Source organism: Mycobacterium sp. WUMAC-067 (genome assembly GCF_020217485.1).
GTDB lineage: Bacteria > Actinomycetota > Actinomycetes > Mycobacteriales > Mycobacteriaceae > Mycobacterium.
Genome location: NZ_JAEKMI010000015.1, coordinates 57,672 through 115,342 on the forward strand (window position 1 = coordinate 57,672; position 57,671 = coordinate 115,342).

At 66.2% G+C, this 57,671-nt stretch carries 41 protein-coding genes and 5 pseudogenes (2 of these 46 cut by a window edge); 31 read left to right on the forward strand and 15 right to left on the reverse strand.

Going from position 1 to position 57,671, the window contains the following annotated elements; genetic code table 11:
- From ripA to JF781_RS13085, 5 genes are all read left to right on the forward strand, one after another.
- Window positions 1-112, forward strand: partial view of an NlpC/P60 family peptidoglycan endopeptidase RipA gene (gene ripA / locus JF781_RS13065; RefSeq protein WP_225328646.1) — the 3' end only. 1,325 nt of this gene lie to the left of the window's left edge; 112 of the gene's 1,437 nt are visible here — the last part of the coding sequence; its start codon lies off the left edge, out of view; it ends in the stop codon at window positions 110-112.
- A 25-nt stretch (window positions 113-137) separates the two neighbouring features.
- Window positions 138-872, forward strand: a complete 735-nt coding sequence (gene ripB, locus JF781_RS13070; protein WP_225328659.1) for an NlpC/P60 family peptidoglycan endopeptidase RipB — start codon at window positions 138-140, stop codon at window positions 870-872.
- A gap of 111 nt (window positions 873-983) precedes the next feature.
- Window positions 984-2,117, forward strand: a complete 1,134-nt coding sequence (locus JF781_RS13075; protein WP_225328647.1) for a MoxR family ATPase — start codon at window positions 984-986, stop codon at window positions 2,115-2,117.
- The gene (locus JF781_RS13080; protein WP_225328648.1) at window positions 2,114-3,067 is read left to right on the forward strand and encodes a DUF58 domain-containing protein; all 954 of its coding nucleotides are present in this window, start codon (window positions 2,114-2,116) and stop codon (window positions 3,065-3,067) included. The genes JF781_RS13075 and JF781_RS13080 overlap by 4 nt, the downstream gene beginning before the upstream one ends.
- A gap of 7 nt (window positions 3,068-3,074) precedes the next feature.
- Window positions 3,075-4,082: a VWA domain-containing protein gene (locus JF781_RS13085; RefSeq protein WP_225328649.1), complete on the forward strand. Its 1,008-nt coding sequence runs from the start codon at window positions 3,075-3,077 to the stop codon at window positions 4,080-4,082.
- Window positions 4,083-4,139: 57 nt separating this feature from the next.
- Here the strand turns inward: JF781_RS13085 and JF781_RS13090 are convergent.
- Window positions 4,140-4,978 (reverse strand): annotated as a pseudogene (locus JF781_RS13090) (hypothetical protein).
- A 194-nt stretch (window positions 4,979-5,172) separates the two neighbouring features.
- Between JF781_RS13090 and fabG1 the strand changes: the two are divergent.
- The 3 genes and pseudogenes from fabG1 to JF781_RS13105 form a co-directional block, all read left to right on the forward strand.
- A complete protein-coding gene (fabG1, locus tag JF781_RS13095; RefSeq protein ID WP_225328650.1) occupies window positions 5,173-5,940 on the forward strand; it encodes a 3-oxoacyl-ACP reductase FabG1 in 768 nt (255 codons plus the stop codon).
- 34 nt (window positions 5,941-5,974) lie between these two features.
- Complete coding sequence (inhA, locus tag JF781_RS13100; RefSeq protein WP_225328651.1) at window positions 5,975-6,784, forward strand: NADH-dependent enoyl-ACP reductase InhA; 810 nt, start codon at window positions 5,975-5,977, stop codon at window positions 6,782-6,784.
- A 6-nt stretch (window positions 6,785-6,790) separates the two neighbouring features.
- A pseudogene (locus JF781_RS13105) lies at window positions 6,791-7,841 on the forward strand (ferrochelatase); the annotation flags it as partial.
- Here the strand turns inward: JF781_RS13105 and JF781_RS13110 are convergent.
- Window positions 7,810-8,754 carry a hypothetical protein gene (locus JF781_RS13110; RefSeq protein WP_225328652.1) on the reverse strand — a complete coding sequence of 315 codons (945 nt, stop codon included), beginning with the start codon at window positions 8,752-8,754 and terminating at the stop codon, window positions 7,810-7,812. The pseudogene JF781_RS13105 and the gene JF781_RS13110 overlap by 32 nt on opposite strands.
- Window positions 8,755-8,810: 56 nt before the next feature.
- On the opposite strand from JF781_RS13110, the gene JF781_RS13115 reads away from it, so the two are divergent.
- The 3 genes from JF781_RS13115 to JF781_RS13125 are packed head-to-tail and all read left to right on the forward strand — an operon-like array spanning window position 8,811 to window position 10,780.
- The gene (locus JF781_RS13115) at window positions 8,811-9,248 is read left to right on the forward strand and encodes an NfeD family protein (protein WP_225328653.1); all 438 of its coding nucleotides are present in this window, start codon (window positions 8,811-8,813) and stop codon (window positions 9,246-9,248) included.
- 35 nt (window positions 9,249-9,283) lie between these two features.
- Complete coding sequence (locus JF781_RS13120) at window positions 9,284-10,414, forward strand: SPFH domain-containing protein (protein WP_225328654.1); 1,131 nt, start codon at window positions 9,284-9,286, stop codon at window positions 10,412-10,414.
- Window positions 10,415-10,423: 9 nt separating this feature from the next.
- A complete protein-coding gene (locus JF781_RS13125; protein ID WP_225328655.1) occupies window positions 10,424-10,780 on the forward strand; it encodes a DoxX family protein in 357 nt (118 codons plus the stop codon).
- Here JF781_RS13125 and JF781_RS13130 read toward each other — a convergent pair.
- Both JF781_RS13130 and JF781_RS13135 read right to left on the reverse strand, forming a co-directional pair.
- Window positions 10,777-11,271, reverse strand: a complete 495-nt coding sequence (locus tag JF781_RS13130; protein WP_225328660.1) for a nitroreductase family deazaflavin-dependent oxidoreductase — start codon at window positions 11,269-11,271, stop codon at window positions 10,777-10,779. The genes JF781_RS13125 and JF781_RS13130 overlap by 4 nt on opposite strands.
- 7 nt (window positions 11,272-11,278) lie before the next feature.
- A complete protein-coding gene (locus JF781_RS13135; protein WP_225341173.1) occupies window positions 11,279-11,665 on the reverse strand; it encodes a hypothetical protein in 387 nt (128 codons plus the stop codon).
- 249 nt (window positions 11,666-11,914) lie between these two features.
- Between JF781_RS13135 and JF781_RS13140 the strand changes: the two genes are divergently transcribed.
- Together JF781_RS13140 and JF781_RS13145 are read left to right on the forward strand one after the other, a co-directional pair.
- A complete protein-coding gene (locus JF781_RS13140) occupies window positions 11,915-12,646 on the forward strand; it encodes a response regulator transcription factor (RefSeq protein WP_225327552.1) in 732 nt (243 codons plus the stop codon).
- Window positions 12,643-14,154, forward strand: coding sequence for a HAMP domain-containing sensor histidine kinase (locus JF781_RS13145; protein WP_225327553.1), 1,512 nt, complete (start codon window positions 12,643-12,645; stop codon window positions 14,152-14,154). The genes JF781_RS13140 and JF781_RS13145 overlap by 4 nt, the downstream gene beginning before the upstream one ends.
- A 48-nt stretch (window positions 14,155-14,202) precedes the next feature.
- On the opposite strand, the gene JF781_RS13150 is transcribed toward JF781_RS13145, so the two are convergent.
- Window positions 14,203-24,483, reverse strand: a complete 10,281-nt coding sequence (locus JF781_RS13150; RefSeq protein WP_225327598.1) for a non-ribosomal peptide synthetase — start codon at window positions 24,481-24,483, stop codon at window positions 14,203-14,205.
- A gap of 670 nt (window positions 24,484-25,153) precedes the next feature.
- Here JF781_RS13150 and JF781_RS13155 point away from each other — a divergent pair.
- Window positions 25,154-25,927, forward strand: coding sequence for a 1-aminocyclopropane-1-carboxylate synthase (locus JF781_RS13155; RefSeq protein ID WP_225327554.1), 774 nt, complete (start codon window positions 25,154-25,156; stop codon window positions 25,925-25,927).
- A gap of 599 nt (window positions 25,928-26,526) precedes the next feature.
- Window positions 26,527-27,411: a fatty acid desaturase gene (locus JF781_RS13160; RefSeq protein ID WP_225327555.1), complete on the forward strand. Its 885-nt coding sequence runs from the start codon at window positions 26,527-26,529 to the stop codon at window positions 27,409-27,411.
- Here the strand turns inward: JF781_RS13160 and JF781_RS13165 are convergent.
- The 4 genes and pseudogenes from JF781_RS13165 to JF781_RS13180 all read right to left on the reverse strand — a co-directional run.
- Window positions 27,361-27,543: pseudogene (locus JF781_RS13165) on the reverse strand (IS1634 family transposase); the annotation flags it as partial. The gene JF781_RS13160 and the pseudogene JF781_RS13165 overlap by 51 nt on opposite strands.
- Window positions 27,544-27,709: 166 nt before the next feature.
- Window positions 27,710-27,949, reverse strand: a complete 240-nt coding sequence (locus JF781_RS13170; protein ID WP_225341174.1) for a hypothetical protein — start codon at window positions 27,947-27,949, stop codon at window positions 27,710-27,712.
- A gap of 128 nt (window positions 27,950-28,077) precedes the next feature.
- Window positions 28,078-29,067, reverse strand: coding sequence for a S1 family peptidase (locus JF781_RS13175; protein WP_225327556.1), 990 nt, complete (start codon window positions 29,065-29,067; stop codon window positions 28,078-28,080).
- A gap of 49 nt (window positions 29,068-29,116) precedes the next feature.
- On the reverse strand, window positions 29,117-29,884 hold the full coding sequence (locus JF781_RS13180) for a TVP38/TMEM64 family protein (protein ID WP_225327557.1): 768 nt from the start codon (window positions 29,882-29,884) through the stop codon (window positions 29,117-29,119).
- A gap of 180 nt (window positions 29,885-30,064) precedes the next feature.
- Here JF781_RS13180 and mutA point away from each other — a divergent pair, with 180 nt between their 5' ends.
- The 14 genes and pseudogenes from mutA to JF781_RS13250 all read left to right on the forward strand — a co-directional run bounded on the left by mutA (window position 30,065) and on the right by JF781_RS13250 (window position 48,644).
- Window positions 30,065-31,942 carry a methylmalonyl-CoA mutase small subunit gene (gene mutA / locus JF781_RS13185; protein ID WP_225327558.1) on the forward strand — a complete coding sequence of 626 codons (1,878 nt, stop codon included), beginning with the start codon at window positions 30,065-30,067 and terminating at the stop codon, window positions 31,940-31,942.
- A gap of 5 nt (window positions 31,943-31,947) precedes the next feature.
- Window positions 31,948-34,197 (forward strand): methylmalonyl-CoA mutase, encoded by a 2,250-nt coding sequence (scpA, locus tag JF781_RS13190; protein ID WP_225327559.1) that lies wholly within the window; start codon window positions 31,948-31,950, stop codon window positions 34,195-34,197.
- A 76-nt stretch (window positions 34,198-34,273) separates the two neighbouring features.
- Window positions 34,274-35,256: pseudogene (meaB, locus tag JF781_RS13195) on the forward strand (methylmalonyl Co-A mutase-associated GTPase MeaB).
- 53 nt (window positions 35,257-35,309) lie between these two features.
- A complete protein-coding gene (locus JF781_RS13200) occupies window positions 35,310-36,596 on the forward strand; it encodes a serine hydrolase domain-containing protein (RefSeq protein WP_225327560.1) in 1,287 nt (428 codons plus the stop codon).
- Window positions 36,597-36,887: 291 nt separating this feature from the next.
- Window positions 36,888-38,054 (forward strand): acyltransferase, encoded by a 1,167-nt coding sequence (locus tag JF781_RS13205; protein WP_255641815.1) that lies wholly within the window; start codon window positions 36,888-36,890, stop codon window positions 38,052-38,054.
- Window positions 38,055-38,370: 316 nt separating this feature from the next.
- Entirely contained in the window at window positions 38,371-39,285 is a 915-nt protein-coding gene (locus tag JF781_RS13210; RefSeq protein ID WP_225327599.1) for a sulfotransferase family protein, read from the forward strand.
- Between the two features lie 356 nt (window positions 39,286-39,641).
- Window positions 39,642-40,652: a sulfotransferase family protein gene (locus JF781_RS13215; RefSeq protein ID WP_225327562.1), complete on the forward strand. Its 1,011-nt coding sequence runs from the start codon at window positions 39,642-39,644 to the stop codon at window positions 40,650-40,652.
- Between the two features lie 172 nt (window positions 40,653-40,824).
- Complete coding sequence (locus JF781_RS13220; RefSeq protein WP_225327600.1) at window positions 40,825-41,928, forward strand: NAD-dependent epimerase/dehydratase family protein; 1,104 nt, start codon at window positions 40,825-40,827, stop codon at window positions 41,926-41,928.
- 151 nt (window positions 41,929-42,079) lie between these two features.
- A complete protein-coding gene (locus JF781_RS13225) occupies window positions 42,080-42,886 on the forward strand; it encodes a TylF/MycF/NovP-related O-methyltransferase (protein WP_225327601.1) in 807 nt (268 codons plus the stop codon).
- A 92-nt stretch (window positions 42,887-42,978) separates the two neighbouring features.
- On the forward strand, window positions 42,979-44,247 hold the full coding sequence (locus JF781_RS13230) for a glycosyltransferase (RefSeq protein ID WP_225327563.1): 1,269 nt from the start codon (window positions 42,979-42,981) through the stop codon (window positions 44,245-44,247).
- A 409-nt stretch (window positions 44,248-44,656) separates the two neighbouring features.
- The gene (locus tag JF781_RS13235) at window positions 44,657-45,943 is read left to right on the forward strand and encodes a glycosyltransferase (RefSeq protein WP_225327564.1); all 1,287 of its coding nucleotides are present in this window, start codon (window positions 44,657-44,659) and stop codon (window positions 45,941-45,943) included.
- Window positions 45,944-46,040: 97 nt separating this feature from the next.
- Window positions 46,041-46,847 (forward strand): TylF/MycF/NovP-related O-methyltransferase, encoded by an 807-nt coding sequence (locus JF781_RS13240; RefSeq protein ID WP_225327565.1) that lies wholly within the window; start codon window positions 46,041-46,043, stop codon window positions 46,845-46,847.
- A 115-nt stretch (window positions 46,848-46,962) separates the two neighbouring features.
- Window positions 46,963-47,766 carry a class I SAM-dependent methyltransferase gene (locus JF781_RS13245; protein WP_255641816.1) on the forward strand — a complete coding sequence of 268 codons (804 nt, stop codon included), beginning with the start codon at window positions 46,963-46,965 and terminating at the stop codon, window positions 47,764-47,766.
- A gap of 96 nt (window positions 47,767-47,862) precedes the next feature.
- A pseudogene (locus JF781_RS13250) lies at window positions 47,863-48,644 on the forward strand (SDR family NAD(P)-dependent oxidoreductase).
- 7 nt (window positions 48,645-48,651) lie between these two features.
- Here JF781_RS13250 and JF781_RS13255 read toward each other — a convergent pair.
- From JF781_RS13255 to JF781_RS13280, 6 genes are all read right to left on the reverse strand, one after another.
- Complete coding sequence (locus tag JF781_RS13255; protein ID WP_225327567.1) at window positions 48,652-49,908, reverse strand: glycosyltransferase; 1,257 nt, start codon at window positions 49,906-49,908, stop codon at window positions 48,652-48,654.
- A 108-nt stretch (window positions 49,909-50,016) separates the two neighbouring features.
- Window positions 50,017-50,673 carry an O-methyltransferase gene (locus JF781_RS13260; protein WP_225327568.1) on the reverse strand — a complete coding sequence of 219 codons (657 nt, stop codon included), beginning with the start codon at window positions 50,671-50,673 and terminating at the stop codon, window positions 50,017-50,019.
- Window positions 50,674-50,690: 17 nt separating this feature from the next.
- Complete coding sequence (locus JF781_RS13265; RefSeq protein WP_225327569.1) at window positions 50,691-51,740, reverse strand: polysaccharide pyruvyl transferase family protein; 1,050 nt, start codon at window positions 51,738-51,740, stop codon at window positions 50,691-50,693.
- 2 nt (window positions 51,741-51,742) lie between these two features.
- On the reverse strand, window positions 51,743-52,819 hold the full coding sequence (locus JF781_RS13270) for a glycosyltransferase (RefSeq protein WP_225327570.1): 1,077 nt from the start codon (window positions 52,817-52,819) through the stop codon (window positions 51,743-51,745).
- A 756-nt stretch (window positions 52,820-53,575) separates the two neighbouring features.
- Window positions 53,576-54,295, reverse strand: a complete 720-nt coding sequence (locus tag JF781_RS13275) for an FkbM family methyltransferase (RefSeq protein ID WP_304621372.1) — start codon at window positions 54,293-54,295, stop codon at window positions 53,576-53,578.
- Between the two features lie 481 nt (window positions 54,296-54,776).
- Window positions 54,777-55,631, reverse strand: coding sequence for a glycosyltransferase family 2 protein (locus JF781_RS13280; RefSeq protein WP_225327571.1), 855 nt, complete (start codon window positions 55,629-55,631; stop codon window positions 54,777-54,779).
- A gap of 685 nt (window positions 55,632-56,316) precedes the next feature.
- Between JF781_RS13280 and gmd the strand changes: the two genes are divergently transcribed.
- Both gmd and JF781_RS13290 read left to right on the forward strand, forming a co-directional pair.
- Entirely contained in the window at window positions 56,317-57,339 is a 1,023-nt protein-coding gene (gmd, locus tag JF781_RS13285; RefSeq protein WP_225327572.1) for a GDP-mannose 4,6-dehydratase, read from the forward strand.
- Window positions 57,293-57,671 carry the 5' portion of a GDP-L-fucose synthase gene (locus JF781_RS13290; protein WP_304621369.1) on the forward strand. The gene runs 638 nt beyond the window's last position, so only the first 379 of its 1,017 coding nucleotides appear in the window; its start codon is at window positions 57,293-57,295; the stop codon falls past the right edge of the window. The genes gmd and JF781_RS13290 overlap by 47 nt, the downstream gene beginning before the upstream one ends.

Consider the following 57,671-nt stretch of genomic DNA (forward strand, 5'->3'; position numbering starts at 1 on the left):
CCTCGGCGACGGCCAGATGCTCGAGGCTCCCGACATCGGGTTGAAGGTTCGCGTCGCCCCGGTCCGCACCAGCGGCATGACCCCCTACGTGGTCCGCTACATCGAATGGTGATCGAGTGAGAACTGAACGGGAAGTCATGCGCCGCAAGCGGTTTCGTCTCATCAACTTCGCCTGGATCACCGCCGTGGTGACCGGGCTGTTGCTTTCTGTGGCCGCCCCGGCTCCGGTGGCCACGGCCGACCCCGGCGCGTGGGATCCCACCCTGCCGGCCCAGATCAGCGCCGGCGCCCCGGGCGATCCGCTCGCCGTCGCCAACGCCTCGCTGCAGGCCACCGCCCAGGCCACCCAGACCACGTTCAACTTGGGCAAGCAGTTCCTGGGCGGGCTCGGGATCAACATCGGCGGCGATCCCCCTCCCAGCGCGGCGACCCCGTCGAACCCCGGCGGCAAGATCCCGCGGGTCTACGGCCGGCAGGCCATCGAGTACGTCATCAAGCGCATGGGGTCGCAGATGGGCGTGCCCTACTCGTGGGGCGGCGGCTCGCTGGACGGCCCCAGCAAGGGCGTCGGCGACGGCGCCAACATCACCGGCTTCGACTGCTCAGGGCTGATGCGCTACGGCTTCGCCGGCGTCGGGGTGCTGATCCCGCGGTTCTCCGGTGACCAGTACAACGCCGGGCGCCACATCCCGCCGGATCAGGCCCGGCGCGGCGACCTGATCTTCTACGGCCCGAACGGCGGCCAGCACGTGACCATGTACCTGGGCAACGGCCAGATGCTGGAGGCCTCCGGCAGCGCCGGAAAGGTGACGGTCAGCCCCGTTCGTAAGCCCGGCATGACGCCGTTTTTGACCAGGATCATCGAGTACTGATCGCAGGCCGGCGAACCCGCGCCGTCGACGGAATTCGGCGGGCCTGGAATAGTTGGACGAGGGCACGTCGCTGCCCGGCAGTCGTGTCCGTTTGAGCGTGGAGGGTTCTTGATGACAGCAGCAGGTGGGCCGCCGCCAGGCGCCAGTGGTTACTCGGGCCCGGGCGGGCAATCAGGTTCGCCGGCTCACGAAGCGCCGACGGGTGGGGGTAACGGGCTCGCCGCCGAGGTCCAGACCCTGGAGCGGGCCATCTTCGAGGTCAAGCGCATCATCGTCGGCCAGGACCAGCTGGTGGAGCGGATGCTGGTCGGGCTGTTGTCCAAGGGCCACGTGCTGCTCGAGGGCGTGCCCGGCGTGGCCAAGACGCTGGCCGTCGAGACGTTCGCCAAGGTGGTCGGCGGGACGTTCGCGCGCATCCAGTTCACGCCCGACCTGGTGCCCACCGACATCATCGGTACCCGCATCTACCGTCAGGGCAAGGAGGAGTTCGACACCGAACTCGGCCCGGTGGTGGTCAACTTCCTGCTCGCCGACGAGATCAACCGCGCGCCCGCCAAGGTGCAGTCGGCGCTGCTGGAGGTCATGCAGGAACGCCACGTGTCCATCGGCGGCAAGACCTTCTCGCTGCCCAACCCGTTCCTGGTGATGGCCACCCAAAACCCGATCGAGCACGAGGGCGTGTACCCGCTGCCCGAGGCGCAGCGCGACCGCTTCCTGTTCAAGATCAACGTCGGCTACCCGTCGCCGGAAGAGGAGCGCGAGATCATCTACCGGATGGGCGTGCGGCCGCCGGAGCCCAAGCAGATCCTCAACACCGGGGACCTGCTGCGGCTGCAGGACATCGCGGCCAACGTCTTCGTACACCACGCGCTGGTGGACTACGTGGTGCGCGTGGTGACCGCCACCCGTCATCCCGAACAGCTCGGCATGAACGACGTCAAGACGTGGATCTCTTTCGGTGCGTCCCCGCGCGCCTCGCTGGGCATCATCGCCGCCTCCCGGTCGCTGGCGCTGGTCCGCGGCCGCGACTACGTGATTCCGCAAGATGTCGTCGACGTCATTCCCGACGTCCTGCGGCACCGGCTGGTGCTGACCTATGACGCGCTGGCCGACGAGATCTCGCCGGAGATCGTCATCAACCGGGTGCTGCAGACGGTTGCCCTGCCTCAGGTGAATGCCGTTCCGCAGCAAGGGCATTCGGTGCCCCCGGTGATGCAACCCGCCGGCGCGGCCAGCGGTCGGTGACGGACCCCAAGCGCCCGGCGGTGGTCCATCCGCCGTCGATGCAGCGCGGGCAGATCGATGACCCGAAGCTGTCGGCGGCGCTGCGCACCCTCGAGCTCACCGTCAAGCGCAAGCTCGACGGCGTGCTGCACGGCGATCACCTCGGGCTGATCCCGGGCCCGGGCTCCGAGCCGGGGGAGTCGCGCGAGTATCAGCCCGGCGACGACGTCCGCCGCATGGACTGGGCCGTCACCGCGCGCACCACCCATCCCCACGTTCGGCAGATGATCGCCGACCGCGAGCTGGAAACCTGGTTGGTGGTGGACATGTCGGCCAGCCTGGACTTCGGCACCACCGTGTGCGAGAAGCGGGACCTGGCGGTGGCGGCCGCGGCCGCGATCACCTTCCTCAACAGCGGCGGCGGCAACCGGCTCGGCGCGATCGTCTCGACCGGCGCGAACATCACCCGGGTGCCCGCCCGCTCGGGGCGCCAGCATGAACAGACCCTGTTGCGCACCATCGCCACCACGCCCCGCGCGCCGGTGGGGGTGCGCGGCGACCTGGCGACGGCGATCGACGCGCTGCGCCGCCCGGAACGCCGCCGCGGCATGGCGGTGATCATCAGCGACTTCCTGGGGCCGATCAACTGGATGCGCCCGTTGCGCGCGGTCGCGGCCCGGCACGAGGTGCTGGCCATCGAGGTGCTCGACCCCCGCGACGTCGAACTGCCCGACATCGGCGACGTGGTGCTGCAGGACGCCGAGTCGGGCGTCACCCGCGAGTTCACCATCGACGCTCAGCTGCGCGACGACTTCGCCAAGGCCGCCGCGGCGCACCGCGCCGACGTGGCGCGCACCATCCGCAGCTGCGGCGCTCCGGTCCTGACGCTGCGCACCGACCGCGACTGGATCGCCGACATCGTGCGGTTCGTGGAATCCCGCCGGCGCGGGGCAATGGCGGGGCGGCAGTGACTCGGATATGAGCTTGCCGCTCCTGGGCCCGATGTCGTTGTCGGGCTTCGAACATTCGTGGTTCTTCCTGTTCCTGTTGGTCGTCTTCGGGCTGGCCGCGCTCTACATCCTGATGCAGTTGGCGCGGCAGCGGCGCATGCTGCGGTTCGCCAACATGGAGCTGCTGGAAAGCGTTGCGCCCAAACGGCCGTCGACGTGGCGGCATGTGCCGGCGATCCTGCTCGTCGCGTCGCTGGTGTTGTTCACGATCGCGATGGCGGGCCCGACGAACGACGTCCGCATTCCCCGCAACCGTGCGGTCGTGATGCTGGTGATCGACGTGTCGCAGTCGATGCGCGCCACCGACGTGCAACCCAACCGGATGGCGGCCGCGCAAGAGGCCGCCAAGCAGTTCGCCGACGAGCTGACCCCGGGCATCAACCTGGGGCTGATCGCCTATGCCGGGACCGCGACGGTGCTGGTGTCGCCGACGACCAACCGGGACTCGACCAAGGCTGCGCTGGACAAGCTGCAGTTCGCCGACCGCACCGCCACCGGGGAGGGCATCTTCACCGCGCTGCAGGCCATCGCGACGGTGGGCGCGGTGATCGGCGGCGGCGACAAGCCGCCGCCGGCGCGCATCGTGTTGTTCTCCGACGGCAAGGAGACGATGCCGACCAACCCGGACAACCCGAAGGGTGCCTTCACCGCCGCGCGCACCGCCAAGGACCAGGGCGTGCCGATCTCGACGATCTCGTTCGGCACCCCGTACGGCTTCGTCGAGATCAACGACCAGCGCCAGCCGGTGCCGGTCGACGACGAGACGCTCAAGAAGGTGGCCCAGCTCTCGGGCGGAAACGCCTACAACGCAGCGTCGTTGCAGGAGCTGAAGTCCGTCTACGCGACCCTGCAGCAGCAGATCGGCTACGAGACGATCAAGGGCGACGCGAGCGTGGGCTGGGTGCGGCTCGGAGCGCTGGTGTTGGCGTTGGCCGCGCTGGCGGCGCTGCTCATCAACCGCAGGCTGCCGACGTAGTTTTCGCCCGCGAGCGTAACCTGGCTGCGATTTTCGGCCCAATTTTTCGCAGTGCGGTTACGCTCGCGAGGCTCGGGCGTCGCGCACCCGGCGAATGATGTCGGCGGGATGGTGCTCGGCGATGACGCGGACGACGATCCATCCGTAACGTTCGAGCATCTCGAGCCGGGCGATGTCCTTGGCGTATTGCGTGCGAACAGACCGATGATGGTCGCCGTCATACTCGACCGCCACCTTGATGTCCTCCCAGCCCATGTCCAAATATGCCTCGGCCCAACCCCATTCGTTGCGTACGGCGATCTGAGTCTGCGGCCGCGGGAAACCGGCATCGATCAACAACAGGCGCAGCCACGTCTCCTTCGGGGACTGGGCCCCGCCGTCTACCAGTTCGAGAACCGCCCGCGCGGCCCTGAGGCCGCGTCGGCCGCGGTAGCGGTCCGTGAGCACCTCGACGTCGGCCATCTTCAGCTCAGTCGCTTGCACCAGCGCATCGATGGCGGCGACCGCGGTGCGCTTGGGGTACCGCCTCGCGAGGTCGAGCGCCGTCCGCGCCGGGGAGCTCACGCGCATCTCGCCGACGATGGCGATCTCGTCGGGCTCGATGCCTTCTTGCCACACCTGCACTCCCGGAGCGGGGCGACGATTGCCGTCGATGATGCACGCGGGAAGCGCCGGGTCGATCCATTTGGCGCCGTGCAGCGCAGACGCGGACAGCCCGGCGAGGATGCCCCGGCGGCGAGACCTCAGCAACATGCCTTCGCGCGCACTAATGCGGTCACTTGGACATCCTTGGGCAGGTACACGTCTTTGTGCAGCCGCACATACCGGCTGCGCAGCTCATAGGGCGTCAATGCGCCGATAGTCAGGGCTTCGCTGCCCAGGAAGGGATCGGTCATGGCGGAAAGTGTGCTGAGTCACACCGACATAGGCCCGCGAGCGTAACCACACTGCGAAAATCCGGCCCGAAAATCGCAGCCTGGTTACATTCGCGGGCGAAAGGGGTGCGGAAGGGGGGCGAGAGGGGCAAAAGGGGGACGTGGGAAATGGGGGAGGTTTCGGCCAGCGTGAGCCGAAGCGATAGGTTGACGGGGTGACTGACACGGCCACCGAGAACACCACCGAAAGTGCTGCCGACTACGGCAGACCCGCATTCGTAGCCCGCTCCGTCCTGGTTACCGGAGGAAACCGGGGCATCGGTCTGGCGATCGCGCAGCGGCTGGCCGCCGACGGGCACAAGGTGGCAATCACGCACCGCGGATCCGGGGCGCCCGAGGGGTTGTTCGGCGTCGTGTGCGACGTCACCGACAACGAGGCCGTCGACCGCGCCTTCAAGGAGGTCGAGGAGCACCAGGGGCCGGTTGAGGTGCTGGTGTCCAATGCCGGCATATCCAAGGACGCATTCCTCATCCGGATGACCGAGGAGCGGTTCGAGGAGGTCATCAACGCCAACCTCACGGGGGCGTTCCGGGTGACCCAGCGCGCCGCGCGCAGCATGCAGAAAAAGCGGTTCGGCCGCATCATCTTCATCGGCTCGGTCTCCGGCAGCTGGGGCATCGGCAACCAGTCCAACTACGCCGCCGCCAAGGCCGGCCTGATCGGCATGGCCCGCTCGATCTCCCGGGAGCTGTCCAAGGCCAACGTGACCGCGAATGTGGTGGCGCCGGGCTACATCGACACCGAGATGACCCGCGCCTTGGACGAGCGCATCCAGGAGGGTGCGCTGGACTTCATCCCGGCCAAGCGGGTCGGCACCGCCGCCGAGGTCGCCGGGGTGGTCAGCTTCCTGGCGTCCGAGGACGCCAGCTACATCGCCGGCGCGGTCATCCCGGTCGACGGTGGCATGGGCATGGGCCACTGAGTTCAACGACGGCACAACGACTTTAAGGACGGACATGGCTGGACTGCTCGACGGCAAAAGGATTCTGATCTCGGGGATCATCACCGACTCGTCGATTGCGTTTCACATCGCCAAGGCGGCCCAGGAGGCCGGGGCGCAGTTGGTGCTGACCGGTTTCGACCGGTTGCGCCTCATTCAGCGCATCGCCGACCGGCTGCCGGAGAAGGCGCCGCTGATCGAGCTCGACGTGCAGAACGAGGAGCACCTGAACTCCCTCGCCGAGCGGGTGACCGCCGAGATCGGCGAGGGCAACAAGCTCGACGGCGTGGTGCACTCGATCGGCTTCATGCCGCAGACGGGAATGGGCGTCAACCCGTTCTTCGACGCGCCCTACGAGGACGTCTCGAAAGGCATTCACATCTCGGCGTATTCGTACGCCTCGCTGGCCAAGGCGGCCCTGCCCATCATGAACCCGGGTGGTTCCATCGTCGGCATGGACTTCGACCCGAGCCGCGCGATGCCCGCCTACAACTGGATGACGGTCGCCAAGAGCGCGCTGGAATCGGTGAACCGGTTTGTCGCGCGTGAGGCGGGCAAGTTCGGCGTGCGCTCCAATCTCGTTGCCGCGGGCCCGATCCGGACCCTGGCCATGAGCGCGATCGTCGGTGGCGCGCTCGGCGAGGAGGCCGGCGCGCAGATGCAGCTGCTCGAGGAGGGCTGGGACCAGCGCGCCCCGATCGGCTGGAACATGAAGGACCCGACGCCGGTCGCCAAGACGGTGTGCGCGCTGCTGTCGGACTGGCTGCCGGCGACGACGGGGACGATCATCTACGCCGACGGTGGCGCAAGCACCCAATTGCTTTAAAGCCTAATGGAATTCGACGCCGTCCTGCTGCTGTCCTTCGGTGGGCCGGAGGGTCCCGAGCAGGTTCGGCCGTTCTTGGAGAACGTCACCCGGGGCCGAAACGCGCCGCCGGAACGGCTCGACGACGTCGCCGAGCACTACCTGCATTTCGGCGGGGTGTCGCCGATCAATCGGATCAACCTGGCGCTGATCGAGCAGTTGCGCGCCGAACTGGCCAACCGCGGCCTGGACGTGCCGGTCTATTTCGGCAACCGCAACTGGGAGCCCTACGTCGAGGACACCGTCGTGAGCATGCGCGACAACGGGATTCGCCGGGCGGCGGTGTTCACCACGTCGGCGTGGAGCGGCTATTCCAGCTGCACCCAATACGTCGAGGACATCGCCCGCGCGCGGCGGGCCGCCGGGCCGGGCGCGCCCGAATTGGTCAAGCTGCGCCCGTATTTCGACCATCCGCTGTTCGTCGAGATGTTCGCCGGGGCGATCGGCGCCGCGGCCAAAAAGGCTCCCGGCGCGCGGCTGGTGTTCACCGCGCATTCGATCCCGGTCGCCGCCGACGAGCGGCTGGGCCCGCGACTGTACAGCCGCCAAGTCGACTACGCCGCAAGGCTTGTGGCGACCGCCGCCGGATACGCCGACTACGACCTGGTGTGGCAGTCGCGGTCGGGGCCGCCCCAGGTTCCGTGGCTTGAGCCCGACGTCGCCGATCACCTGGCGAACCTGGCCCAGGCGGGCACCACGGCCGTCCTCGTGTGCCCGATCGGGTTTGTGGCCGACCACATCGAAGTGGTGTGGGACCTCGACCACGAGTTGGCGTTGCAGGCCGAGGCGGCGGGGATGACCATGGTGCGGGCGTCAACGCCCAACGCGCACCCGCGTTTTGCGCAAATGGTCGTCGACCTGATCGACGAATTGCGTTACGGCCGGGCGCCGGAACGGGTGACTGGTCCCGATCCGGTACCCGGGTGCCTCGCGAGCGTCGACGGCGCGCCATGCGGGCCGCCGCACTGCGCGGCCCGCTATCAGAACTAGTCGGCCCAGGCCGAGTGCAGGATCGCGGTCACGGCGGCCATCCGCGCCGAGCGCACCACGGCGGTCAGCGGTCGCAGCGCGTCGCTGGCGATGCGGGCCTCCGAAGACGATTGCGTGCCGAGCGGTTCGAGGCCGGCCGCGATGGGCGCGGCGAAACGGTCCGGTGAGTCGGACCGGCTCAACCCCGAGCTGACCGCGATGATGGCGTCGACATGCGCGGCGTTTTCCAGCACCCGCAACGCGCGTGAGGGTGCGTGATCCGGAATGCGGTGTTGCCGTGCCGATTCCAGCAATTGCTCGACCAGTCCCCGCGGATCGTCGACGTCGGCCGCGGCCGATCCCAGCCCGATGGTGCCCAGCGCGTCGGCGGCCGAGCGCACGGCGGACCGCAGCGTGTACTCGGCGTCGCCGAGTTCGTAGTGGTCGAGTATCGGCGCGCCGGGTAGCGAGTACACCGTCCACGTCAGCGCGCACAGTTCCGCCAGGCCCGTCTCGTAGTCGTCGGGCGCGTCGTCGTCGTCCTGATAGGAGAATTCGGGGACCAGGCCGATGGCAGTCGCGGGGTTGCGGGGATTGGCGATGATGATCGCCTCACCGGCGGCCAGCGCGTCGCGCTCGAACTGCGTCCCCGGGGTCAGACCGCGCACATCGCCCGGTACCGGCAAAACCACGTTGATCGTCCCGCGCATCGGCGGAGGCAGCCCCGGCGTCGACGTCGGGCGACCCACCGCGGCGCGCAGAGTCTGCAGCAGCGTGACCGTCCCGGCGTCGTTCACATCGGGCCATGGCAGCCCGGTATGACCCGCCGCGACGGCATCATACGCGGTCACCGATTGCTTTGGCGCCCAAACGGATAACGCGTCCAGGACGTCGTCGGGCGCGGCCTTTCCCGCGAGCCAGGCATTGGCCCACAGGGACAGCGAAACACTGGGACACCACACCAGACGCAGTGTAGTTGTTTTGCCCCGCAAAGGCCGATCACGCGTATCCTTGCCGCATGCACGCCGCGCTGCTTTGGCTAATATTCGCGCTGGTGCTGGCCGGTGCGGAGGCGCTCACCGGTCATATGTTTTTGGTGATGCTCGGTGGCGGCGCGCTGGCCGCGGCGCTCACCAGTTGGTTGCTGGATTCTCCGGTGTGGGTGGACGGCGCGGTGTTCCTGGTCGTCTCGGTGCTGCTGCTGGTGCTGGTTCGCCCGCCGCTGCGGCGACGGCTGACACCGTCGAACGTGCCGCGCTTGGGAATCGAGGCGCTGGAGGGCAAAACCGCGCTGGTGCTCGAGCGCGTGGCCCGGGACAACGGCCAGGTGAAGCTCGACGGCCAGGTGTGGACCGCGCGTCCGCTCGACGAGAACGACGTCTACGAACCGGGCGAGCCGGTCACCGTGATGCAGATCGACGGCGCCACCGCGGTGGTCTTCAGGGCCGGCCTGTAGGGCCGCGAGAACGGCTGCGAAAGAAGGGAACTCCCATGCAGGGTGCGGTTGCTGGTCTGGTGCTGCTGGCGGTGCTGGTGATTTTCGCCATCGTCGTGGTGGCCAAGTCGGTGGCGCTGATACCGCAGGCCGAGGCCGCGGTGATCGAGCGGCTGGGCCGCTACAGCCGTACCGTCAGCGGGCAACTGACGTTGTTGGTGCCGTTCATCGACCGCATCCGGGCCCGGGTGGACCTGCGTGAGCGGGTGGTGTCGTTCCCGCCGCAGCCGGTCATCACCGAGGACAACCTGACCCTCAACATCGACACCGTCGTCTACTTCCAGGTCACGGTTCCCCAGGCGGCCGTCTACGAGATCAGCAACTACATCGTCGGCGTCGAGCAGCTCACCACCACCACGCTGCGCAACGTGGTCGGTGGCATGACGCTGGAGCAGACGCTGACGTCGCGCGACCAGATCAACGGGCAGCTGCGCGGCGTGCTCGACGAGGCCACCAACCGGTGGGGGCTACGGGTCGCGCGGGTCGAGTTGCGCAGCATCGACCCGCCGCCGTCGATCCAGGCGTCGATGGAAAAGCAGATGAAGGCCGACCGCGAGAAGCGGGCGATGATCCTGACCGCCGAAGGTATGCGCGAGGCGGCGATCAAGGAGGCCGAGGGTCAGAAGCAGGCGCAGATCCTGGCCGCCGAGGGCGCCAAGCAGGCGGCGATCCTGGGCGCCGAGGCGGAGCGGCAGTCCCGGATGCTGCGCGCCCAGGGGGAGCGCGCCGCGGCCTACCTGCAGGCGCAGGGGCAGGCCAAGGCCATCGAGAAGACCTTCGCCGCGATCAAGGCGGGCCGGCCCACCCCGGAGATGCTGGCCTACCAGTACCTGCAGACCCTGCCGGAGATGGCCCGCGGCGACGCCAACAAGGTGTGGGTAGTGCCCAGCGACTTCAACGCGGCGTTGCAGGGATTCACCAAACTCCTGGGCACCCCGGGCCAGGACGGGGTGTTCCGCTTCGAGCCCTCGCCCGTCGAGGACGCGCCCAAGCACAGCGCCGACGACGACGCCGACGTCGCGGACTGGTTCTCCACCGAAACCGACCCCGCGATCGCGCAGGCGGTGGCCAAGGCGGAGGCGATCGCCCGTCAGCCGGCGGAAGGCCCCGGCGAGCTGACTCAATAGGATTGCCACATGAGTGCGTTGACTTCACCGAAGACCTACGCGGCGCTCGCCGCGTTCCACGCCGTCGACGCGGTGGCGTGCGGCGTGCAGGTGGCTCCCATCAGGAAGACCCTCGACGACGTGGGCGTCCCGGAGAACATCCGGCCCGTGCTGCCGGTGGTCAAGGCCGCCGCCGCAGTCGGCCTGCTGTCGGTCACCCGTTTCCCCGTCCTGGCGAGGTTGACGACGGCGATGCTGACGCTGTATTTCGTGTTGGCGCTCGGCGCGCACGTCCGAGTGCGCGACAAGGTCGTCAACGGCCTTCCGGCGGCGTTGTTTTTGGCCTTGTTCGCGGCGATGACGGTCAAGGGCCCGGACCGCGGTTAGTCCAGAGTCAATTCGACCAGCGGCAGCGGGGTGTTCGTGTCGGTGATCGGCGCACCGAGCGTGTCCTCGAGCACCGGGCGCATCCGCTCCCACGTTTTGGGGTGGCGGGTTCGGTAGTCGGCCAGCGTGCGGTCGGCCTCGTGTTGGTCGAGGACGCGCGCGGCGGCGGGCCTCGGCCCGTGGCTGCCGGCGTACACCCGCACCCGCGGGTTGGCCGCAATGTTGCGGAACCACTGGGCTTTTCGGCCAAATCCGGACGCCACGACGTAGGTGCCGGGGGACGGATGGTCGATGACCTCCAGCACCGCGTAGCGCGGCACTCCGGATTTGCGGCCGATGTGCTCGAGCAACAGGATGCGCGAGCCGAACAGCGCGCCCGCCCGGGCCTTGTAGATCCAGATCGGTGCGCGCATCAGGTGGCGCGACCGCAGCAGCCGTGCGGCGAGCGTGGCGGGGAGCGGAGACGATTGATCTCGTGGCACGCTCCCCATCCTGCACTCAGGGTCGCGGCGGCTGCGCCGGGGACGGGGGCGGCGGGGGCGGCGCCGGGAAACCCTCGTGTGGCGGTCCCGGCGGGGCGGCGTGCGGCGGTCCCGGCGGGCCGGGCGGGCCGGGCGGCGGCGCGAATCCCGGACCGGCCATCGGCGGCGCGTGGAACAGCATCGGCGGCGGCCCGGGGGGAGGCGGCGGCCCGGGCGGGCCGACGCTGACGATCCAGGCGAAGGCGATGGCCGCGATCGTGCCGAACGCGCCCACCAGCGCGCCCGCCACCCCGGCGCCGATCACCACGCCGGTGGAGTGACGGCGTCGCTCGTGCGGTCGATGGGCGGGAGGCGGCTGTGGCGGATTGGGGGGCGGGGTCTCGATGTCGTCGTTGGTGGTCATGCCACGGACGCTAGGAGCCGGATCTGAAGTGGGCCTGAAGAACCGGCGCCTTATGAGTCCCAACCGCCACTGCCGTCACCAGCGGAAGGACGTGGTGTTGTGCCCACCTCTGCGCGACAACGCCGAGCACGAGATTGTCGCTCGGAGGTGGGCAACAAACACATCGCCGGCCTGCGGTGACGAACGAGGCTGCCGTGACGAAGCGACCAGGCCCGCGCCTTCAGGTTGGTTTCAGCACCGGCGCCGACAATGGTGGTCATGACCGATTGCCTCCGCCCGGCCGCCGGTAGCGGCGGCCACTTCAGCGTCGGCACGCCGCGGGTGCTGGTCGTCGAAGACTCCGAGACCATCCGGGAGATGGTCAGCGAGGCGCTCACCGAGGTCGGCTACCACACCGACGCCCGCTGCGACGGCGACGGCCTCGAAGAGATTCTCGACGGCATGCGCCCCGACCTGGTGGTGCTCGACGTGATGCTGCCCGGCCGCGACGGGTTCGCGCTCATCGACGTCATCCGCGAATGGGGCGACGTCGGGATCGTCATGATCACCGCTCGCGACGGGCTGCCGGACCGGCTGCGCGGCCTCGACGGCGGGGCCGACGACTACGTCATCAAGCCGTTCGAGTTGGCCGAGCTGGTCTCGCGGGTCGGCGCGGTGCTGCGCCGGCGCGGGCGCCTGCCGCAGGTGGTTCAGGTCGGCGACGTGACGCTGGACCTCGGCGCCGGAGTCGCCGCGCGCGACGGCCACCGGCTCGACCTGACCGCCACCGAGCTGCGCGTGCTGGCCTATCTCGTGGAGCAGCGGGGCCGCATCGTCAGCGCCGGCCAGATCCTGAACGGGGTGTGGGGCTATGACGCCTACGACCCCAACCTGGTGCAGGTGCACGTCAGCGGGTTGCGGCGCAAGCTCGAGGCGCACGGGCCGCGGATCCTGCACACCGTTCGCGGCATCGGCTACCGCCTGCAACCCGAGCGGTCATGACGGGCGCATCGACGACGCCGACTCCGTCGCTGCAACGGCGAGTGACGCTCGTGGTGCTGGCGCTGCTGGCGGTCCTGCTGGTGGTGCTCGGGGTGACCATCGACGTCACGATGGGCGTCCTCACCCGCCGCAACCTGCACGACCGGCTGCTCGCCGCGACATCGCGCGCCGACGCGCTGAGCGCCGCGCACACCTCACCCGGTCTGATCGCGGCCGAACTCAACGGCGGCGGGATTCGCGCGCTCGTCGTCACCGCCGACGGCGCCGCCTACGGGGACCGCGGGATCGCCCCCGACCTGACCGCCGGGCCGGTCGAGCCACCGCCGCCCGTTCCGCCACCGTATCCGCCGCCCGTTCCGCCTCCGCCATATCCGCGGCCGCCCCCGGCGCCTCCGCTCCCGCCGTATCCGCCTCCGCCCCATGCATTTCCGCCGCCATGGCCCGGCCCTCCGCCGGATGCCACCGCGACGGCCGTGGTGCACCCGTTGCCCGGCGGCTCCCGGGTGATCCTCGTCGCCGACACCACGCAGACGACGCAGGTCACTCATCAGCTGCGTGGGCTGCTGATCGCGGCGGGCCTGGTGACCCTGCTGATCGCGGCGCTGTTGCTGATCGCGGTGAGCCGGGCGGCGCTGCGGCCGCTGGACCGGCTCACGGCGCTGGCCAACGCCATCACCACCGGGGACCGCGGCCGTCGCCTGCATCCCGAGCGCACCGATACCGAACTCGGCCGCGCCGCAAGCGCTTTCGACGGGATGCTGGACGCGTTGGAAACGTCCGAGCGCCGGGCCCGGAACGCCGCCGACACCGCACAGCGCGCGGAGACGGCGACCCGGCGATTCCTCGTCGACGCCGCCCACGAGCTGCGCACCCCGATCGCCGGCATCCAGGTTGCCGCCGAACAACTCGCCAACAGCGCCTCCGAACAGCACGACGAGGGCCAGTATCGCCGGGCGACGCTGCTGTTCTCCGACGCGCGCCGCGCCGGCCGGCTCGTGTCCGACATGCTGGACCTGAGCCGCATCGACGCCGGGCTTGCGCTCGAGCGCGATGACGTCGACGTGGCCGCCGTGCTGGATGGCGAAGGCGACCGAGCCGCCATGCTGGCACCGCAGATCACGGTGCGCCGCACCGGATTACCGACGCTGACGCTCCAGGCCGACGCGACCCGCCTGTCGCAGATCGTGTCCAACCTGCTCGATAACGCCCGCCGGTACACGCCGGTCGGCGGCGCCATCACCGTCGACCTGCGCGCCGACGAGGACGCCGCGGAGGTCACCGTCACCGACACCGGCCCGGGCATCCCGGCGGGGGAGCGGGATCGCGTCTTCGAGCGACTGGTGCGCCTCGACGCCGGGCGCGCCCGCGATCACGGCGGTGCCGGGCTGGGGCTGGCGATCGCGCGGGCGCTGGCCCGCGCCCACGGCGGCGAACTGGTGTGCCTGCCCCACGAGGGCGGCGCTCAATTCCGGCTCAGCCTGCCGATCAACGCCCGGCGCTCGGGATAGCTGGTCAGGGCTTGTCGATGCCGGGAGCAAATCGTCCCGCACGGACGGTCATGATTGCTCCTTCACATCTGCGGTCATGGCCACCAGCACGCGCTTGAACCGTTCGACCAGCGTTTCGATTTTGTCCGCGGTGAACACGTCGGTATCGAATTCGACGCGAAGACCCAGTTCGTGGCCTGGCGCGACTTGCACCGAAAGCGGGTAGTGGTTGTATTCGCGGTTCGTAAAGCCATTGATCTTCAACTCGGCGACGGCCGACAGCGCGGCGGTGTCGATCGGATAGTTCTCGTACACGAACATCGTGTCGAACAACTGGTCGTGTCCCGTTATGCGGTGTATTTCGCTAAGGGCCAGGTGCTGGTGGTCAAGGGTCTTGGTGTAGGCGCTTTGCAGCTGCTCGAGCAGGTTGGCGGTGGTCGTCTCCGCGCCGATGGTCGCCCGGACCGGGACCGTGTTGATCAACAGACCGACCATCGATTCCGCGCCGGCCAGGTCGGTCGGCCGCCCGGACACCGCGGTGCCGAACACCACGTCGTGCTGGCCGGTCAGCCACGTCAGCAGCAGCGCCCACGCGGCCTGCAAGACGGTGCTGACCGTGGTGTGGAACGAGCGCGCCAGCTCGCCCAACGCCTTCGTGGTCTCCGCGGACACTTGGAACGACTCCGCACCGCGCGCACCGAGCGCTGGGCGCCCCGGGGGTCCCACCAGGCTGGGAGCGCCGAACCCGTCGAGAACCTCACGCCATGCTGTCTGAGCCGCGCCACGATCCTGTTCGGACAGCCAGGTGACGAAGCTGCGATACGACGGGGCGGCGGGCAACCGCACGCCGTAATAGCCGGCGAAGATTTCCTGCAGCAGGATCGGCTTCGACCAACCGTCGAGCACGATGTGGTGGTTGGTGAGCACGAACCTATACAGATCGTCTGCGGTGCGGATCAAGGCAGCCCGGAAGGGTGGCTGGCCGGCCAGATCGCAGACCGCGATGCGTTCGGCGGTACACAGCTGCTGGACCTGTTCCTCGACATCGGTACCTGCCGAGCTCAGCTCGACGTACTGCCAGGCCAGCTCCGGATCGGCGGGCAGGACCTGCACCGGTTCGCCGAAGTCTTCGCGGAAACCGGCCACCAGGTTCGGGTGGCGGGCGACGACGGCCTGCACCGCCTCGCGCAAGCGCTGCGGATCAAGGGCACCACTGACGGTGATATCGAGCTGCACCGCATACAAGACGTCACTGCCCTGCTCGCTGCCGGCGTAGTACAGCAGGCCCTGCTGCAGCGGGGTTAGCGGCAACACATCGCCGATCCGGTACCGCTGCGCCAGCTTGTCGATGTCCCGCTGGGTGAGACGGGCTGGCGCGATGTCGGACGGGGTCAAGCCGCTCCCACCGCCGCGCACGTGCGCGCAGATGCCGGCCAGCGCGTCGAACCACAGCTCGGCGAGCCGGCTGACCTGCTTGTCATGCAGCGCCGAACGCGCCCAGGTCCAGTTGGCCTGCAGCTGCGGGCCGGCCTCGGTGTCCATCGTGAAGGCGTTGAGCTCCACGGTGTGCGCCAGCGGCATCTCCACTGCGCCCACGGCGCCGCCCAGCGAGAAACTGTTCTCGCTGAGCCGCCATAGCTCACTGGAGAGCTCGGCCGCACCACCCAGGCGACCCAGGTAGTTGAAGCCGATCACGGGGTCGGACCCACCCAGATCGACCTCGGGGGTGAGGTAGCGCAGCAGGCCGTAGGTCACGCCGTCGGGCAGGGCGCGCAGCTGCTCCTTGGCGTCCTTGATCGCAGCGCCCAGTGCATCCTCACCGGCTATCACCTGTCCCCAGGACAGGCCGCCGACCGGACCCCCGAAGTTCAGGGCCACCGGGTACTTGGCGGTGAACCAGCCCACCGCCCGCGACAAGTCGACGTGCGGGGCGAGCTCCTCCTGGCGGCCGTGGACCTCCACCTCGATGCCGATCGGGGCGGTGACGCTCAAGAATTGGGTCCACGCCAGCCCGAACGCGATCAGCAGGATGTCCTGAACCCCGGCATGAAACGCCGCCGGGGCCTCACCGAGCAGCAGGCGCGTCGTCTCGACATCCAGCGACACCGACAGTTGGCCGGCGCTGACGTAGGTGTCCTCCGCCTGTACCGGCGGCAGCGCGGCCGGGATCGCCGCCACCTGACGCCACGCCTCGGCCTGGGCCATCACGTCCGCGCTCTGCGCGTACTCAGCCAACAGCGACGACCACCGGGCAAACGACGTCCCGGTTGCCGGCAGCGCCACCGGCTGGCCACTGCGGTGCTGGGCCCACGCAATGTTGATGTCTTCCAACAGGATTCGCCACGACACGCCATCGACGGCCAGGTGGTGAATGATCAGCGCCAACTGATTGGTCGACTCGGCCCACACCGCGCGCAGCAATGCGCCGGTCTCCGGGTGCAGGCGTGACCGGGCCGCCACCAACGCCTCAGCCGACAGCGCGTCGACGGTGTCCACGCAGCCCCCGGCATCTACCGTCCCGGCTTCGGGCACCCACAACGACCAACCGCCGGCGCCGTCGTCGTCGACGCGCAGCCGCAACGTCGCATGGTGGTCCAGCAACGCCTGCAGGACCACCGTCGCGTCGGCCTGTGCGACACCCGCGGGAGCTTGCAACACCATCGTCTGGTTGAACTGTTCGACCGGACCCTCGACGCTGTGCAGCCAGCGCATGATCGGGGTGGCGACCACCGACCCGATGCCCTCGTCGACGACGCCGCCCTCGCCGTCGGCCACCACCGTGGCGACCTGCGCGAGCCGCGCCGCCGTCTGTTCGACGAAAACGTCACGCGGACGGCACATTACGCCGGCCGCGCGGGCACGCGCCACGACTTGCATCGACAGGATGCTGTCGCCGCCCAGATCGAAGAACGAGTCATCGACACCGACCCGTTGCACACCCAACACCTGGGCATAAATGCCGGCCAGGATTTCCTCGACCGCGCTGGATGGAGCCCGGTAACGGTCGACATCGGAGTATTCGGGTGCCGGCAGGGCGCCGACATCGAGTTTGCCGTTGACCGTCAAGGGCAGCGCCTCGAGCACGACGATCGCGGTCGGCACCATGTAGGTCGGCAACCGTTCACCCAATTGGCTACGGATCTCAGCCGGGTCGGCGGCCCCGGTGATGTAGCCCACCAGCCGCTTGTCGCCGGGGCGGTCCTCGCGCGCGATCACCGCCACATGACCGACCCCGTCCAAACCGGCGAGGGCCGCCCGGATCTCACCAAGCTCGATGCGGTACCCGCGGATCTTGACCTGCTCATCGGCGCGACCGATGTAACGCAGTTGACCATCGGCACCCCAGGACACCAGATCCCCGGTGCGATACATGCGGGCCCCCGGCGCCCCGAACGGGCACGCCACAAACCGCGTCGAGCTCAACCCCGGCCTGCCCACATACCCGGCGGCCAACCCGGCACCGGCCACGTACAGCTCGCCGACCACCCCGGCGGGGACCGGACGCATCCACCCGTCGAGTACGAAGAAGGCAAGGTGGGTCAACGGCAGGCCGATGGGGCTGGCATTGCTGTCGACGTCGCCGTCGACGATCTCGCGGAACGAGGCGTGCACGGTCGTCTCGGTGATGCCATACAGATTGATCAGACGCGGCAGTCCGGGATGATGGTTCAGCCACGTCTGCAGACGCTGGGGTTCGAGCGCCTCGCCACCGAACACCACCGCCTGCAACTTCAGCTGTTGACCCAGCTCCGGGGCGAGCCCATCAGCGGTCTGCAGCGCATAAAACGCGGACGGCGTCTGGCTCAACACGTTGACCTGTTCACGAACCAGCAAGGCGTGCAACTCTTCTGGCGAACGCACTACCGAATCGGGCACCATCACCAGCCGCCCGCCATACAACAGCGAACCGAAGATCTCCCACACCGCGAAGTCAAACGCCAACGAATGACACTGTGTCCACACCTGTCCCAACGTCAACTGGGCGTCCAGCGAATCCAGCAACTGGGTGACGTTGTGGTGAGGCACCGCAACACCTTTGGGTGTCCCGGTCGTGCCCGAGGTGTAAATGATGTAGGCGATATTGTCCGCGGCCGGCGCCGCCAACGGCGTCTCGGGCTGGGCGGCCACCGCAGGGTCGTCGATGTCGATGAGCGCCAGGCCCGACCCCTCCAGCCGTGACCGCATGTCCGGGTTGGTGACCACCGCGATAGGCGCAGAGTCGCCCAACACGAACTCCATCCGCGCCGCCGGCAACGTCGGATCGATCGGCACATACGCGGCACCGGTTTTGAGCACAGCCAGCATCGCCACCACCGCCTCAGGCGTGCGCGGAAGCAACAGGGCCACAGCCGTACCCGGGGCCGCACCCTGCGCAATCAGCAAGTGCGCCAACCGATTAGCGGACTTCTCCACCTCGCGGTAAGTCCATGAGCGATCCCCATAGCTGATCGCCACCGCCCCCGGGTCGCGGACCGCCGCCTGAGCGGCGAACAATTCGGGGATCGAGACCGCGGACATCTCCGGCTCGGCCAGCACCGCCCGATTTCCCCACTCGTCGAGGCGGTCGTGCTCGCTCCGGTCGAGCAGATCGATCGACGACAACCGCCGGGCGGGATCGGCGATCATCGCCACCGGCGCCCGCCGCAGCCGGTCGATCAGCGTGTCGATGGCCGCACGGCTAAATGCGTCCGTGTCGAATTCGACGCGAACACTCAGTTCGTGGCCCGGCGTCGCCACCACCGAAAGCGGATAGTGGTTGAATTCGCGGCTGTCGAACGCGGTAACGGCCAGGTCGTCGGCGCCCAACAGGGCACTGGCGTCGATCGGATAGTTCTCGTACAGGAACAGCGTGTCGAACAGCCGATCGTGGCCGGTGGCGCGGTGGATCTCGGGGAGAGCCAGATACTCGTACTCGAGGGTTTCGTTGTGGACGCGCTGCAGCTGCTCCAGCAGATCGGCGACTGTGGTCCGGGTGGTGGTGTTGGCCCGCACCGGCACCGTGTTGATCATCAGGCCCACAATGGATTCCGAGCCGATCAGCTCGGTCGGCCTACCGGAGACCGCGGTGCCGAACGCCACATCATGCTGACCGGTGAGCCACATCAGCAGCTGCGCCCATGCGCCCTGCAACACGGTGCTCACGGTGGTGTGGCACACGCGGGCCAACTCGGTCAGGGCGGCGGTGGTCTCGGCGGACATCCGGAAGGATGCAACGTCGTGGCGCCCTACCTGGCCGGGCGTGCTCACCAATGTCGGGGTCTCGAAACCCGCCATCACGTCGCGCCAAGCCGCCTGCGCCGCACTGCGATCCTGCCGATCCAGCCAGCTGACGAAGCTGCGGTACGACGGGGCCGCGGGCAGTCGCTCGCCGTAGTAGCGGCCGAACACCTCCCGCATCAGGATCGGCAGCGACCAGCCATCGGCCACGATGTGGTGAATGGTGAGCACCAACCGGTATTGGTCTTCTGCGATGCGGATCAACGCCGCGCGGAACGTCGGCTTGTCAGCCAGGTCGCAGACCGCGGCGCGCTCAGCGGCACACAGGCGTTCGACCTGCCGATCGGCGTCCCCGCCCGCGGGGTCCAGCTCGACGTCCTGCCACGCGATCACCGGGTTGGCCGGGATGACCTGCACCGGCTCACCGAAGTCTTCGCGGAACCGGGCCACCAGGTTGGGATGGCGGTTGACCACCGCCTGCACGGCCTCGCGCAGGCGGTGCGCATCGAGGGAGCCGTTGACCGTCATACCGAGCTGCACGGTGTACAGGTCGTGCAGATCCGGCGCGAAGCTGGTGTGGAACAGCAGACCCTGCTGCACCGGGGTCAGCGGCAGCACGTCCACGACATCGCCGTGCGCGCAGAGTTCGTCGATCTGCCGCTGGCTGAGGCGGGCAGGAGCGATATCGGACGGGGTAAGCCCGCCGCCCCCGGCTTTGACGTGCGCGCAAATACCGGCCAGGGCCTCAAACCACAACTGGCTCAGCCGGCTGACCTGATCGTCTTTCAGCGCCGAGCGCGCCCACGTCCAGTTCGCCTGCAGCTGGGGTCCGGCCTCGGTGTCGATGGTGCCGGCATTGAGCTCCACCGTGTGCGCCAACGGCAGGGGCACCGCCGCAGCCACACCCGCGAACGACAGACTGTCCGCGTTGACCCGCCACAACTCGCCGGGCAGGTCGGCACCACCACCGAGACGGCCCAGGTAGTTGAACCCGATCGTCGGGTCAGACCCACCGAGCTCAACCTCAGAGTTCAGGTAGCGCAGCAGACCATAGGTCAGTGGATCGGGCAGGGCGCGCAGCTGCTCCTTGGCGTCCTTGATCAGAGCGCCCAGCGCGTCCTCACCGGTGACCACCTGCGCCCACGACAGGCCACCGGCCGTCACCGCGACCGGATATTTGGTGGTGAACCAGCCCACCGTGCGCGACAGGTCGACAGAGGGTGCCAGCTCCTCCTGGCGCCCGTGACCCTCGACGTCGATACCGATCGGCACGGCCGCGCCGGTGCCGAGAAACTCCGCGAACGCCAGCCCGAAGGCGATCAGCAAGATATCGCCGACCCCGGCGTGGAAGGCCGCCGGCACCTCGCCCAGCAGCAGACGGGTTGTCTCGACATCCAGCGACGCCGAGAGCTGGCCCGCGGACTGGTAGGTGTCCACCTCGGGTTGCACCGCCGGCAGCGCGGCCGGTGTTGCCGCCACCTGTCGCCACGTCGCGGCCTGCGCCACCACCTCGGCGCGGCGCGCATGCTCGGCAAGCAGCGCCGACCACCGCGCGAACGATGTCCCGCCTGCGGGCAATGCCACGGGCTGGCCACCGTGATGCTGTGCCCAGGCGATGTTGAGGTCTTCCAACAGGATTCGCCACGACACTCCGTCCACGGCCAGGTGATGAATGATCAATGCCAGCTGGCCGGTGGACGTCGCCCACACCGCGCGGAGCATCAGTCCCGCCCCAGGGTTCAACCGCGACCGGGCCTGTGCCAGCGCCTCATTCGACAACGCATCGACGGTATGCAGGCATCCGCCCGCGTCCACCGGCCCAGCTTCGGGTACCTCCAGCGACCAGCCGCCGGCGCCGTCGTCGTCGATGCGCAGCCGCAACATCGCATGCCGATCGAGCAACGCCTGAAGGACAACCGACACGTCGGCTTCGGTCACACCCGCCGGAGCGGCGACCACCATGGTCTGGTTGAACTCGTCGATCGGGCCCTCGACGCCGCGCAGGCAGCACATGATCGGGGTGGCCACCACCGGGCCGATGCCCTCGTCGACGACGCCGGCTTCGCCATTGGCCACCGTCGCGACCCGCGCCAGTCGCGCCACCGTCTGTTCGACGAAAACGTCACGCGGGCGGCACATTACGCCGGCTGCCCGCGCGCGGGCCACGACCTGCATCGACAGGATGCTGTCGCCGCCGAGGTCGAAGAACGAGTCATCGACCCCTACCCGCTGAACCCCGAGGACTTGGGCGTAGATGTCGGCCAGGATTCCTTCGACCGCGTCGGCCGGCGCCCGGTACTCACCGGCGGTGAATTCGGGTGCGGGCAAGGCGCGCTTGTCGAGTTTGCCGTTGGCCGTCAACGGGATTGCCGGCAGCACGACCACTGCGGCGGGGACCATGTAGGCGGGGAGGCGTTCGGCCAGTGCTGCGCGGATCTCGGTCGGGTCGGCGGTGCCGGTGATGTAACCCACCAGCTGCCGGATGCCGGGGCGGTCCTCGCGGGCGATGACCGCCGCCTGGTCCACTCCATCGAGCGCGGCCAGGGCGACCTGGATTTCGCCGACTTCGACGCGGTACCCGCGGATCTTGACCTGCTCGTCGGCGCGGCCCAGGTGTCGCAGCTGCCCGTCCGTACCCCAGGAGACCAGATCGCCGGTGCGATACATGCGTGTCCCGGGGGCCCCGAACGGGCACGCCACAAACCGCGACGCGGTCAAACCGGCACGCCGCACATATCCGAGTCCCACGCCGCGCCCGGCCAGGTACAGCTCACCGACCACCCCGGCCGGCACCGGCTGCAGCCACTTGTCGAGCACGAACATCGCCGCCCCGGGTATCGGCGACCCGATCGGCACCAGACCCGGTCCGGGCTTCAGCGGCGTACTCATCGACGCACACACCGTCGCCTCGGTCGGGCCGTAGGCATTGATCATCACCCGCCCGGGTGTCGCCCAACGATCCACGACGTCGGTCGGGCAGGCCTCACCGCCCACCACCAACGCCGTCGACTCCAACCCCTCCGGTGACAGCAGCGCCACTGACGACGGAATCTGCGCCAGCACGCTGACGTGTTCCGCGACCAGCAACGCGTGGAGATCTTCCGGGGAGCCGGCGACTGACTCCGGCACCACCAGCAGCCGTCGACCCCGCAGCAGCGCACCCCAGATATCCCATACCGATAAGTCGAAGGCCGAGGAGTAGCACTGCGCCCACACCCCACCGGGCGGCAGGCGTTCGTCGAGCGCCTCGATCAGCCAAGTGACGTTGTGGTGCGTGATGGCAACGCCTTTGGGTGTTCCGGTGGTACCGGAGGTGTAGATGATGTAGGCGACATTTTCGGGGGCGGGATTCGGAAGTGGGGTGCCGGGCTGGGCCTCGATGGCGGGATCGTGGGCATCGATGACCGGCAGGTCGGATTTGTCCAGCCGTGAGCGCAGCTCGGCGGTGGTGATCACGGCGGTCGGTGCGGCATCGGCAAGCACGAACTCCATCCGCGCCGACGCATGCGCCGGGTCGACCGGCAGATACGCGGCCCCGGTCTTGAGCACGGCCAGCATCGCCACGACCGCGTCAGTGCACCGGGGGAATAGCAGCGCTACACACTGCCCTGGGCCGACCCCACGAGCGGCCAGAAGATGCGCCAGCCGGTTCGCGGCCTCATCGAGTTCCCGATACGTCATGGCGCGGCCGTCGAAGGTCACCGCTACCGCCTCGGGGGTGCGCTCGGCGTGCTCGGTGAACACCACCGGAATCGACACCGGCGCGGTGACCGGCTGGGTTAACGCCGCGCGATGCGACCACGTATCGAGCCGGCCGTTTTCTTCCTCATCGAGGATTTCGATCGAGGAGATCGGCCGTTGCGGATCGGCGGTCATTTCCATCAGCACCTGCTGGAGGCGTGCCGCCAGGTAGGGAACGCCGAAGCTCGAATAGGGCTGTCCGGCGCCCGCCGTGCTGAGAAACAGTTGATCACTGGCCCCGATGAAGAACAGTCCGAAGTGCCCGGCGGGGCCGTTGTTGGTGTAGGTCGCGGTTGCTGGAGCGCCTCCGAGCTCCAGGGTCAATCGAGACGGGATGAAATTGACGCCGACCCTGTGCGCTGGCTCTCTCAGGCTGCGAGAGCCGTCTTCACCGTCGAGCCGGTGCACCGGAAACCGCTGATGCTTCAGCAATTCCCGGATCTGTATGTCAACGTGCTGACAGAAATCGGCGACCGTTGTCTCCGGTGACGTCTGCAAGACCAGGGGCACAACTCCGGCGAGCATCCCCGGGAGCGTCTTCGACTCGGGACGTACCCGCCGGCTGACCGGGAAATCCAGTGCCACCTCCGAACCGCTTCCCGACCATGCATGCACCACGAGCGCGCATGCCGCTGTGATGACCGAGTAGCGACGGATGCGCAGCTTCTTGGACAGTTCTTGCATGCGGCCGACGGCAGTCGCATCAAATTGAACTGACGCCGACGGCGAACACGAGTCCCTGACGGCGTTGGTTTGGGGGAGCTGATAGTCCTGTCCGCTCTCCGACGGAAGGTTCTTGCGCCAGTACGCTTCGTCTTCCAGATAGTCGGTGGATCCTTCGTATCCCGACTCGAGATCAACCAAATCTTGCGCCGAGCCGAAATAGGCGTCGGGGACAGGCATTCCAGCCACGATCGCCGAATAGATGGTGGCAACCCGACGCGACACCAGCGCCATGCCCAATCCGTCTAACACGATGTGGTGGCAGCAGCCGAACAAATAAAACTCCTCGGCCTGCGTCTGGAACAGGACGAATCTGAGCAGCTGGCCGTTCAACGCCATCGGCGTGCGCTGGATGGAGGAAGCCCTCCGGCGGACGTCCAGCAGGGGATCGAATGAGCCGGTCAGGTCATGAAACTCGAGCTCGATGTGCGGGCAGTCGATCGGCTTTTGGAGGACCTGGCCATCGATCTCGAAGAATGAAACCCGGATTGGCTCGGCTTCCGCCACCGCTTGGCGGATCGCCCGCTCGAGGACACCACGCCGTATCGTGCCGTCGATCTTTATCAACAGGCCGAGCTGCCAATCTGTACCGGCATGGCCCGATTCCTGCGAGAGCCAGATGTCTAGTTGTCCGCGTGTCAGCGGTAACGCCAGGCCATCACGCCCCATCGACTCCCCCAGAGCTCCACCCACTCGCCCCGCTTACCCGAGTGGTTACCGGTCAAAATCCTGCCCGTCGTCTGCCCGTCGCGCAGAGATTTCGGCCGAATGTCCGGCCAATTTTTGTTCGATGTGATGCAGGCACGCGCGCGTCGGCTCCCGCGGCGACCATCCGCCACCCAACTGGAACACCGCCGACGGCCGGCCACAGGCCGCGCGCCCAGTGGCGGGGACACCTCGTTGGACGAGGTTCTCAGGCGGCCGTCGTGATGCGTGAATCCGGTTGAAGGGCCAGCGAATTGGGATCGAGACCGAAGCGCGGACCGGCCGAACACGAGCTGGTGATCGAACAGGTATGCGCCTTGGCGTGGCCAGGCGTCTGGCGGTGGCGCGGGGTGAACGATCAGCTGATCGGGCGGCCGGACTTGGGCGCCACATGGCCCCGAGAGCCCGACGCGCGTCTTGTTTCCGGATCGGTCTAACGGTTGCCAACCGTGCCGGGAGGTAACAGTGTCGCAGCGGATCGGCGATTTTGCCAACGCGCGCGGCGGACCGCGGTTAAACTCCCTTCGATTCGGGGGATTTACCGCCGGCGATGCACCTGATCTCGGGCGATCAACGTGGAGCGCAGGCACCGGTAGGACGTGGGTGTTGAGTTTCGCCATTGGGAGGGGCGTCAATGAACCGACGATCGGACTATGTCTTCACTGAACTCAGCTACCACACGGACGACTGCGTTCCGGTAATCCAACAATACCTTGACTTTCTGGTCCGAGGCGACGGCCGAAAAGCTCATTGCCCATTTACCGAAACGATGCTCGGAAAACGCCAATTCTACTATGATACGAGTAATTTTCTCCTGGATGAGGAGGAATTTTTCCGGGCTATAGCGGAGATGCGTGAATTTCACGCTAGACATTCTGATCGTTATTTGGTTGTCGGGGTGGCGTACCAGAATGTCGAAAACTTCTTGGAAGCGGTCGCCGCCCAGGGTGAAGTGTGGCGGCAGAAATTGAGACTTGAGCTCATAGCTGCTGGTCTGACGATTGCGTGGACGCATCCGAAAAATCCACTCGGTACCCACACAGATCGCGATAAGCCTGTCGAGCCCCTTTGGGTGAGCGATATTCCACTTCTTATGCTCAGGAATCTCGACAAGGGCGATGAACCGTTCATGGTGAGCGCCGATTCCAAGTCAGCGTTCGTGCTGGGCATGAAGTATAACGAAACGATACCTATCGAAATACGTCCTGCCGCGATAAACCCGCAGCTGCAACCGCACTATAAGCTGACTGCCCTGGCGGATCTCATGAACCATGTTCGACTTTCCTCCGTCCGATCGGTATCAGCCGATTTGGCCGGAGACCTCACGGTCGTCATGAAAAGCGGAAAGACCTACGCGCATGCGTGGAGTCCCGAGCCCGCGATATCGGAGGAAATGCAAAATGCGTGAGCTTGCGAGCACCCGGACTGACGACAGGCGGGAATGCCCCTCTATCTGAAGTGATCAACGTTGGGGGCAGGAAAGCTTAACAACTTCGACTCGAGGGGAGCGCGGGGCGACTACATCTGGAAAACAACAATGAACGCAGCCTTCCGGCAGTGGTGACGTTGCTTTTCGGCGACTAGATAACAAATATTTACGCTGGTGAACATTCCGGTTTATCAGGTGAACATGTCCGCGACATCACATTTCCCATGGACAGAGGGAGACTCGATTGGATCTGCGCTGCAAGAAGTTCGAGAATGTACCCACGCTTAACCGCGTGGATTCGCGCGGACTTACGCATGACCGCGCATTTATTGTGCTCACCCGGTTGACGAAATCGGCACATAGTTTATTGCGCGAATAAACATGACGGGCAAAGTCGAAACAAGGTGGTGCCACATGGATTTCTACGCAGTTCGTCGGCGGCGTGTTCCTAGCCGGGGGTCTTGGTGACAGGGGTCGAAATGCTTGCCGCCACAGCGCAAAGATCACGGGGCGCCTGCGAGGCGGCCGCAATCCCGCGAGGCTTCCCAGCTCCCAGGTTCGTGCGGCCGACCATTGCGGTGCCGACCGTGCTGGTCTGGCTTGGGTCGCTCGTTGCGTGGTGCGGGGCGACGGCGGCGGTTCTCTGCGGAGTGAGTGGTTGGTGGTTGGCGGTCACCATCGTCGTTCAGGGTCTCGTAACGTTTTCCATGTTCTCCGTGCTGCACGAAGCGATTCACCACACCGTCGGCCGGCCAAAGTGGATCAACCAGGTGTTCGGTCGCTTGTCGATACCGTTCGTCTCGTTGTTCGCAACATTTCCACTGCTCGCGTATACGCATCTCGCACACCACCGCAACACCAACGAAGGTATCCATGAGGATCCGGACGCCTGGAGCATCACGGGTCCGCGTTGGCAGCTGCCGTTGCGCTGGTTGACGATCGATGCCTGGTATTGCCGCTTTTACCTGATGCGCCTGCGCCGGCGCCCCCGCAAGGAAGCCGTGGGGTTTGCCATACACGTCACTCTGGCGCTTGCCTTCGTAACCACCATCGTGATTCTCGGCTACGGGCGCGAGTTGGTGCTCATCTATTTCATCCCGCAGCGGATCGGCATGGTGATCCTCGCGTGGTGGTTTGACTGGCTGCCTCATCACGGCCTTGTGGCGATAAAGACCGACCGATTCCGGGTCACCCGCGCTCGGGTTGGCTGGGAGCGTGCTCTGTGTCTGTTGTTGATGTATCAGAACTATCACGTGGTTCATCACATCCATACTGCGATTCCTTTTTACCTGTACGTAAAGGCATGGAGGGCTGCAGAATCCGACTATCTGGACCGCAACGTCCCAATCAGCACCGCGTGGGGGCAGGAAATGACGCCTTCGGAGTACCGCAGATGGCGGGAGGTCAGAAGCGGCATTGTCGAAGCGGATCGCGGTGATCGCCTCGCGGAGATCTGGGGGTAGCGGCTCGGCGATGGTCGGGTGTTGGCTGCGGGCCTTGATCTTGACGGTGCGGTATCGGTGGGCGGTGCGCGCGAATGTCTTGATGTTCCAACCGGTTTCAGCCTCGATGAAGTGGCTGATGGCGACCGCGGCGCCGATGCTCCGGTCTCAACCGCGAAGTTCCACAAGAGGTCGTGCGACGAATCCCCGGCATTATCACAGTCTTTAGGCGTTATGCGGGGCGTTGTGCGGTGTAAACGGTGATGGCCGCCCCGGAAACCGAGACGGCCACCTCGACGCGGCTAGCGCATTGCCGCTCTCACCATCCCGGCGGCCCCAACGGTCCGCCCGGCCCCTGTCCCGGCGGCGGTCCCAGCGGTCCGCCCGGCCCAGGCGGTGGTCCGCCGAATGGTCCACCCGGCGGAGGCGGTCCCGGCTGGCCCGGAGGCGGCGGCGGTGGCGGGGGATCCGCACTCGCCACCCCGGCACCGATGCCGGCCACGGCGGCCCCGAGCGTCCCCGCGAGCAACGAACCAGCGATGAGTTTCTTGAACTTCACTCGGCCCATCCATCCTTCCAATTGTCGTTTCCCTACCCGGCGACGCGAAATCGTCCTTCTCGCACCGCTTGCCGCGAGGTTAGGAAGTCAGCCTGAAGCTGACCTGAAGAAGGACGGGGCCAGAGTGCTCAGCGCGGCGACGACGGCGCGGTGATTGCGGTCAGGTTCCACTTGTCCAGCCACGGCCGCACCAACTCGGCGACGGAGAATTTGGCGCGGGCCGCGCACCCGGCCTTGGGGGTGTAGGGGTCACCGCCGCGGATGAGGATGCCGACGGCGCTGACGGTGCCGTCGCGTTCGTAGAGGTATACCGGGCCGCCCGAATCGCCGCATTGGCCGCTCGCCAGGAACACGACCTTGCTGTCGGTGATCTCGACGATCTGCCCGCAGGCGTCCGCGCCGGAGCCCATGCCGAACTTGCACAACTGTTGTCCGACTTGAAGGTTGGTGGCGACGCCGGTGACCGGCAGCGACGCGGCGACCGCCGCCGACCGGGGAACGTTGTCACCGTCCAGCGTGATCAGACCGATGTCGTGCTGTTCGCCGTGGACCCCCTCGCTGATCGTCTGGGTGAACGTGCCCAGCGCCGTGTAGGGAAGGACCCCGCCCAGGTTCATCGTGACCTTGCTCGGCCCGCCGGGACGATTGCAGTGACCGGCGGTGAGGATCCCGCCCTGGCCGTCGCTGGTATGCACCAAAAACCCTGCGGTGCAACCCATTCCACCGGATCCGTCGCCATACTGGACGTAAATTCCGGCGCCCGGGCCGATGGCGCTGGCCGCGGGCAGATCGATCGGCGCCAGCGTCGGCGGCGGCGGTGCGGGAGGCTGCTGCGCCGGGGAGGCGGCCCTGGGGTACAGGCAGACGGCCGCCACCAGGGCGGCGGTGCTGCACACCGCCGCGAGGATGAGCAGCGTGGTGTGGAGTTTGGCGCGCCGCGGCAGCACGTCGGCGAGCGTGCGGGTTTTCGGCTTGCGCCGCCGCTGGTCGCGGCTGGGCAGGAAGCCCAAGACGGCGAGCACCGCCAACACCACGGCACTGAGCGGGAGCGCGACGGTACGAGCCGGCGAATATGGCGACCCCCAGCTGGCGAACTCCAGCGCGTACACGCCCCCCATTAGATCGATCTTTGCCGCCTCGCGCGGCGCTCTCAACAGAGTTGGTGGATCAGCTGATCGTGGCCGGCTCGGGCGAGGGCTTGTCGTCGAGGCGGCGGTGTGCGAGGCGGTGGTGCCGACGGAACTGGCGGACCTCGATGATCAAGCCCGCCAGGCCAAGCGCGCTGGTGATCGCCGACACCAGGTACAGCAGCGAGTTGGGGTGGCCGGCCAGCGCGTCGCCGAGGACGACGACGGCGGTGGTGCCGGGTAGCAATCCGGCAAGCGTCGCCAGGCCGTACGGCAGCGCCCGCACGCTCGACGCACCGGCGGCATAGTTGAGCGCCGAGAACGGCACCGCGGGAATCAGTCGCAGCGACACGATGGCCAGCCAGCCCCGCCGCCGCAGCCGTTGTTCCACCGTGTGGATCGATCGGTGGCGCACCAGCCGGGTCAACCGCCACCCGGCCGCGCGCACCAGCAGCATGGCGATCATCGCGCTCGCGGTGCTGGCGACCACCGCGAGCGCGACGCCCAGCAGCGGGCCGAAGAGCAGCCCGGCCGCCAGCGTGAACGCGGTACGCGGGATGGGCACCACCGTCACGACGATGTGCGCCACCAGGAACGCGAGCGGGAACCACGGCCCGAGCGACTGCGCCCAGTCGCGCATCTGCACCGGCGAGGGCAGCGGAAGCAACGACGCCAGCACCAGCAGCGCTGTGATGCCCACCACTGTCCAGACGACCCGCGACCGAGACACGCTGCGCGCCGCCGCGCCGATGGCGCAGCCGAGATCGCGAAGCGTCGCGGTGATTTTGCTGGTGGCGGAACCCGTCACGGCATCCAAGGTTACGGGGCGCAGATGAATTGGGCGTTTCCCGCGCCTGGCGTTTCGTCCCGAGCCTGCTCCGCTGGCGGCACCTGGCGGTTTTTAGCGCAGAGCTCCCATCAATTAGCCTCAATAGCTAAGTGGTATCCCCAAAGCGGTAGCCCAAATGCTCGGAAAAGGGAGCAATCGGTGTCCATTGATGTACCCGAGCTCGCCGGCCTAGAACAGGTTCGCGGGCGTTGGCGCAGTGCGGTCGCCGGAGTGCTGGCCAAGAGCACCCGGAAGGACCCCGAGGAGTTGGGGGACGCGCCGGAGCGGCTGCTGGAAACCCCGACGTACGACGGGATCGCGATCCGCGCGCTCTACACCGCCCTCGACGAGCTGCCCGAACCGCCGCTGCCCGGTGAGTGGCCCTACGTGCGGGGCGGCGACGCGCTGCGCGACGTCAAGACCGGCTGGCGGGTCGCCGAGGCGTTCCCGGCCACCCCGGTGCCGGGCGTCGACGCGAAGGACGTCAACTCCGCGGTGCTCGACGCGCTCGGCAACGGAGCCAGCGCCCTGGTGCTGCGGATCGGGGAGTCGGGCGTGGCGCCTGACCAGCTGGCCGACGCGCTGCAGGGTGTCTACCTGAGCATGGCGCCGCTGATCCTCGAGGCCGGCGCCGACTACGCGGCGGCCAGCGACGTGGCGCTGGCGCTGGCCGACGGGGTGGAACCCGACCAGCGCGCCACCGTGTCGATCGACCTGGGCGGTGACCCGCTGACCGCGGCGCACAGCGGCCGGCCTGCGCCGAGGATCGAGGACGTGGTCGCCGTCGCCAAGCGGGCCGCCGAGCACACCGGCGTGCGCGCGATCACCGTCGACGGGCCCGCCTTTCACAATCTGGGCGCCAACGCGACGTGGGAGCTGGCCGCCGGTGTCGCGGCCGCGGTGAGTTACCTGCGGGTGCTCACCGAGGCGGGGATGCCGATCGGCCAGGCGTTGCGGCAGATCAGCTTCCGGTTCGCCGCCGACGACGACCAGTTCATGACGATCGCCAAGTTCCGCGCGGCGCGCAACCTGTGGGCGCGGGTCGCCGAGGTCGTCGGCGAGCCCGATTCCGGCGCGGCCGTCATCCACGCCGAGACCTCGCTGCCGATGATGACCCAGCGCGACCCCTGGGTGAACATGCTGCGCTGCACCCTCGCCGCCTTCGGCGCCGGCGTGGGCGGCGCCGACTCCCTGCTGGTCTTCCCGTTCGACGTGGCGATCGACGGCGGATTCCCGGACATCGCAACAAGTTTCGCGCGCCGCATCGCGCGCAACACCCAGCTACTGCTGCTCGAGGAGTCACACGTGGGCCGCGTGCTGGACCCGGCCGGCGGGTCGTGGTTCGTGGAGGACCTCACCGCCCGGCTGGCCGAGCAGGCCTGGCAGCATTTCCAGGCCATCGAGGCGCACGGCGGATTCACCGATGCCGCCGACTTCATCGCCGGCCAGATCGCCGAGATCGCGGCCCGCCGCAGCGACGACATCGCGCACCGCCGCACGGCGATCACGGGCGTCAATGAATTCCCGAACCTCACCGAACCGCCGCTGCCGCAAAGCGACTCGTCGTATTCGCCGCTCGCCGCCGGCAAGCTGGTGCGTTACGCCGCGGAGTTCGAAGCCCTGCGCGATCGCTCCGACGCCTTCGTGGCCCGCACCGGCTCGCGCCCCCAAGCGTTGTTGCTGCCCCTGGGCCCCTTGGCCGAGAACAACATTCGCGCGACGTTCGCCTCGAACCTGTTGGCCTCCGGGGGCATCGAGGCGGTCAACCCCGGAACCGTCGATGCGGCCGGCGTCGCGGCGGCGGTGGCCGAGGCGGGGACGCCGACGGTGGCGGTCATCTGCGGCACCGACAAGCGCTACGGGGACGAGGCGTCCGGCGTCGTGCAGGCCGCCCGGGACGCCGGAATCTCCCGGGTGTATCTGGCCGGGCCCGAAAAGGCGGTGGCCGACACCGAGCACCAACCGGACCAATTCCTGACCGCGAAAATCAATGCGGTCGAAGCACTGTCGGATCTGCTCACAAGGCTGGGGGCGTAGCTAGCATGACGACCACTGCACCTGCTGTCGGCAGCTTTGCCGAGGTTCCGCTGCACAGCGAACGGACCATCGCGCCGGCGACCGAAGCCGCCGTCGACGAACACGTGGCGGCGGCCGCGGCCGCGCACTGGTACACACCCGATCAGCTGCAATGGCATACGCCGGAAGACATCGACGTCAAACCGGTCTACATCGCCGCCGACCGCGCCGCCGTCGAGGCCGACGGCTATCCGCTGCACAGCTTCCCCGGCGAACCGCCGTTCGTGCGTGGGCCCTACCCGACGATGTATGTCAACCAGCCGTGGACGATTCGGCAGTACGCCGGTTTCTCCACCGCCGCCGAGTCCAACGCCTTCTACCGCCGCAACCTGGCGGCGGGCCAGAAGGGTCTGTCGGTGGCCTTCGACCTGGCCACCCACCGCGGGTATGACTCCGACCACCCGCGCGTGCAGGGTGACGTCGGAATGGCCGGTGTGGCAATCGATTCCATCCTCGACATGCGGCAGCTGTTCGACGGCATCGACCTGTCGACGGTGTCGGTGTCGATGACCATGAACGGCGCGGTGCTGCCGATCCTGGCGCTGTACGTGGTGGCCGCCGAGGAGCAGGGTGTTCCGCCAGAGAAGCTGGCCGGCACCATCCAGAACGACATCCTCAAAGAGTTCATGGTGCGCAACACCTACATCTATCCGCCCAAGCCGTCGATGCGCATCATCTCCGACATCTTCGCCTACACCAGCGCCAAGATGCCCAAGTTCAACTCCATCTCGATCTCCGGCTACCACATCCAGGAGGCCGGTGCCACAGCGGATTTGGAGCTGGCCTACACGCTGGCCGACGGGGTCGACTACATCAAGGCCGGCCTGGACGCCGAGCTGGACATCGACAAGTTCGCTCCGCGGCTGTCCTTCTTCTGGGGCATCGGGATGAACTTCTTCATGGAGGTCGCCAAGCTGCGGGCCGGCCGGCTGTTGTGGAGCGAGCTGGTCAGCCAGTTTGATCCGAAGAGCGCCAAATCGCTGTCGCTGCGCACACATTCGCAGACCTCGGGCTGGTCGCTGACCGCGCAGGACGCCTTCAACAACGTCGCCCGCACCTGCATCGAGGCCATGGCCGCGACCCAGGGGCACACCCAGTCGCTGCACACCAACGCGCTGGACGAGGCGCTGGCGTTGCCCACCGACTTCTCGGCGCGCATCGCCCGCAACACCCAGCTGGTGCTGCAGCAGGAGTCGGGCACCACGCGGCCCATCGACCCGTGGGCGGGCTCGTATTACGTGGAATGGCTGACCCATCAGCTCGCGCAGAAGGCCCGCGCCCACATCGCCGAGGTCACCGAGCACGGCGGCATGGCCCAGGCCATCAGCGACGGGATCCCCAAGCTGCGCATCGAGGAGGCGGCCGCACGCACCCAGGCCCGCATCGACTCCGGGATCCAGCCGGTGATCGGGATCAACAAGTACCAGGTCGAGGAGGACCAGGAGGTCGAGGTCCTCAAGGTCGAGAACAGCCGCGTGCGCGCCGAGCAGCTGGCCAAGCTCAAGGAGCTGCGGGAAAGCCGCGACCAGCAGGCCGTCGACGCGGCGCTCGCCGAGTTGTCGCGCGCCGCGGCGGCGCACGGCCGCGCGGGTGAGGACGGGCTGGGCAACAACCTGCTGGCGCTGGCCATCGACGCGGCCCGCGCCAAGGCCACCGTCGGCGAGATCTCCGACGCGCTGGAGAAGGTGTACGGCCGTCACCAGGCGGAGATCCGCACCATCGCCGGCGTCTACCGCGACGAAGCTGGAAAGGCCGGAAACATGGCCAGCGCAACCGAACTCGTCGAGAAGTTCGCCGAGGCCGACGGCCGCCGCCCCAGGATTCTTGTGGCCAAGATGGGGCAGGACGGCCACGACCGGGGGCAGAAGGTGATCGCGACGGCGTTCGCCGACATCGGCTTCGACGTCGACGTCGGATCGCTGTTCTCCACGCCCGAGGAGGTGGCCCGCCAGGCCGCCGACAACGACGTGCACGTGGTCGGGGTGTCCTCGCTGGCGGCCGGTCACCTCACGCTGGTGCCGGCGCTGCGCGACGCGCTCAAAGAGGTGGGGCGCCCCGACATCATGGTGGTGGTGGGCGGCGTCATCCCGCCCGGCGATTTCGACGAGCTGTACGAGGCCGGGGCCGCCGCCATCTTCCCGCCCGGCACGGTGATCGCCGACGCCGCAATCGGCTTGCTGCACAAGCTCGCCGAGCGGCTGGGTTACGACCTCTAATGATGCGCGCGAGACTGCAACTACCGACAGGGTTACTCGGGAAATGCGTCGCCAGTTGCAGTCTCGCGGTGTGGAAATGAACCCAGAGCAGCTGGCCAAGGCCATCCGCAGTGGCGACCGCGCGGCGCTGCCGCGCGCCATCACCCTGCTGGAGTCCACCCGCAGGGATCACCAGGAGAAGGCGCAGCGGCTGCTGTTGGAGCTGACGCCGGACTCGGGCAACGCGCATCGGGTGGGCATCACCGGGATTCCCGGGGTGGGGAAGTCCACCACCATCGAGGCCCTCGGCATGCACCTGATCGAAATGGGCCATCGCGTGGCGGTGTTGGCCGTCGATCCGTCGTCGACGCGCACCGGCGGCTCGATCCTCGGTGACAAAACCCGGATGTCGCGCCTTGCCATGCACCCGGATGCATACATTCGGCCGTCGCCCACGTCGGGCACCCTGGGCGGGGTGGCCAAGGCCACCCGCGAAGCGTCGGTGCTGCTGGAGGCCGCCGGTTTCGACGTGATCCTGATCGAGACCGTCGGCGTCGGTCAGTCCGAGGTGACCGTGGCCAACATGGTCGACACCTTCGTGTTGCTGACCCTGGCGCGCGGCGGCGACCAGCTGCAGGGCATCAAGAAGGGCGTGCTGGAGCTGGCCGACATCGTCGTGGTGAACAAGGCCGAGGGGAAGCACCTGCCCGAGGCGCGGTCGGCCGCGCGCGAGCTGTCCGGGGCGATCAGGTTGATCTATCCGCGCGAAACGCTATGGCGGCCGCCCGTTCTCACGATGAGCGCCGCGGAGGGAACCGGCCTCGACGAACTGTGGGACACCGTCGAACGTCATCGCACGGTGCTCAGCGAGGCGGGGGAGTTCGAGGCGCGCCGCCGCGGCCAGCTGGTCGACTGGACCTGGCAGATGGTGCGCGACACGGTGTTGGACCGGCTGGCCTCCAACCCGGCGGTGCGCAAGATCCGGGCCGACGTCGAGCGAAAGGTCAAGGCGGGGGAGCTAACTCCGGCCCTGGCGGCCCAGCAAATCTTGACGGCCGCGTCCGGCTAACGGATAGGTAAATATTCGGGGGGTTTCGCTCCTGCCGGGTGTGTAATCCAAGTAAATTCAAAGTGTGACGGTGGATAGCCGAGTCAATCGCCGCGCGGTCCGTGTCCACGATGACCTTGACGCAGGTCACCGTGTGTCCGGCGCGGCGGACTCACACTTCGGGTGCGTCGTTCGTAGCTTTTCCAGCATGTTTCCCGCCCGCCGGTTCGGTGGCGGGGCGTTGGCCGTCTATGTCGACGGCCGGCCCGTCGTGGACGTCTGGACGGGTTTTGCCGACCGGGGTGGCCAGCGGCCGTGGTCGGAGAACACCGCCCCGATGGTGTTCTCCGCGACCAAGGGAATGGCCGCCACCGTCATCCACCGGCTCGCTGACCGGGGGCTGATCGACTACGACGCCCCCGTCGCCGAATACTGGCGCGAGTTCGCGGCCAACGGCAAGGCCGAGATGACCGTGCGCCAGGTGATGCGGCACCAGGCCGGCCTGTCGGGTCTGCGCGGCGCCACCAAGGAAGACCTCCTCGATCACGTGGTGATGGAGGAGCGGCTGGCCGCGGCGGCTCCCGGGCGGCTGCTGGGCAAATCCGCGTACCACGCGCTGACCTTCGGCTGGCTAATGTCCGGCCTGGGTCGGGCGGTGACCGGTAAGGGGATGCGCACGCTGATTCGCGAGGAACTCGCCGAGCCGCTGGGCGTCGACGGCCTGTACCTGGGCCGGCCGCCGGCCGGGTGCCCGACGCGGGTCGCCGAGATCGTCGCGCCGCAGAACCTTTTGGGCAGTTCGCTCGTCAACTACGTCTCCCGCAAGGTCGCCAACGAGCTCTCCGGCGGATTCCGGTCGATCTATTTCCCGGGCATGGTCGCCGCGGTTCAGGGCGATACCCCGCTGCTGGACGCCGAGATCCCGGCGGCCAACGGGGTCGCCACGGCGCGCGGCCTGGCGCGGATGTACGGCGCCATCGCCAACGGTGGCGAGGTGGACGGCATCCGATTCCTCTCCCGCGACCTGACGGCAAGCCTGACGGGGGAGCGCAGCCTGCGGCCGGACCGAAATATCTACGTGCCGTTGGCTTTCCACCTCGGTTATCACAGTCTGCCGATCGGCGGTGTGATGCCCGGCTTCGGTCACGTCGGGATGGGCGGTTCGGTCGGATGGGCCGATCCCGCCTCGGGGGTGGCGTTCGCGTTGGTGCACAACCGCCTGCTGACGCCGCTGGTGATGTCCGACCATGCGGCGTTCGTCGGGATTTATGCGCTGATCCGCAGGGCCGCGGACAAGGCACGCAAACGCGGATTCCGGCCGGTCACCGAGTTCGGGGCGCCGTTCTGCGAGCCTGGGGCCGTCGCCGGCTGACGCCGAAAGGCGCACGAGCCCCCGGACGGTGCGTTCCCGCAATGCAAACGACCGCGTAATTAACGGGGGCGCTTAAATCGACTGGCCGATTCGAATGACGGTGGTCGAAAGCCCCATGTGCAGTTGTTTACGTGCGATGTAGTGTTTGCTGGATGTTTGCTCAGCTCATTCCTGCGAATTGCCGCGGCGTTTCCCGAAAACAATGCCCGCCGGTAATCCTGGCTTCGCGGGTGTGTTGATGACCGGACTGCGATTTTGGTGCCCGGGCGCCGGGCAGCGAGAATCGGTCGGATGAGCGCGAACCCGGCAGTCTCTGGCCCCGACGCAACCGTCAACCCAAAGCGGCGAGGACCGGGGCGCTCGACGCTCGCCCAGGTGTTCGACACCCGAAACAACGCACTGAACGTTTGGCGACTGGTGCTGGCGTCCGGCGTCATCCTGCAACACTCCTGGTTCCTCACCGGCCGCAAGATCTACCCACCGGTGGAACAGCTGCTCACGCAGTTCTGGGTGGACGGATTCTTCGCGATATCGGGGTTCCTCATCACGGCGAGCTGGGTGCGCAATCCGCGGCTTCGCGAATACTTCGTCGCCCGCGTTCTTCGGATTTTTCCGGGCCTGTGGGTCTGCGTGGCCGTGGTGGCTTTCGTCATTGCCCCGCTGGGCGTGGCGATCCCGGGGGGCTCGGCCGCCAAGCTGCTGTTGTCTACCGCGCCGATCGAGTACGTGCTGAACAACGCCGTGTTGAACGTGTATCACACCGGCATCGACGGAACGCCCCGAAACGTCCCCTTCCCGGGCGTGTGGGACGGCGTGCTGTGGACCCTCGTTTTCGAATTCCTCTGCTACATCGCCATCGCTATTGCCGGCGTGGCCGGACTCCTCAAACGCCGCTGGCCCGCTCCGGTGGTGTTCGCACTGTTCTTGGTGGCCGCGGCGCTCGTTTCGTACCCGGTGGGCGCGGTGGAGACGCTCCCGCAGATGATCACGCGGTTCGCCCTCGTCTTCGCCGCCGGCGCGGTCCTACATCAATTCCAGGATTTGATTCCCGCCCGATGGTCACTTGTTGCCGTGAGCGCGGCCATCGTGGTGGTGGCCGGCTTGCTGGTGCCGAACTATCGAGTCCTCGCCGCCCTCCCGCTGGCCTACGCCGTCGTCGTTTCGGGGGCGCTGATCCACAACCAGCGCATGCGTTTACGTACGGACCTGTCCTACGGCGTGTACATCTACGCGTGGCCCATGCAGCAGCTGTTGGTGATCTGCGGGCTGGGCTTCCTGCCTCCCGTCGCGTTCGCCGTGGTCGCCGCCGTCGCGACCCTGCCACTGGCCGCACTGAGCTGGTTCCTGGTGGAAAAGCGCGCGCTTGCGCTCAAGTCCCGCTTCAAGCGCAAAGCGCGTGAATGGGACGGCGTGGTCGCTGACGCACAACCGTCCGCGCACACCGTCACCGGCGACTGAGTCGCGGATTCCGCGCCGCACGACACTCAATCTCACCTTTACCGTGAGATAAAGTCGTCCAGACCAAACGATTAATGCGCGTTGCTGTAGGCACCTCTTGGTCGGCGACGGCGTTGCCGGAAGCGCGTATTTGAACTTTGCCCCGCAAATTGCAAATTCATGCATAATGACCCGTGATCCCGGGGGCCGCATGACGCGCAACTGAAAGTGTGGGCCACCGATGACAGCTCCCCGGACCAGCCAACCCGCCGATCTCCCAGAGTCATCCGCCGGCCAAGCAACCGCCGTCCGTCCGGTTGCGCTGTTCGTGCTGGGAATGGCGAGGTCCGGGACGTCGGCGCTGACCCGGGTCTTGTCGCTGTGCGGCAGCACGCTGCCGGCCGGAATGTGCGGCGCCGACGGCAACAACCCGCGCGGTTATTGGGAGCCACGCGCCGCGATCATGCTCAACGAAACGATCATGCGCCGCCACGGCAGCAACTGGTACGACCCGACGCTTCGCCTGCAGGAGGAGTGCGCGTTCGGCGCCGAAGAGAAGGCGGCCTGCATCGCGGAGATCGCGGCGTATCTGGGCACACTGCCGACGGCGCCGCTGGTGGTCATCAAGGAGCCGAGGATCACGGCGCTGTCCGGCCTCTGGTTCGAGGCGGCGCGCCAGGTCGGCTTCGACATCGCCGCCGTGATTGCGGTGCGCCACCCGCAAGAGGTTGTCGCCTCGGCGGCGAAATACGTGGACACCTCGCCGGAGCTGTCGAGCGCCTTGTGGCTCAAATACAACCTGCTCGCCGAGCGGCACACCCGCGGTATGCCGCGCGTGTTCGTCGACTACGGCAACCTCCTCGACGACTGGAAACGAGAGGTGAAGCGCATTGCCGCCACGCTGGAAATCGATTTGGACGCCGTCGACGAAAGCGCCGTCGAGGAGTTTCTCACCCCCGAACTTCGACGCCAGCGATACGGCGGCCCGGTGGCGGACCATTTCGGCGCGGACTGGATCTCCGCCGTCTATGAGGCACTGCGCGGAGCCGCGCAGGACTTCCCCCTGCACGTAGCGACCCTGGACCGGGTTTTCGAGTCGTATCAGGCGGGCGAGCGTGATTTCCGCATGGCGTTCACGGAATTCCACGCCCGCACCAACAGCTTGGTTCGCCGGGTGTTCAGGCCGTTCATCGTGAAGCGGATCCTCGAGGTCGCCGCGATGGTGCACCGGCGCCGGGGAGCCTGGGCGTAGACAAAAGACTCCAAAGATTAAGTACGCAAAACAGTTTCGTAAAAGCGCCGCCTGGATCGTGTGGTCGGGTTATAGTCCTTAGCGGGCGCAATGATTGATGGTTCTCACCGGGGGGCAGAAGTTGCCGGTCACAAGTCAAGCCTGACTCCGCAAGAGGAGTGCGGTATCGCCTTCTCTTTGCCAAAGTCGTTGAGCAGGCTGTGATTTGGTCTCTGACATCGTGGCACGCGCGACGGTGTCAATTTCGAACGGTTGCTGCGCGTTGATCGCGCGTACACCACCTCGGAAACCCCTGGATATCAACCGAACTCCGAAAGTCGCCCACGTGCGCGACCAGTGAAAGGTTTGGATTCGCGATGAGATTGGCCCGCATCACCAAGCCCGTCGAAAACGCCTTGACTTCCCCCAACCAGGTCGGCTCCGGGAACCGCCCGGTCGCCCTCTTCGTGCTGGGACCGCAACGGTCGGGAACATCGGCGCTCACCCGGGTGCTCTCGCTGTGCGGTGGCACGCTGCCGGCCGCGATGCTGGGCGCCGACGCCAACAATCCGCTCGGGTATTGGGAACCGCGAGCGGCCATCTCGCTCAACGAAACGATCCTGCGCCGTCTCGGGACCAATTGGTACGACCCCTCACTTCGCTTTCTCGATCGAGGTTCGCCCGACAAGGAAAGCAAGGCCTGCATCGCCAAAGTCGCCGAATATCTGTCCACGCTGCCGGCGGCGCCGCTCGTGGTGATCAAAGAACCGAGGATCACGACACTGTCCAACCTGTGGTTCGAGGCGGCGCGCATGGCGGGGTTCGACGTCGCCTCGGTGATCGCGGTACGTCATCCGCAAGAGGTCATTTCGTCGATCGCCAAGGCCTGGCACGTCTCGCCCGCGCTCGCGAGCGCCTTGTGGTTGAAATGCAACATCCTGGCCGAACGAAATTCACGCGGCGTACCGCGGGTTTTCGTCGACTACGCGAACCTCCTCGACGACTGGCGCCGGGAGATGAAGCGCATCTCCGCGGAACTGCCGGTCGAATTGCATGCCCAGGACGAGGACGCCGTTGAGGAGTTCCTCACCCCTGGTCTGCATCGGCAGCGGCACTGCGGCCCGGTGACGGATCTTTTCGGCGCCGATTGGATTTCCACGATCTACGAAGCGCTTCGCGAGGCCGCACAGGACGACCCCATCGACACGTCAACGTTGGACCGCGTTTTCGAGTCCTACCGGGCGAGCGAGCGTGATTTCCGTAAGGCGTACGAGGATTTTCACGGCTTGTCCAACAGCATGCTGTTCCGCGTTTTCCGGCCGGCCATCGCGAGGCCGGTGATGGAGGTCGTCGCACTGGCCCACCGGCACAGGGGGACTTGGGCGTAGCGCCTTTTCGTGCATGTGGCGCGCCCCGCTGCGCCGGCGATCTGCTTGGCAGAATCGTCGGATGCGGCGGTCAGTGCCCGATATGATCGACCGGATGGCGATCTCGGCGAGTGTGCCGATCGCATATTTTCTTCAGCATCCGAACGGAAGGCGTCGATTCGTGTCAGCGTCCGTGCTCATCACCGGTGGGGCGGGATTCATCGGGTCGGCGCTCGCCCGTCGTCTCATCGAGGCCGGATACGACGTCGCCGTGATGGACGTGCTGCATCCACAGGTGCACGGGGGAGATCGGCCGATCGAGCTGCCGGAGTCGGTGCGGTTGTTCACCGGGGACGTCACGCACGCGCCCGACTTCGACGCGGTGCTGCGGTTGTTCCGTCCGTCCCAGGTCGTCCACCTGGCCGCCGAGACGGGCACCGCGCAATCGCTGTCCGAGGCGACGCGGCACGGCTCGGTGAACGTCGTGGGAACCACCCAGCTTCTCGACGCCTTGAGCCGCTCGGGACACGTGCCCGAACAACTCGTCCTGGCGTCATCGAGGGCGGTGTACGGCGAGGGCTCATGGCAGTCCGGCTCGCAGATCTTCTACCCGCGACCCCGCAGCCACGCGCAACTCGTCGCGGGTCTCTGGGATCCGCAAGGCCCCGCGGGTGAAGAGGCGGTGCCGCTGCCGAGCCGCGCCGACCGAACCGAACCCCGGCCCACCAACGTCTACGCCGCGACCAAACTCGCCCAAGAGCACCTGTTGGCCGCGTGGACGTCCGCGCACGACACCAACCTCAGCGTGCTGCGTTTGCAGAACGTCTACGGTCCCGGCCAGTCGCTGACCAATTCGTACACCGGGATCGTCGCCCTCTTCGCGCGGCTGGCGCGCCAGGGGCTTGCGTTGGAGGTATACGAAGACGGCCGCATCGTGCGCGATTTCGTCTACATCGACGCCGTCGTCGATGCCCTCTTCGCGGCGGTCCAGCGCCCGGCAACCCAGCCGCGCTGCCTCGACATCGGGTCCGGCCAGGCCACCACCATCCACGAGTTGGCCAACAAGATCGCCGCCATGTGCGGCGCGCCCGAACCGACCGTCGTCGCGAAATTCCGCGACGGCGATGTACGCGCCGCGAGCTGCGACATCGAGCCGGCGATCAACGAGCTCGGCTGGCGCCCCGCGGGGTCGCTCGATGACGGTTTGCGCGCGCTGCTCGACTGGATCGCCGAACGGCCCGAGGCCGCGTCGAACGAATCCGGCCGTCGCGTCGTGGAACAGGCGGGACAGCGCTAAGAGGTCCGGCCTGGAGCGGCTGGCGGTAGCCGAAGCAGTGCTTTTTTACGCCTATGATGGTTGCTACTCCCCGGTAGGGGCAGGGACGGATCACTCACCGCCAGTCTTTCATTTGAACCAGGGGGCAGCCTTGACCGTGACCGATCGTGACATGCGGTCTCCGTTCCTCGATACCCGATCCGCGTATCTTGACCTGCTGCGACGTAACCTCACCCGGTACGGCAGCGACGAGTTGGTGCCGGTGGGCTGGGACCGTCTGGGGCGCCGTCTCTTCAGCACCCGCAGCCTGATGCTGGTCCGCAAGCGTCCGTTCAACGAGCACGCGCGGAAGTTGGGCCTGGATTGGCCGGCCGACGCACTGACGATGATCGGCATGCAGCGGTTGACCAGCCTGCAGCGCTGCGTGGAGACGGTTCTGACGGAAGACGTCCCCGGTGACCTGGTCGAGTGCGGGGTGTGGCGTGGTGGGGCGTCGATTCTGATGCGCGCCGTGTTGTCCGCCTACGGGGACGAGAAGCGATCCGTGTGGCTATGCGATTCATTCGAAGGGGTGCCGCCACCGGACGCCGCGCACTACGAAGCGGACAAAGGCATCAATTTGCATCGCGCCGCCGGGGTGCTCGCGGTATCCGAAGCGCAGGTCAGGGCCAATTTCGAACACTACGGGCTGCTCGATGACCGCGTTCGTTTCGTTCCGGGGTGGTTCAAGGACACGCTGCAGGGTGCGCCGATCGACCGCATTTCCGTCCTGCGGCTCGATGGTGACCTTTATGAATCGACGATCCAGGCCCTCGATGCCCTCTACCCGCGACTCTCGTCGGGCGGGTATTGCATCATCGACGATTACCACGCCATCGACGCATGTCGGCAGGCCGTAGCGGATTACCGCACGGCTCACGGCGTCACCGCAGAGATCGAGGAAATCGACGGCACCGGCGTGCTGTGGCGCAAGCCGTGACGATCGCGCAAACCGGTCCAGTGGGGATTCGGCGCTATTTAAAGTGATCGGTGCATCACCGTGATGGCGCAACCGAAGGGCTTTGATCCGCGATGAAATGTGTGCTCGCCAGCTATGGAACGCGCGGCGATATCGAGCCTTCCGTGGTTGTCGCCCGTGAACTGCAGCGCAGAGGGCATGACATGGTCATGGCCGTCCCGCCCGACTCGGTGAGCTTCACCGAAGCGGCGGGTCTGACCGCGGTCCCTTACGGGCTGGAATCGCAGGCCTGGCTGGACGTCTACCGCAACTTCTGGACCTCGTTCTTCCGCGGATTCTGGAAGATCCAGGAGATGCGCGGCATGTGGCGCGAGATGTGGGATCTCAGTGACCAGTGCTGGGCGCAGATGAACACCACGCTGATGTCGCTGGCGGACGGCGCCGACCTGCTGTTCGCCGGGCAGAGTTACCAGGAGACCGCCGCCAACGTCGCGGAGTATTACGACCTTCCGCTGGCCACGCTGCATCACGTCCCCATGCGGCCCAACGGCCAGGTCGTTTCGATGCTGCCGCCGCCGCTGGCCCGCTCGGCAATGACGGCGTTCGACTGGTACTGCTGGCGCCTGAACAAAAAGGTCGAGGACACCCAGCGCCGGGAACTCGGGCTGCCGAAGGCGACAGCGCCGTCACCGCGGCGGATCGCCGACCGCGGATCGCTGGAAATCCAGGCCTACGACGAGGCCTGTTTTCCCGGGCTGGCCGACGAATGGGCGAAATGGGACGGCCTGCGACCCTTTGTCGGCACGCTGACGATGGAGCTGACCACCGAGGCCGACGACGACGTGATGTCCTGGATCCACGCGGGGACACCGCCGATCTGCTTCGGATTCGGCAGCATGCCGGTCGAATCTCCGGCCGACACCGTCGACATGATCAGCTCCGCCTGCACGCAGCTGGGCGAGCGGGCGTTGCTCTGCGCCGGCAGGAGCGACTTCAGCGGCGTCCCCCTTCCCGATCACGTCAAGGTGGTGGGCCCGGTGAACTATGCGACGATCTTTCCCGCCTGCCGCGCGGTCGTTCATCACGGCGGCTCGGGAACCACCGCGGCCAGCCTGCGCGCCGGGGTCCCCACGCTGATCCTGTCGATGGACGCCAACCAGACCATCTGGGGCGCTCAGCTCAAACGGCTGAAAGTTGGTACCACACGGCGATTTTCGGCCACCGATCGCAAATCACTAGTGGGGGATCTGAGCCGGATCCTCGCCCCGGATTACGCCCGGCGCGCTCGCGAGATCGCCGCCCGGATGACCAAGCCGGCGGACAGTGTCATCAAGGCCGCCGACGTCGTGGAGCAGTTCGTCAGCTCGCGGAGTCGCGCCTGATCGTCCGGCCGGCTCATGGCAGTTGTACTGGGGAAACGGCCAAATCCGGTGGCCTTTCGGCGTACGCAGGCAACCGGTACGACTTCTCGCTTTTCAAGACACGATGTGGATCGTCTGGCACACTGACGTGAGAACAGGCGACGACGCCCGGGGGTCGGCCATACCTGCCCAAGGGTCGTCATCTCGACTACCGGGGGGCTAGGGCGATGAGGTTGGCTTCGTCGCACTCGGCTCGCCGGTGCGCGTACTATCCCGCTCGGGCGCGGGCCCTCAAATCCATTGCGAAACAACGACAACCAAATGCCTCTGACGAAACCACGGGACCAATGGCGGGCCGCAGATTACCGAGCGGAAACGCCGCAGTCAAAGTTGCCCGTGCCGTCGGAGATTGATTAAGGTAACAGTCGCGATGAAATTTGCTGTGGCAAGCTATGGGACGCGTGGCGATATCGAGCCTTGCCTCACCATCGGTCGTGAGCTGATACGCAGAGGCCACTCGGTACGCATGGCCGTGCCGCCCAATCTTGTCGATCTGGCCGAGGAGGCCGGTGTCCCGGCGATCCCGTACGGGCCGGATATGCATGACTTTTGGAGCGACGAGTTCATCCGCGACTTCTTCAAGAATTTCCTCCGGGGCCCGGTCAAGTTGATACGGGAAGCCTGGGAACCGGTACTGAAGAACTGGCAGGAAATGAGCTCGGCGCTGATGTCGGTGGGCGCCGGAGCCGATTTGCTGTTCACCGGGCAGCTCTACCAGGATTTGGCGATCAACGTCGCCGACTATTACGGCATCCCGATGGCCACATTGCACTACATCCCGATGCGGCCCAACGGCCAGGTTGTTCCGGGGGTGCCCGGGCCCATGGTCCGCACCGGAATGGCCGTGTACGACTGGATGTGCTGGCGGATGAACAAGAAGGCCGAGGATCGTCAGCGGCGCGAGCTCGGCCTCCCCACCGCAACGGTGGCCTCGCCGCGGCGGATCGCCGAGCGGGGGTCGCTGGAAATCCAGGCCTACGACGACGTTTGCTTCCCCGGACTGGCCCACGAATGGGCGAAGTGGGGTGGTCAGCGGCCGTTTGTGGGCTCGCTGACCATGGAACTGACGACCGAATGCGACGACGAGGTGTTGGGGTGGATCGCCCAGGGCACCCCTCCGATCTGCTTCGGCTTCGGCAGCATGCCGGTCGCCGAGTCGCCCGCCGACACGGTGAGAATGATCGGCGCCGCCTGCGCGGAGCTGGGGGAGCGGGCGTTGATCTGCTCCGGCTGGAGCGACTTCAGCGACGTTCCCCACCTGGATCACGTCAAGGTCGTCGGCGTGGTCAACTACACGAAAATCTTTCCCGCCTGTCGCGCGGTCGTTCATCACGGTGGCTCGGGCACCACGGCCGCCGGCCTGCGCGCGGGGATCCCCTCGCTGATCCTCTGGACGGCAGGCGACCAGCCGATGTGGGGGTCGCGCGTCAAACACCTGAAGGTCGGCACATCCCGACGGTTCTCGAGCTCCACCCCCGAAACTCTGATTGCCGATCTGCGGACGATCCTTGCCCCGGAGTACGCCACCCGCGCCCGTGAACTGGCGACCCGGATGACCAAACCCGCCGAGAGCGCAGGGCGCGCCGTCGATCTGCTGGAAGAATTCGCTCGTTCGGGGCGCTGTGTTCCCGGGGTATCGACAGAGCGAAGTCGCTGAGCAGACGGTGACGGATACACTGCGAAACGCATTGATGGCATCGAGGGACGTCTAGGCTCTCTACCGGTATTACTGGCACGCGGAGTTGGGGGTAGTTTTGGCCGTGACTGATCACGACACGCGGTTCGCATACCTCGATCTGCTCCGGCGCGACCTCACCAGATACGGCAGCGACGAGCTGGTGCCGGTGGGGCTGTACCGCCTGGGGCGCCCCCTGTTCAGTACGCGCAACCTGCTGCTGGTGCGCAAACGGCCGTTCAACAAACAGGCGCGCGACTTGGGCCTGGACTGGCCGGCCGATGCCTTGACGATGATCGGGATGCAGCGGCTCACCAGTCTGCAGCACTGCGTGGAGACGGTCCTGCAAGAGGACGTGCCCGGCGATCTGGTCGAGTGCGGCGTGTGGCGCGGCGGCGCTTCCATCTTGATGCGTGCCGTGTTGGCGGCATACGGCGACGAGAAGCGCACCGTATGGTTGTGCGATTCGTTTGCCGGAGTCCCGCCCCCCGACACCGTCAATTACAAAGCGGATAAAGGGATCAGGCTGCATCGCCACGCGCGCATCCTGGGGGTGCCCCAAGAGCACGTCAAGGCGAATTTCGAGCGCTACGGGTTGCTGGATGACCAGGTGCGTTTTCTTCCGGGTTGGTTCAAGGACACCCTGCAGGACGCCCCGATCGACCGCATTTCCGTGCTCCGGCTCGACGGCGACCTTTACGAGTCGACGATTCAGGCGCTCGACGCGCTCTACCCGCGGCTGGCGCCCGGAGGCTTTTGTATCGTCGACGACTACCACGCGATCAAGGCGTGCGCGCAGGCCGTGACGGACTACCGCGCCAAGCATGGGATAACCGACGAGATCGTCGAGATCGACGGCACCGGCGTGCTGTGGCGTAAGTCCTGAAGAGAACGCTGAAACATTAGGTGTACGAGATGGTTTGCCCTCTGGTGCAGGGTAGGCGAAACACGATCATGATGAACCGCTTCCGTTCCCCCCGGACGCGGTACGCGCCGATGCTATGGTTGCCGCCGTGGCAACTGGGCTGACAACCGGCACCCGCCTGCGGATGTGGTGGGTGCGCACCGAATACTGGCTCGCGCGCACACTGTTGCCCGACGTCTACGCCAACGACGCGTTGATCACGTTCAACAACTTTCACGCATTTCTGGATGATCCCGAATTCCAGCGCGCTTACCAGCGTGGCGCCCGCTCCCTGGGCAACGAGGATTGGTACCAGTGGCAATGGCGCGTGCACGTGGGGCTGTGGGCGGCGGCCAGCGCCAGCAAGCTCGAGGGCGATTTCGTCGAGTGCGGCGTCAGTTACGGGTTCTTGAGCAGCGCCATCATGGAGTACCTCGACTGGGATCGGCTGGGCAAGACGTTCTATTTGCTTGACACCTTCGCCGGTCTCGATCCGCGGTTCGTCACCGAGAACGAACGGCGGGCCGGGGCGCTGGAGACCAGCAAAGGGCATCTGCGCAACGGGATGTACGTGAACGGCGTTGACAGCGTCCGCGCCAATTTCGCGCAATGGAAAAACCAGCGCATCATCGTCGGCGCGGTTCCCGAGACACTGGAGCAGGTCGATGCGCCGTCGGTGGCGTATCTGCACATCGACATGAACTGCGCTCCCCCCGAAGTCGCTGCGCTCCGGTTCTTTTGGCCGCGGCTCACCCCGGGTGCGTTCGTGCTGCTGGATGACTACGCCAACCGGGGACGCGACGAGCAGCGCGCCGCCATGGACGAGGTTGCCGGCGAGCTGGGTGTGAAAATCTGCACATTGCCCACGGGCCAGGGCCTGCTCATCAAGCCTGCACGCTAGGCGAACCAGGCCTTCTCCCAAGGGTTTTAGCGCGCCGAACCTCGAGTTGCCCGCGCGATCTGGTTTCACGTTCATTCACACGGGTAGGCCTCTGCTATGGCATTAGCATTGATCACCGGCGCGTCCAGTGGAATTGGTCTCGAGCTAGCGGAGCTGTTTGCCGAGCGGGGATATGACCTGGTGGTGGCGGCTGAAAACGACGGCATTTACCCAGCGTCCACCACGCTATCCCGGTGGGGCGTCGATGTCCGGCCGGTACAGGTTGACCTACGCACCCCGGAAGGCGTCGAAAAGCTCTATCAGCAGGCCACAGAGGGTGATCGTCCGATCGATGCGGCCGCGCTGAACGCCGGCATCGGCGGCGGGGGAAGCTTCGTCGAGGGCGACCTGGCGCACGATATGTCCATCATCGACCTCAACGTGCGCTCGACCGTGCACCTGGCCAAGCTGGTGCTGCGCAACATGACCCGGAGCGGCGCGGGGAGGGTGCTGCTCACGTCGTCGCTGGCGTCGATGGCGCCCGGGCCTTTCGAGGCGGTTTATCACGCCTCCAAGTCGTTCGTTCAGTCCTTCGCCGGGGCCTTGCAGGACGAATTGCGTGATACCGGAATCACTATCACCTCCCTGCTGCCCGGCACCATCGAGACCAACTTCTTCAACCGCGCGGGTATGGACGAGACGCGTGCGGGGCAAAAGCCGAAGGATGACCCGGCCGAGGTTGCCAGGCAGGGTTTCGAGGCGATGATGCGCGGCGACCGCAAGGTCGTCGGCGGATCTCTGACCACCAAGACCGTGGGTGTGGCCCTGCGTGTTTCCTGCCCGATTCGCTCAAGGCGGTCGCCAGTCGGATAAATTCTACCCCCGCCGGGCGGCGATAAGGCGGCCTCAGCCAACCACTTTCCGGCGGACGGCCTCCTCCAAGAGGTCGGCGGTGGTCCCGATGCTCTCGGCGGGCTTGCTCATCCGGGCGGAGAGTTCCCGGGCTCTGGTCGCGTAGTCCGGGGCGAGGATGGTACGCAGGTCCGCCACCAGCGAGCGTGGGGTGGTGGCCGAAAAGCGTCGGGCGGCACCTACTTTCAAGCGTTTGATCTGGGCCGCCCAATACGGCTGATCGGCCGAACTCCACAGGGCCAAGGTGGGGATTCCCGCGCGCAGGCTCGCGGCCGTGGTGCCCGAACCGCCGTGATGGACGACGGCACGGCAGGCGGGGAAGATGGACGAGTAGTTGACCGGGCCGACGACTTTGACGTGGTCGAAATGCGGCACGTCGCTGAAATCTGTGCCGCCGAAGCAAATGAGCGCCCGCTCGCCCAGCTGTGCGCAGGCCGCACCGATCATTTCGACGGTGGCGGTGGGGGATTCGACCGGTATGCTCCCGGACCCGAAGCAGATGGGTGGTGTTCCCGAGGCGATCCACGAGGCGACATCGTCGTCGGCGTCGGTCGCCAACTCCATGGTGAGTGCGCCGACGAACGGACGGCGGCTATCCCATTTCGCCCATTCGGCGGCCAGACCGGGAAAAAACACGTCGTCGTAGGTTTGGATTTCCAGCCAACCGTGGTCGGCGATTCGTCGCTGCGAACGATGTGTCGCCTTGGGCAGCCCGAGTTCTCGCCGCTGCGCGTTGTCGACCTTCATCGTCGAGCGCCAAAACAGCCACTCGATCACCGTCATCGTCGAGCGGACCAAAGGGGCCGGCATGCTGGGCACCAGGCGGCCGTTGGCGCGCATGGGGAAGTGATGCAACGAGGCCAACGGAATGTCGTAGTACTCAGCCACATTGGCGGCGGCCTGCTCGAAATTCAGGCCGGTGGTGAGCAAGTCGGCCCCGTCCGCGAGCGACTTCAGCGTCGTGCTCACGTCCGACCAGTACTTGATGATCGGGTCCCAAACTTTGGGCAGCTGCCTGATGGGATTGCGGAAGAAGTCCGCCCACATGTTCCGCAGGAATTCCTCGTCGAGGAACTCCTGCACCTTGGGGCCGTAGGGAACCGCGGCCAGCCCGGTCGATTCGACGAAGGCAACCAGTTCCGGGGGGACGGCCAGTCGTACGTCGTGCCCTCGGCGAACCAGTTCGCGGCCCACGGCGGCGGAAGGCTCGATGTCGCCGCGAGTTCCGTAACTCGCCAGGGCAAACTTCACGACACATCCTGCCTTCCGAGTCGTCCCACCTGTTGGCAACGTCGAGGCCATTATTGCCCGTTCTATGCTCTGGCCGTCATGGGATCGCCAATGTGCGCGGGGCAGGGCTTAGGACGCCAATTCGACAAGGCCCAACCGTTTGGACACCTCGACGGCACCGACCACCCGAGGATCGGCGCAGATATCCCGCCAGGCTTCGCCCATCCCGCGGTTGAAGTCGATGTCATCGAACAGCACGCAGCCACCCGGGGCCATCCGGGGCTTCAAGATCTGCCATTGCCGGGTCACGAAGTCTCGGGTGTGGATCCCGTCCACCAAGGCCAGATCGATCGGGTCGGGGATGGCGCCGACGTGGTCTTCGAAGGCACCCCGCGTCAGGGTGTAGCGATCGGTGACGGAGTTGATGTTTCGTTCGGCGATGTCGGCCCAGGAGGGGTTGATCTCGAACGAATACATCCAGCCCCGCCGAAGCGCCGAGGACAGGTACATGCCGGATACCCCGAACGCCGATCCGAACTCCACGACGATCGCGGGGTCGTGCCGGCCCACCAGGTAGGCGTACAGGTCGCCCTGCCACGACGCGGCCCGGACCTGTTTGGGCTTCCGGGTCGCACCGGGCTGCCCATAGGCCTCGGCCAGGGGCAGGGCGCCGAGCTTCTCGGTTGCGCGTGCGGACGATTCGATCTCGGTCTTGCGCGCCGCCGGCGGCAAGCGGCGGGGAAGGCCGGCGATGCGCCCGCCGCGCTTGATCCACCTCAGCTCCAACCCTTTTCGCAGCGGTATCACGAGGCGAGACCCAACTCGCGTGCCAGATCCGCGTATTCGCCATCGAGGCGCCGTTTCAGGCGTGCGACGGCGGTGTGCTTCCTGCTCCGGATGCTGGACGCGTTCCCGATCGCGTCGAACACCCGGTCGACGACGGCGCCGCTGCTCACCTCGTCGGTGCGAACCAGTGACCGTTCGTCGTCGATCGCAAGCGCGAAGTCCCGGCATTTCGGTTGGTACTCAAGCGAAACGACCGGCGTGTCCGACAGCGAAGCCAGGACGCTCGCATGCAGGCGGGTGACGATCGCGACGGAACAGCGGGCCAGTTCCCGCGCCGCCGCATCGGGGTTGGCCGGCAGCACCATCTCCGCTTCCGGAATGTCCCCCAGCGCCATTTCCGTCCAGCGTCTGTCTTCCGGATTCATCAATATCCCGACGAAGCGGTAGCCATGGGAGGACAGTTGCTTGACGGCGCCGGCTATCTCGTCCGCCAACTGCGTCGGGTCGTGTCCCCAAAGATCGTCGCCGAAGCCGAGATTCACTCCGATCACGCCGTCTTCGGGGGTTACGGCGGGCCGGGGGAGAAGCAGCGCCGGGTCGCCGGATACCTCGACGTCCAACCCGATGTCGGATAGGAGCTCGGCGCTGCGCGGCCCCCGGACGGACACGGTACGGAACTTGGAGAGTATCGGCGCCCAACGCGTCAGTTCGCCCCTGCCCGAGCCGCTATTGCGTCCGCCGAACGCCGGATCTTCCACGCCGACGCCGATCGCATAGCTTGCGTTGTCTTTGGTGAGCGCCAACCCTCGGTTGACCAAGAGCCGCCACTGGCTGCGCCCGACGAGCGTTCCGCCACCCACGACTTGGCTGCTGCGCCGCAGCGATCGGTTCAAACCCATTGCCGCCGTGACGGTTGCATAGATCAGTTGGTGAGGAAGGCGCGGCAGATCAAGAAAGGTTGCGCCCCGCAACTGGCCCCGAACCGCGTCGTAGATCGCGTCGTCGCCAAGGTTGCCCAGCCCATGCCAGCCCAGGTACGCGACGGTGGCGTCGCCGGTGACACCCATCCTCAGGCGCTCAGTTGTTCGTCGACACGGCATCCAGCACCGTTCGTCGGGGCACCGGTGTTGCGAGTGAGCTTGCGCCGCAACCCCTTCACACGCCCACCGAGTGTTTTGGTCCAGCGATTCTGCAGTGCCAGCGTCGCGATGCGCGGGTACTCGGCCGTGGTTTGCACCAGGAGTTCCTGGCCCTCAGGATCTGGGACCTGCTTGGCGATCGCGCTGAGCACCCAGTTGGCGTTTTTGGCAACGATCGACTCGTGCACGGGGTCGCCGCAGACGACGTCGAGCATGGCGTCCAATGTCGCCGCGTGCGCGGGGCCCTGCGTGCGCCAGAAGGTGGCGGGATCGGTGATGGACTTGTACCACATGCCGCGCGGGTGGCGGCGATACATGGCCATGGTATCGGGCAGCATGGCGATACCGCCTTCGGCGGCATGGCGGACGTGCAGGTACCAATCCAGGGGCATGACGTCGGCGGGGATGTCGTCGTAGCGGGGGAGGCGGCGGTACATCACCGAGTTGGTCTGGATGAAGTTCCGCGAGATCAAGGTCTCGAAGCTGAGGTCGCCGGCCCGAAAGGGCGGCGGAAACTTCGGAAGGAAGATCTCTTCGAGCTTGCGGTACACGGTGTGGACGAGTTTCTCGTCCTCTGCGCGTTCGTTGGTCCAGACCACCTGCACCGGGTGGAAACACACGGCCGTGTGGGGTTCGGCGTCCAACAGCTGCACCTGTTTGCTCAGCTTCGACGGGTCGGTCCAGTAGTCGTCGCCCTCGCACAGCGCGATGTATTCACCACGCGCGGCGGACAGGGCGCCGGTGAGGTTCGCGTTGAGGCCGACGTTCTTGGACCGCAGGATGGGTCGGAACAAGTGCGGATGTCGTTCGGCGTATTCCTGGATTATCCTAGGCGTGGCATCGGTCGAGGCGTCGTCGGCCACGACCACCTCAATTAGGAAGTCTGTTTGCTGGGCGACAAAGCCGTCCAACGCGTCTCGCACGTAAGCTTCCTGGTTGTGGGTGGTCGAGACCACGCTGACTTTGGGGCGGGTCTGGGGTGAGTTTGATGCTCGTCCTGCACTCATCGTGCACCTCTTTTCTGCCGGCGGATATACAGCGGCACGGCCGAAATACCCGGTCGCTGACCTCGGGCGGGGCAACCTGCGACGACAGGTTTCCCTGCAGCATGTGCGGGCCGTACAAGCCCCGAGGTACCGCTAAATACAGATACTGACCCTTCGGTCAATATAGTCGCTGGCGTATTTGGGGCGCTCGTCGGGCGGGGCGCTGAGCGCAAGGAATGCGCAGCCGCTCTCGCGGAGGGACACCCAGGCACGGTCGTGAAGACTGGGCTTTCGCCGTTGGCTGCAGCGGCTTATCCTTTGAGTCAAAAGGCCCACCTATCGGCGTCCTTACGGCGTGACCGCAACCAGCGAGGTCACCCGGGAGATCGATCCAGGAAAGACTCGACGCTCTTCGCCACGACACCTAAACCCCCGCATGGGCAAAATTCGTCTTGGCGTGTATCGTTTTCGGCCGCCGGCGCTCAACGTTGGAGGATGGGAACTTACGCCCGTCATTATTCGTCGGAGCTTCACCAGCGTGCGCTGCGGTCGTCGGAGGCCACGATGCAAACGTGAAGTGTTGAGTGCGGGACGATCAAGTCTCTGGCCAGCAAGCTCGGTTGAGGACGCCACAATCGACGCCAATAGCGGCTACCTGACGGAAAATACGGCGAGAACGTAACCGCGCCTTATGCAACCGCTCGGTCAGCTGACCGCGTCCAAGTATCACAGGGTCACTACGCGTACCGGGTTTGCCCCACTAACACCCGTAGGTTCTCATGCTGGGACGAAGAAATAGTTTTGACGGTCGTCACGGTGCCGCTCGTAAGGAAGTAGCCCCGCGTCAGGAGCGTAGGCATACGCCCTATAGCCATACGAGAGGATGCTTTGGACAGTCTTCTCTGGGTCCGGGTTGGACGCGCGGCCACCATAAATTTCCACGAACAAGACGGGACGATCGCGGCGCAACAGAGCATCCGCGCCGGCAATAACTGTGTGCTCAAATCCCTCAACATCGATCTTCAATAAACCGACCGGAGGCAACTGTAGGGAGTCCAGCGTCGTGCAGGGCACGCGGACACGGCGCTTGATCCGTTTGCGTCCAGTGTCTTTCATCGAACTGAACTCATTCTCTTTGGCGATGAAGAACTCAACCTCGCCGACGCTGTCGGCCGCAGCGCTTCGCAAGGTGCGCACACGGTCCTGCAGCCCGTTGGCGGCGATATTGGCAGATAGCCGCTCGTACACGCCGGGCGCCGGTTCGAGCGCCACTACCGGAGCGAACCGCGACCAGGCCATACTGTGCAGGCCGACGTTGGCGCCGACATCGACGATGCAGCGCTCCGGGTACAGCGCGAAATACAACGCAGCTGCAAGATCGATCTCTGGCTCCTCAAATGCACCCTTAATCCGGACGTGGCGGCGGATAGCCGAGTGGCGATTGAACCAAATCTTCAGACCACGCCAATGCCACGGCGACAACGCACCAGGCAACATCCGGCGATTGATAGACAGATTTATGTACAACCGCGATTCGCCCACCCGTATACCCCTAGTCTCAGGTCCCGCTCGTGCTGCACTAGAGATTCGCCCCCCGCTTGTCTGCAACGGCAACGGCATTCTCAAGCCACTCGGCGGCTATCCTCTCCCGATCAACCGCTTCCCGGCCGGTTTTCGTCGAATGGATTGGTGCGGACACCCCTGAGTCCGTGACGGGCAGCCCCGCGCCAGGTACGTAAACATGGATATCTGCGAGTATCTCTGCGGAAACTGGTTTGTCCACGCGCCTCCGATCAGATCACCCAGACGTCGAACCACGCGCCAGCCGGAACATGACCGACCGAGTGGCGCTGCAGTACTTGTCCGGACGGGTACAACAGTACACCCAAGCGGCCGCCAGTTCGCTTTCTTATATGCAGGCCCCGAATCCTTTGCCAGGAACGCTTCAGCACCACCGCTTCATTCCGACCATGCGGCGCTATCTTGGTGACCTAGAACTGCGGTTCTTTCGACCGTAAACGACGAGATCGCTTGGGCTCTTACTTTGCCTTGATGGCGGCTTCAACAATTGCACTAACAGGTTCTGCATTGGCGGTATGACAAGCTCGCAAAACCGCAAGTATGCGAGCGATGTGCGCCGCCCAAACGGATAGCGATCATGCAACTCCCAAAAACGTCTCAAGTGACCAAAGGCCTCACGCGATGTGATTGCTGACCCGGCTCCGCTGGTATCAAAGCGGCATACCAACCGGCGGATCGTGATTGGCTCTTGAAGCAAGGCGGATCGGAGAATGAATTCCTGGTCGGCGAGTAGGCCGACGTCGAGGTCGTAGCCACCCAACTTGTTCACTAGCGCCGCCCCGAAGAACGCCGCTTGATGTGGGACGGTGTAGAAGCCAGAAAGGAACTTTCGCAGGTTGAAGGGCATCGGGCCCTGGAGGCGCCCGAGACTGTCTAGATAAACAAGACCGTAGCCCCATATGTCACGCATCGGCCCAAGGTCCGAGATTGCCTCGACGACTTCGGCGATCGCATCTGGATCGGAGAAGCGATCACCGGAGTTCATAAACCACAGCAGGTCACCTGTCGCATGGGCAATACCGCGGTTCATTGCGTCGTAACGCCCGCCGTCCGGTTCGGACTGCCAATGCGCGAAACTCGGCGTACAGCTGGATAGATACTCCACGACTTCAACGCCCGACCCGCCGTCGATCACGATGTGCTCGATGTGTCCCGCGTAACGCTGTGCCCGCACACTGTCCACCGTGCGCCTCAACCCGTGGAGGTCGTTCAACGAAATGGTGATCACCGAAACGGTCGGAACAGAGGCCACAGACTTCCCTCCCTGTGTGAGTGTCGCCGACGGCAGTCCCGAGGATCGACTATACATTCCGGAATACACTGCAGTGGTCAACCATCGGCTTTTGGTTTCGCGCATTTATATAACCTACGTTCGGGTACCGAGCTGACGGCTTGAGTGCTGAAGAACCAGGCTTCAACCAGTCACCGCTCCTCGACAGACCCTCCTGCCCGCGCAGCCGAATCGGCCGTCGGTCACCCAACTTCTGCGTGGTGGAATCTCATTGCCGTCCCGCAGCCGGTCCCAAAAATTGCCGACAGTTCCGTTAAACGTCCGGCTGTGGATCGCATTGGCCGGCTTGATGACCGGATCTTTCACGACCAACCGTTTTGGGCATCCGCCGACGCCAGAATCGAGTCACGTGCTGGTGCCCAACTTCGCGCTAGCTTCTTCGCGGCCTTGAGGCTCCCTTTGGCGAGATGGAAGCCAGCCATGGCATACTCAGGGCCTCGGCGTCCGCAGAATGTTGTGGTGCGGCGCTCGCCGGATCAGAACGGACTCGTCCAGCTGGCGAAGTTCCCAGTTAGGCCGCTTGGCTCCCTGTGCAACTAGCATTAAGCGGCAACACGCCATGTACCGCTGAATTGCGCAACTAGGAGCGAGACGGCTCCGATGATGGGACCATCTTCGGTGACAACGTTGCAGAATCGGGAATCTAGTGAAGCGAGCGCTCATAACCGGAATTACCGGACAAGACGGGTCCTACCTCGCAGAGTTGCTGCTGTGCAAGGGATACGAGGTTCACGGGCTCATCCGGCGAGCTTCGACGTTCAACACGGCACGGATAGACCACCTTTACGTCGACCCGCACCAACCGGGCGCACGCCTAACCTTGCACTACGGCGACCTCACCGATGGAACCCGCTTGGTGACCCTGCTCAGCACCATCGACCCCGACGAGGTGTACAACCTGGCTGCGCAATCACACGTTCGGGTCAGCTTTGACGAGCCAGTGCACACCGGTGATACCACAGGGATGGGATCGATCCGGCTGCTCGAAGCCGTTCGCTTGTCCCGAATCGACTGCCGCTTTTACCAGGCATCCTCGTCGGAGATGTTCGGGGCTTCGCCACCACCGCAGAACGAGCAAACACCGTTTTATCCGCGTTCGCCATACGGCGCGGCAAAAGTCTTCTCTTACTGGGCGACCCGCAACTACCGGGAGGCGTACGGCCTGTTCGCGGTGAACGGCATCTTGTTCAATCACGAATCACCCAGGCGCGGTGAGACATTCGTGACCCGAAAGATCACGCGAGCAGTTGCACGGATCAACGCCGGTGAACAGTCGGACGTCTATCTCGGTAATCTCGATGCCGTTCGAGACTGGGGGTATGCACCTGAGTATGTCGAGGGCATGTGGCGGATGCTGCAGGCCCCTGACCCCCAGGATTTCGTCCTGGCGACGGGACGCGGTTATACTGTTCGCGAGTTCGCTCAGACCGCCTTCGACCACGCCGGCCTCGACTGGCAGAAGTATGTGAAATTCGACGACCGTTATCTGCGGCCCACGGAAGTGGATTCGCTGATCGGCGATGCCACCAAGGCCGCCCAATCGCTCGGATGGAAGGCTTCCGTGCACAGTGGCGATCTGGCGCGAATCATGGTGGACGCCGACATCGCCGCTTTGGAGTGCGATGGAAGGCCATGGATCGACAAACCGGCCCTCGCGGGTTGGGCATGATCACAATATGAACTCGTCAGTCGGCGTCCTTGACCGCGGATCACCGGTATACATAGCGGGGCACCGCGGTCTGGTGGGGTCCGCTTTGGTGCGTCGGTTTGAGGCCGAAGGATTCACGAATCTTCTTGTGCGGTCACACAATGAACTCGACTTGATGGACCGGGCCGCGACTTTTGACTTCGTCCTCGAGTCAAGACCGCAGATCGTCATCGATGCCGCGGCCAGGGTCGGCGGCATCATGGCGAACAACACTTATCCCGCCGATTTCTTGTCCGAGAACCTGCAGATCCAGGTCAACCTGCTTGATGCTGCAGTCGCCGCGAGGGTGCCTC

What these genes read in the sequence shown, in the direction of transcription:
- JF781_RS13225 (WP_225327601.1), top strand. Translation starts at nt 42,080, where the DNA reads ATGCGGTCTCCGTTCCTCGATACCCGATCCGCGTATCTTGACCTGCTG.
- JF781_RS13230 (WP_225327563.1), top strand. Translation starts at nt 42,979, where the DNA reads ATGAAATGTGTGCTCGCCAGCTATGGAACGCGCGGCGATATCGAGCCT.
- JF781_RS13245 (WP_255641816.1), top strand. Translation starts at nt 46,963, where the DNA reads ATGGTTGCCGCCGTGGCAACTGGGCTGACAACCGGCACCCGCCTGCGG.
- ripB (WP_225328659.1), top strand. Translation starts at nt 138, where the DNA reads ATGCGCCGCAAGCGGTTTCGTCTCATCAACTTCGCCTGGATCACCGCC.
- inhA (WP_225328651.1), top strand. Translation starts at nt 5,975, where the DNA reads ATGGCTGGACTGCTCGACGGCAAAAGGATTCTGATCTCGGGGATCATC.
- scpA (WP_225327559.1), top strand. Translation starts at nt 31,948, where the DNA reads ATGACGACCACTGCACCTGCTGTCGGCAGCTTTGCCGAGGTTCCGCTG.
- JF781_RS13115 (WP_225328653.1), top strand. Translation starts at nt 8,811, where the DNA reads ATGCACGCCGCGCTGCTTTGGCTAATATTCGCGCTGGTGCTGGCCGGT.
- JF781_RS13085 (WP_225328649.1), top strand. Translation starts at nt 3,075, where the DNA reads ATGAGCTTGCCGCTCCTGGGCCCGATGTCGTTGTCGGGCTTCGAACAT.
- JF781_RS13125 (WP_225328655.1), top strand. Translation starts at nt 10,424, where the DNA reads ATGAGTGCGTTGACTTCACCGAAGACCTACGCGGCGCTCGCCGCGTTC.
- JF781_RS13235 (WP_225327564.1), top strand. Translation starts at nt 44,657, where the DNA reads ATGAAATTTGCTGTGGCAAGCTATGGGACGCGTGGCGATATCGAGCCT.
- JF781_RS13175 (WP_225327556.1), bottom strand. Translation starts at nt 29,067, where the DNA reads ATGGGGGGCGTGTACGCGCTGGAGTTCGCCAGCTGGGGGTCGCCATAT.
- JF781_RS13270 (WP_225327570.1), bottom strand. Translation starts at nt 52,819, where the DNA reads ATGAGTGCAGGACGAGCATCAAACTCACCCCAGACCCGCCCCAAAGTC.
- JF781_RS13275 (WP_304621372.1), bottom strand. Translation starts at nt 54,295, where the DNA reads ATGTTGCCTGGTGCGTTGTCGCCGTGGCATTGGCGTGGTCTGAAGATT.
- JF781_RS13215 (WP_225327562.1), top strand. Translation starts at nt 39,642, where the DNA reads ATGAGATTGGCCCGCATCACCAAGCCCGTCGAAAACGCCTTGACTTCC.
- JF781_RS13210 (WP_225327599.1), top strand. Translation starts at nt 38,371, where the DNA reads ATGGCGAGGTCCGGGACGTCGGCGCTGACCCGGGTCTTGTCGCTGTGC.
- JF781_RS13120 (WP_225328654.1), top strand. Translation starts at nt 9,284, where the DNA reads ATGCAGGGTGCGGTTGCTGGTCTGGTGCTGCTGGCGGTGCTGGTGATT.
- JF781_RS13135 (WP_225341173.1), bottom strand. Translation starts at nt 11,665, where the DNA reads ATGACCACCAACGACGACATCGAGACCCCGCCCCCCAATCCGCCACAG.
- JF781_RS13140 (WP_225327552.1), top strand. Translation starts at nt 11,915, where the DNA reads ATGGTGGTCATGACCGATTGCCTCCGCCCGGCCGCCGGTAGCGGCGGC.
- JF781_RS13155 (WP_225327554.1), top strand. Translation starts at nt 25,154, where the DNA reads ATGAACCGACGATCGGACTATGTCTTCACTGAACTCAGCTACCACACG.
- JF781_RS13265 (WP_225327569.1), bottom strand. Translation starts at nt 51,740, where the DNA reads ATGGGTGTCACCGGCGACGCCACCGTCGCGTACCTGGGCTGGCATGGG.
- JF781_RS13145 (WP_225327553.1), top strand. Translation starts at nt 12,643, where the DNA reads ATGACGGGCGCATCGACGACGCCGACTCCGTCGCTGCAACGGCGAGTG.
- JF781_RS13150 (WP_225327598.1), bottom strand. Translation starts at nt 24,483, where the DNA reads ATGGGGCGTGATGGCCTGGCGTTACCGCTGACACGCGGACAACTAGAC.
- JF781_RS13130 (WP_225328660.1), bottom strand. Translation starts at nt 11,271, where the DNA reads ATGGGGAGCGTGCCACGAGATCAATCGTCTCCGCTCCCCGCCACGCTC.
- JF781_RS13075 (WP_225328647.1), top strand. Translation starts at nt 984, where the DNA reads ATGACAGCAGCAGGTGGGCCGCCGCCAGGCGCCAGTGGTTACTCGGGC.
- JF781_RS13205 (WP_255641815.1), top strand. Translation starts at nt 36,888, where the DNA reads ATGAGCGCGAACCCGGCAGTCTCTGGCCCCGACGCAACCGTCAACCCA.